This window comes from Paraglaciecola marina (assembly GCF_004360155.1).
Classification (GTDB): domain Bacteria; phylum Pseudomonadota; class Gammaproteobacteria; order Enterobacterales; family Alteromonadaceae; genus Paraglaciecola; species Paraglaciecola marina.
Window position 1 is genome coordinate 403,701 of record NZ_ML178720.1, and the last position, 48,654, is coordinate 452,354.

Consider the following 48,654-nt stretch of genomic DNA (forward strand, 5'->3'; position numbering starts at 1 on the left):
AGGCACCTGCAATGACTGTACTGACGATGAGATAAAATCAGCAATCGAACATATGATTGATGGTATTTAAAATCGCCATAACTGAACAATCTATTGTTTAAAATAAGGCCACCTTGGGGTGGCCTTTTTGATCCGAATAGTTTATTTTTACGGGATAACTAAAAAAAATAAATCAACAAAGCTAAGCTTACTAATAAAACTCAATGAACTCTGAAAATGTTGCCAATGAATTGTCGCTAGAAGAACTGCGTGAGTTAGTTCCTCAATTGCAACAAATCACCAAAAAATACAAACGCTCTGAAAGAATTCAGAAGTCCTTGTTTGATATTTCAGAGTTGGCAAGTTCGATTAATGAATTATCTAGTTTATATCCTGCCATACACGAAATCATCAGCGATTTCATGCCCGCTAAAAGCTTCTTCGTGGCTTTTTATGAAGAAGAAAACGAGCTAATTGACTTTGTTTACTTTGTTGACGAGTTTGACGAACAAGTCATTCAAAAAGTATCTGCGGAAGAGCTAAAGCACAGTCTTACTGGCCACCTTCTACGTACTGGTGAACACCTTTTTTTAACTAGAGAAAATCGACAAACCCTATTAAATAACTCTTCTATTAAGAGCATGGGGGCTGACTCTGTAGATTGGGTCGGAGTTCCTCTAAAGCGTGGTTCCCAAGTAATTGGCGCCATAGTGGTACAAAGTTATGACGAAACCGAACGTTATTCCCAAGAAGACTTAGAGTTATTGTTATTTGTATCACAACATATAGTGAATTGCTTAGATCGCGTTAAAAGCAGAGAGTTGACCGAAAAAACGATTCGCCAACGAACCAAGCAAATGCGGCAAATCAATGAAGAATTACAAGAAGAAATAAGCGAGCGACAAAAAGTTGAGGCGTTGCAGCAAGCTCTGTTTGAAATTTCAGAGTTATCAGCTTCAATTGAAGGCAATATGGATGATTTTTATCGCACTATCCATGACATTTTATCGAGATTGATTGGTGCTCCAAATTGTTATATCGCATTAGTAGATAATGATAATAAAATACTACATTTTCCTTATTATAAAGACGAAGTGTATCCACAAATAAAATCAAGGCCCTTAGGATTAGGTGTTACTGAGTATATTATTCGTAATGGCAGTGCAGAATTAATAGACCCAACTAAAGTAAAACAATTAGCCGCCAATAATGAACTCGCAGTTGATACTGCTAATAGTATTAGTAAAAAAATGACTTCATTGATTGGTGTTCCATTAGTAGTAGATGGCATCATTTTAGGTGTTATAGCCGTACAAAGTTATGGCAACGAAAAACGATATAACCTACGGGATTTAGAATTTTTACGGTATGTGTCTCATCATATAGCCGTTGCTTTAGAGCGAAAGAAGTACTCCGATAATATCCAAGCCTATAACCAACGTTTAGCCAATGAAGTAAAACAACGCACCGAAGAACTCCATACCACAAATGCCTTTTTACAAAAACAAATAGAAGAACGTAAGCAGGCACAACTGCAACTTGAGCATGACGCCCACCATGATTCCTTAACCGGATTAGCAAACCGAACATTATTTAACACTCGATTAGATTTAGCCCTAGCTAGTAAAAAGCGTTATGCATCACATAACTATGCAGTGATATTTATCGATTTAGATAGATTTAAGCAAATCAATGATTCTCTTGGGCATTATGCTGGTGACGAGTTCCTAAAAGAAGTCGCTCGTCGTATAGACTCTTGTATTCGTGGGCATGATTTATTAGCACGTTTAGGTGGGGATGAGTTTGTAGTCTTGTTTGATAACTTTGAAACGGCTACAGATATTGAAGAAATTGCATCAAGAATTATTAAGTCAATAGCCCAACCATTTAATATTGAGAACAAAGATGTTTACTCTGGTGCCAGTATTGGTATTGCTTCAATCGAAAGTGGTTATCAAAAGGCTGACGAAGTATTAAGGGATGCTGATGCCGCAATGTATCAAGCAAAATCACTGGGACGTGGCCGCTATATTATTTTTGATAAGACCATGCGTGAAAAGTTACTTGAAGAGCTTGAAATAGAAAGCGCTTTTAGAAAAGTACTCAATGCAGATGCTTTTGAAAATTATTCACAGCCAGTATTTGATCTACAAAACAAACAAGCTATCTATTCCGAATGCTATATTCGTTGGGAACACCCCACCTTAGGTAGAATTAAACGAGAGCAATACTTCCAACTTGCAGAGCAAAGTGGGTTAACAGTAGAGATGGATAAATTCATGTTAAACAAAGCATGCAATATTCTTCGCTACTGGGGGCAAAGCAATCTAAATAATGCTCATCAAAGAAAAGTAGCAATCAACCTTTCTATACACCACTTAACTCAAACCTGCCTAGCTAAATCTTTGGTGGAATATATTAAAAGCTGTGGTATTGAACCAAACAAATTAGTATTTGAATTTGATGAAAATGCGCTCAATCGTAGCTCTTTGTTGTTTTTACCTGCTATTAAAGTATTAAAACGTGCCGGCATCACCTTAGTGTTAGATAATTTTGGTAGCGGGCTGGCTTCCTTAAGCTACTTATACACCTATCCATTTGACTACGTTAAGGTTGATCATCTTTTTGTAAAAAGTTTAACTCGATCTGAACGCAATTTAAAACTGTTAGAATCATTGAGAGCTATTTCAGGACATTTAAACTTTAAACTCATTGCAGAAGGTATAGATACAGAAGAACAATACCAAGCATTAGTTAATGCAAAATGTGAGTTTGGGCAAGGTAAATACTTAGAAGCCTCAAGTAAAATTGATTTTGCTCAGAATTTAGACAAAGCAATTTAAGCTTCAGAAGTAATACCTCTAACTTAGGGGTTCCGTTATTTATTCCCCATTAAGTTACGTAAATTAGCAATACCCACTTGAGACTTTTTCTGTCGTTCTTCAGCAGATACCTTAACCTTTTTCTCTTGCCACACTAAATCATCTTGGGGTAACTCATAAAGAAAGCGGCTTGGTTCAGGGTTGATCACTTCACCATATTGCCTACGCTCTTTAACCAAAGTCATAAAGAGTTCTTTTTGAGCCCTAGTAATACCAACATAAGCTAAGCGCCTTTCTTCATCGATATTGTCTTCATCTATGCTACTTTGATGGGGTAATAAACCTTCTTCCATTCCCACCATGAAGACATTAGGGAACTCTAAGCCTTTAGACGCATGAAACGTCATCAGTTGTACCTGATCAGCTTCATCTTCATCTTCGCCTCTTTCCATCATATCTCTTAAAATAAAGCGATTAACCACCTCTTGTAGTGTCATAGGCGGTTCAAGCTCATTGCCCTCTAGCATGTCACTCATCCAGCCAAATAAAGTACTGATATTAGCCATAGCCATTTCAGCTGCTTTGGGGCTAGTACTTGACTCATAGAGCCACTCTTCATAACCCATGGTTTTTATCATTTCACGAATGGTTGCAATACCATCACCACGTACCACGCTATCTGATAGCTCTACAATCCAGCGACTAAACTGCTCTACAGCAACTAAGGCTTTTCCTGACAATACATCTTGCAGGTAGGGAGAAAATGCCGCCTCAAATATAGGGGTTTTATTTTGATTTGCGAGATTACCTAATTTTTCTAAACTAACTCTGCCAATTCCCCTAGTCGGCGTATTGATCACTCTAAGCAAGGCGTTATCATCATCTTGGTTCACCAATAAACGTAAGTAAGCCATGATGTCTTTTATTTCAGTACGCCCAAAGAAAGACATACCGCCACTTATCTTGTAAGGGATCCGATTGTTGGTTAGTACTTTTTCAAAGACTCTAGATTGGAAGTTGCCACGATACAAAATCGCATAATCTTTGTAGTCTGTTCGTTTCATAAATTTATGAGCCATTAACTCAGCTACAACACGCTCAGCTTCATGGTCTTCATTTTTAGCTGTGATCACCTGTAATGGTTCACCATAACCTAATTCAGAAAACAGTTTTTTCTCAAAAACGTGGGGATTATTTTGAATTAGGATATTGGCACAATGCAGAATTCGCTCTGATGAACGATAGTTTTGCTCTAGTTTTATAACCCGCAATTTAGGAAAGTCTGTCTGTAACAAAACTAAGTTTTGTGGTCGGGCACCTCGCCAAGAATAAATAGACTGGTCATCGTCACCTACTACGGTAAATCTAGCTCGCTCACCCACTAATAATCGCACTAGCTCATATTGGCTAGTATTGGTATCTTGATATTCATCCACCAGCAAATAGCGAATTCTGGTTTGCCACTTAATTCTAACTGATTCATTGGTTTTTAGTAACAGTGTGGGAAGTAAAATTAAATCATCAAAATCGAGGGCATTATAAGCACGTAAATGATTATGGTAACGTTGATAAAACTCAGCGTATTCCAATTCCCCAGGTGACAAGGTTTGACTCGTTAAATGCTCCGGCAGAATAAGATCGTTTTTCCAATTAGAGATACAGCTCTGTAATAATGACAACTGCTCTTTGTCACCATCTAATTCAACTTCCGTTAAATCCTTTAACAAGGACAAACTGTCTTTATCATCAAACAAAGAAAAGCCCGGCTTTATACCCAAGGATTTCACTTCAGATTTAATAATAGTGAGTCCTAGTGTGTGAAAAGTAGACACCTTTAAACCTCGGGCTTCCTTCTTACCAAGAGTCTGCCCTACCCGCTCTTTCATCTCTCGAGCGGCTTTATTGGTAAAGGTAACGGCTGCAATATATCTAGCCGGCATTTCACACTCTCGAACTAAATAAGCTATTTTATTAGTAATGACTCGAGTCTTACCGCTGCCTGCTCCCGCAAGCACTAAGCAAGGCCCAGAAATAAAATTAACGGCTTCATTCTGACCGTGGTTAAGTTTCATGCTAAATTAAATGCCTAAAGGAGATAAAGAATCAAAAAGATGATGATTATATTAAATAACGGGATTAACGCTTATTATATTGTTTTTTAGACTCCCGCCCCAATTAAATTTTATTAATGGATACTTTTTTATTAGTACACACCCAACTTAAAAACCGTTACGAGAGCCGCTATGTTAAACCCTAAAAAGTTAGAAGAACTTGCTAAACAAATTACTGAAGCCGTACCGCCAGGGGTTAAATCTATGGCTGAAGGTGCAGAATCTAAAGTAAAACAAGTATTACAAACCCAGCTTAGCCGTCTTGATTTTGTCAGCAGAGAAGAGTTTGACATTCAAAGTCAGGTATTAATACGTACTCGCGAAAAGCTTGAAGCCCTTGAAGCTCGTATCGCAGAGTTAGAAAAAACTGACTAAAGTTTTTATTGTGTTTTAGAGGAGTTAGCTTACTCCTCTATACTTACAGCCAATAATTGCAAACTATACCAATAGTGATAACCATTCCTACATAGTTATTATGTAAAAACCCCTTAAAACACAAGTCTCTATCTCTATTTTTGATAAGCCATTGTTGATAACCAAACAGGCCTAATGAGATGCCACAAGCCACAAAAAATGGCCAGCTAAAAGCTAAGCTTAGTCCAACTAACAATAACAACAATAGGCTGAACAATTGTAATAACCCTATGATTACTTTGTCATAGTTACCAAAGAATATAGCCGTCGATTTTATTCCTACTTTGATATCGTCTTCCTTGTCAGCCATGGCATACTGGGTATCATAGGCTACTGTCCAACATAAATTTGCTAAGTATAAAGCCCATACAATCCAACTTAATGACTGCTCTGATGCCACAAAAGCCATAGGTATAGACCATCCAAATGCCGCACCCAATACTAGCTGTGGAAAATAAGTGTAACGCTTCATGAAGGGATACAAGGTCGTTAATATCAAAGCACCAAATGACATAAACACTGTTTGCCAACTCAGCGTCAAGACCAAAGCCAAAGCCACCAACAATAACAAAATAAACAAACCTAAAGCCTGTTTGGCAGTCACCTCTCCAGTAACCAAAGGCCGAGTAGAGGTTCGTGCCACTGCACCATCGACTTTTCTGTCTGCATAATCGTTAATAACGCAACCAGCAGACCGCATTACAACCACACCTAGCACAAACACAATGAGTAAGTGTAAGTTTGGCACTCCCTCTGCAGCTATCCACAAAGCCCACAAGCAGGGCCATAACAATAAATAAATACCAATCGGCTTATCAGCTCGTATTAGTCGCCAATACCCACTCAATTTAGCCATTAAAAACATTGTTCCTTTATTTACTCTCAAATGAGAGTTTTCTATTATTGAGTGATCATAACAAGGGCAGCACATAGACTGAAGTAAATGCCAATCAAACTAAATCAAATTTAGTGCAAAGTGCGCACGGGTTTGAAGATTAGCTATTATGCTTTTCCTTAAAAGTTGATAGACTTCGCTTAAGATTGTTACCCAAAGAAAATTACCTAATATGAAAACATCACTGTTGATAATTGCCAGTTTATTAATTCTTATGGGTTATCAAAGCTCTACATTTGCACAAGAGCAAGCCCGAAAAACCTATGCCTACTTCAGCTTAGAGCCCGATATTGTCACAAACTTTATAAGCACTAATACGAGCTCAAGGAAGTTAGGGTATGTAAGGGTATCCATTGAGTTAATGTTAAATGACCCTGAATACCTTGAGGCGGCCGAACATCATTCGCCACTATTAAAAGCTGCTGTTATAGAGATATTTGGTCGTCAGAGCGCAGAAAAAGTAACCGCATTAACTGGACGTGAAGATATCCGTCGTACCTGTTTAGAAAAACTACGGGAGCTAATGCTTGAGGAAACCGGTTCTGAAATGATAAATGAAGTCATTTTTACTAAATATATTCATCATCAAGGTTAATTGTCTGATCGCCTCGAGGCTCTAAACACTAATATCCAAGCAAACAAACAACCACAAATGAGCCCTGCTGTATGGGCTATGTTGGCCATATGGACCGGTAATATATCCAAGTAACCTACCAATAACCAAACCAATAGAAAGCCCACCATAGGCTTGGGTAACGATATACCCCAAGATGGCTTTAACCAACCTAACCACCAAACACAACCAACCAAAGCATAAACTACCCCAGACAAACCACCAAAGCTGGGGCCGTTAACCATTAACTGAGCGACATTTGAAATAAGCGCAGACATGGTAAATAACAAGATTAAATAACTTGAACCAAAAGTATTTTCCAGTTGTTTCCCTAACATCCACCACCACAGTAGGTTAAAGGCAATATGCATAGCTGAAAAATGAATTAATGCAGGCCCTAACAATCGCCACCATTGACCATTTGCAACCAATTCTGAAAGAGGCTCAATTTGTAACCAAGCATAGGGTGCACTGATACCAATCATAGCTAAACAATAAATAACAATACAAACAACTAACACACTCGAGGTGAATGGCGATCGAATAAGGCTCAACAGTATACTATCAGCTGAAAATGACGGATCTTGATCCAAGGTTATCGACTCTCCTGCATGCCAAGCAGCAGTTTGGTACTTTGCATTACCTGGGTCTAATACGAACTCTTCTGCAATAAGTTTCGCCTTATCTAAATCGGCAGGGTCAGCCAACATAACACCATGGGCATAATCATTATCAAGCTTACAGTACTCCACTCTAATACCTTGCTCTTTCAAATAAAGGCTGAGTAGACGAGCTGGCTGTTCTTTAGAAAAAGCGACGAGTTTAGTGTGGGTATTCAAAAAACTTAACTTTCCTTTGATGTTTCAAATGGTTGTACGTGACGCCATGCTTCAAAGCCACCATCCAAGCTATACACTTCTTCAAAACCTTGATGTATTAGAAATTGCGCAGCTTGCTGACTACTATTGCCATGGTAACAACATACAATAACAGGGGTTTCAAACTCTACACTCGATACAAAACTATTTAAGGTTCCATTGGTTAAATGTATAGAATCTTTTATATGCCCTGCAGCAAAAGAAGCTTCATCACGTATGTCTACACATTCTGCCCCACCATTTGCCAACTTAAGTTGTGCCTCTTGTACAGAAATATGAGCGAATTGCTCCATTTAATTTACTCCAGTAAATAATAACCTGAGGTAGTTTACACTCTACCAATTTAAAATGACCTTCCCTGAATGCCCAGACCCCATAACATCAAACCCTTTTTGAAAATCGTCTATTGAAAATTCATGGGTAATAATAGGTGTTAGGTCCAAACCGCTTTGGATCAAGCTCGCCATTTTGTACCAGGTTTCAAACATTTCCCGGCCATAAATACCTTTAATAACCAAGCCTTTAAAAATCACCTGGTTCCAGTCAATGGCGACATTATCAGGCGGAATACCCAGCATAGCAATTTTGCCTCCATGATTCATGTTTGCCAACATATCACGTAACGCATTAGGTGCACCTGAAATCTCTAAGCCTACATCAAATCCCTCATTCATTCCTAACTCTTTAGTCACATCTACAAGAGACTCAGTAGCCACATTCACCGCTCTAGTTACCCCCATATTCTTAGCTAAATTTAAACGATAAGGGTTAATATCGGTAATCACTACATTACGCGCCCCGACATGCCTAGCAACCGCAGCTGCCATGATACCAATAGGCCCAGCCCCCGTAATTAGCACATCTTCTCCCACTAAATCAAAGGATAAAGCGGTATGTACTGCATTCCCAAAAGGGTCAAATATAGCAGCTAAATCACTACAGATATTATCTGGAATTTTAAAAGCATTAAAAGCTGGAATAACCAAATATTCGGCAAAAGCTCCCTGTCTATTGACTCCTACACCAGTAGTGTTGCGGCATAAATGACGGCGACCCGCCCTACAGTTACGACAATGCCCACAAGTAATATGGCCTTCACCAGAGACTCTATCGCCAACATCAAATCCTCTGACTTCTTGGCCCATATCAACGACTTCGCCCACATATTCATGACCCACTATCATAGTTAATGGAACAGTCTTTTGTGACCAAGCATCCCAATTATAGATATGCATATCTGTGCCACAAATAGCAGTTTTGTGGATTTTAATTAATAGGTCATTATGGCCGCATACTGGCATCTCAGACTCGATTAGCCATATACCTAGTTTCGGATGTAATTTCGCTAAAGCCTTCACTCAATCACTCCTAACTCTTTACCCACTTCAATAAAGGCATCTACAGCAATATCTACTTGCTCTATGGTATGGGCAGCGGACATTTGGGTACGGATTCTTGCTTGGCCTTTTGGAACAACAGGAAAAGAAAAGCCCACAACATAAATGCCTTTTTGCAACATTTTATCGGCCATATCACTTGCAAGCTTTGCATCACCCAACATAACTGGAATAATGGCATGATCTTGTCCAGATAATACAAATCCAGCTGACGACATACGCGCTCTAAAATGTTCACTATTCAATCGTAATTGTTTACGCAACTCAGCCCCTTGAGCCATCATTTCAAATACTTTGATTGAGGCTGAAACTATGGGTGGAGCAACAGAATTAGAAAATAAATAAGGCCGTGAACGTTGACGCAACCATTCAACAACTTCTTTTTTACCTGAAGTGTAACCACCAGAAGCACCGCCAAGAGCCTTACCTAAAGTACCAGTTAAAATATCCACTCGCCCCATCACATCGCAATACTCGTGACTACCTCTACCTTGCTCTCCAACAAAGCCGGTTGCATGACAATCATCTACCATTACTAATGCCTGATATTTATCTGCAAGATCACAGATAGTCGCTAAATCAGCAATCACACCATCCATTGAAAACACACCGTCGGTGGCAATAATTTTAGTACGTACTCCATCTTTGTCTGCTTGAATGAGTTGCGTCTCTAGTGCTTCCATATCATTGTTAGCATAGCGATAACGTTTTGCCTTAGACAAACGTACCCCATCAATAATGCTGGCGTGGTTAAGAGAATCAGAAATAATTCCATCATTTGCATCTAAGATTGTCTCAAACAAACCTCCATTTGCATCAAAACAAGACGGATAGAGTATGGTGTCTTGCGTTCCTAAAAAGGTAGATATTTGAGTTTCGAGTTTTTTATGAATATCTTGGGTGCCGCAAATAAAACGTACCGATGCCATCCCAAAACCATAATCATCTAAGCCCTGCTTTGCTGCTTCAATTAACTCAGGGTTGTTAGCCAACCCCAGATAGTTGTTAGCGCAAAAGTTAAGTACTTGTTGATTATTTGCTACTTTGATATCAGCCTGCTGGCTAGAGATAATAACTCTTTCACTCTTATACAAGCCTTGTTCTTTTACTTCAGATAATTGCGTAGCTAAACGCTGATAAAATTCATGTTTCATGGAACATCCTCGAAGGAAAAAAATAAAGTGCTGATGATATATATTCAGTGTTTAAAATGGAATTTAAGGTCAAAACTGATACTCAATGTAGAGCAAAGATTTTTATACACTTTGAAAAAATTCTGATCTCAAGTAGAAAGCACTCTGCGCTAAACATTGTAAATGTCGTAAAGCGACGCTAGATTATGGATGCTTAATAATTTTGTCTAAGTCCTCCCAAACATCGGACTCTAATTTATCAGGCAACAATGAATATAAGTCTGCCTCAGATATAGGCCTAGATATAAAATATCCTTGTCCAATTTCACATTTAAGCTGCGACAATAATTTAAATTGTGCAGAAGTCTCAATACCCTCGGCCACCACTTTCATACCAAGGTTTTGTACCATAGCAATAGTAGAAGACACTATCTGCATATCTGCGCTGTTATCATTCATACCTGACACAAAGCTTCGGTCAATTTTTATTATATCCACAGGCATCTGTTTCAAATACGCCAAAGAGGAATACCCTGTTCCAAAATCATCAATAGAAAAGATAAACCCCATTTCTTTGAGCTGTCTCATAATCTCTAAAGTATGGTCGATATCTGCCACAACGGTTCGCTCAGTAAGCTCTAGCTCTATTTGAGAAGGACTACGCCTGAATACTCTTACCTGTTCACGCAAAAACGGCAACAAGTCAGGATCTAAAAATTGACTGGCAGACAAATTAACAGCAATTTTCAAATCTTGGTAACCTAGCTCATCAAACTCTTTAAGAATTTCAAAAGCCTTTTTCAGTCCCCAGTAACCAATTTTCAACATATTCTCAGAGCTTTCAATTAAAGGGATAAACTCATCAGGAGGGATAAAGCCTCTCTCGGGGTGGATCCATCGTAACAAAGCTTCAAAGCCAATTAATTTGCCGCTATCAATATTCACTTGGGGCTGTAATGCAAAACTAAACTGCCCTTGTTCTAAGGCATTGCGCACTTCATTTTCTAACTCGACCTTACGTATAACTGCCGTCAACATATTATTGGTAAAAGTATCGTACTGACCGCCCCCACTATCTTTTGATGCGTACATAGCAATATCTGACTGCCTGACTAAATCATCGACTAGAATATCGGCATTATTAGTGCTGGTAATCCCTATACTGCAAGAGCTATAAAACAGTAACTGGTCCACAGCAATAGGCTCCCTAAAGCTCTCAATTATCTTAGAGGCCAAAATAGGGGCACCTTCCATCATGGCTTTTTCTAAAAATACCACCACAAACTCATCACCGCCAAATCGAAATAACATGTCAGAGTCACGTAAGCTTCCTCGAATTCGCCGCGCAGCCTGAGCCAAAAAGCTATCACCTATTTGATGGCCGTGGGTATCATTGATTTTTCTAAATTTATCAAAATCTAACAGCATCACTATAACCTTGTTAGAGTCACGTTTTAATGAGGCCAATTGTTTTTTAAGCTGATGGTTTAACATGTTGCGGTTAGGTAAGCCCGTCAACCTGTCGTACATGGCTATATTTTCAAGCTCTCTAGTGTTCAGCTCTATTTTTCTATCCATAGACTCTAATTCATCAGCCAATAAACATGCAGAGTCTTGTAATAGTTCGATTTCATCAATAAAAAGGTGGGACTTAGCAAATTTAGAGGTACGAAACTGACGATACTTTTTACTTGCCAATAAAGGAAGTTGCGCAGCTAACAACAATAGGCGTTTTCGAAATTGCATACTCAATAAAACTAACGTTATTGAGCATAACACCACCACTGAGATAGAAATGAGAAACACCTTTTTTTGATAACGCTGATGTGCCAGTGACTGCTCACTAATATCATGTACAAATAGCAAATAAGTTTGCTTACCAAGTTCTGGATCAACAGCGGTTAAACTTAACAAATAAACACCTTGTTCATTTTCAAAACGATATCCACTATCCAATAACTCACTTATGCTCAAGTTGGCAGGGAGCTGCGCAAGAATATTCTGCATATACTCTTGATTACTAAAACTAATAGGCATTTTAACCTTTAGGTTTGCCAGCTTTTCAGTTTTATCAAAAGTGGAATCCGTGCTTAAAATTGCCAGTTTCGCAAAAGTTGAACGATTAAGGGCAGCTAAGGTTTCTATCAATGAACTGCCAATGGATAAAACGAGCATATCCCCGTCTTGAGTTAAGATCGGCATTGTTATCAACTGTTGGCATTCCTCTAGACAACGAATATAAGAAAAAGAAGACTGAGTTTTTAAGGCTTTTGATGCATCTTCAAAGATGTACTCAGGAGTCGTTTTTGATGTACTGAAGTAAAGATTACCCTCCCCCTCCAGTATCCATAAATTGTTGATATGCCACTCAAATTGCAAATACTCGAATTCATCTTCCAAAAAGGAAGCAATACCGCCTGGATTTTGAGAGTACTCAGCCTGAAAGTGTAAAAAAGATGCAAACCAAGATTCAACTTGGGTCCTGAGCATATCTCTTATTAGTTGGAATTGTTGCTGATCTTTATCATGTAATTTTTTCTGTTGAAATGCATAATTTTGATTGCTTTCTCCGACCCACAAATAAGTCAAAGAAATACTGGCAATCAACAAAAAAGCCATAAATAAGCCCATGATTTTAAATGGTAAACTTAAATATCTACGCATTTTTTAAAACCAATACATCAATTGCACTGCCCATATATTCCAGTACTTATTACGGTTTAAAGCAATATTAGGAGTAAAGATAGGTGCTAGCCTTGCCGCCCCTTTAACTCTATGAATTTCAGCCTGTATCTGAATGTTTTCTGAAAACTCCCATGTCAGCCCTAAAGTCCCTTGATCCATATAACCGAAATAACTAGGAACAACCCCCTGACTCAGGGTACTAATTAAACTCCCATTTCTATCGTCTCTATCGCGGTCGTATAAATCTAGTCTCGCCATCCAAGTTAAGTTTTGTGGCAAAAAGTATCGCCATTGAAGGTAGCCCCCTTCAGCAAAAGTGTCACTATAATAACCCGCAAATAACACGTCTTCTGCGATAGTTCTTTCACGCATTACCTCTAGAGCAACCTCATGCTTAGAACCTTGGTACATCACATTAAACATAAAACGCTGAGATGTTTCTTTACCATTTACAAAGGCATCATTTTCACCTTGAACATATCTAAAATCAGCATCAATAACAGAAAGGCCATATTGAAAACCACTTAAATTTGGACGCCAATACACGCTAAACTGCTTATCGCTATCATGCTTCAATTTACCTTTGGCCGATGCCCCGAGTAAATTAGTCCTTTGTTCTGAGCTAATAGGTGAGGTACCCAAGCTGAAATTAATATCCCACTCCCCAAGACTATTATTACCCTGAGTCACTAAAGCTAAACCATCCACACCAAGGGCTACATCTCGAAACACATCAAAATATAGAGATTGGGGTAAAATAATAGATGGCCTTGTGTGAGGCACATCTCGAGTGGCTGAATATAACCAATGATAATTTTTGTTCCGACCTAATTGAGCTTTAACACTCCATTGGTCACTATCATATAGTTGCGACTCTAAAAACAAATAGTCAATTCTGGCACCCTGCTGATAACGATTACCGCCATCCAAATAAACAGCTTGCCCGGCGACCCTAAAAATGGAATTGAAACGATAAGAAGAGTTAAGACCTACTTCAGTTAATTTAAAGGAAATATCTCCATCATCCTCAACAAAATTAGACCCATCAGCTTGAATAACACCTTGTGCTATAAACCCATTTACTTTCACTTCTCGGGCATGGGACAAGGCTGAAACGAAACAAGCTACAAGCAATATCGATAACCCTAATATTAACCGCTCCATGCCCATTTACCCCTCACCAACACGAATAATTTTTACATTGAAATTATCAATTTGAATATTATTCAAAAGGTAACCAATTGCCCCTGGAGTGTTACTGATTCTATCAAGCATTTCTTGTTCATTTTTAACCTTAATAGGTTCTTCCCCCAAACCTGAATAAACTAATTTGTTCCAAATACGATCTAGCTGATAGGGGAATAGTCCTAACACCTGAGTGCTAAAAACTTTATGGGTTGGATGGTGCTCTTCCATCACATAAACGGTAATAGTGGAGTCATTGGCCCAAGACACTTGGCGCATTGAAAAGACCCTTCTGGCTTGAACTTTAGTCATGTCATCAGTTGGGACTGAGGTATTCACAACAATCTGCACGAAAGAGTCCTGACTATGCGCTATAGGCATAATTAATAGGAGCAAAAGTAATAACTGACTTAGCATGCAAATTCTAAGCAAACAAAACGCCTCTTAAAGGTATATTTTTTATACTAAGCGACCTAAGCCAAAAGTCTATAGTTTTTGAAAAATAAAGACTGTTCAACCAGTTAGGAGGTCATTAGTTATTACTGAAAAAGCATTGTCACTTTATACTACAAAAAAAGCTGTTAAAATTAGAGCTGCGTCTCTCACTAATTAATTGCACAAAAATGTCCCCAAAAAACCACCTCAACTTAAAACAAAAACTGGCTTTGTTTTGCTACTCCTTGTTGTGGCTGATAATCACTCCATTCACTTTGTGCCATTTTATTCTGCAATATTTGAGTAAAAAATCTGGATATTCAATCTCAAGGCTTTCTCGATATGGCTTGTTATTCACGCAAAAAATCAGCAGACAAGGGATATTGATACACTGTTCATCTGTCGGAGAAGTGGTAGCAGTTCAAACCCTAGTTGAGCGTCTCATACAGACCAACCCAGATCAGGGCGTTACTATTTCAACATCCACCACAACAGGTGCAGAAAGAGTAAAATTACTTTTTGAAGATAGGGTAAAGCATGTCTATTTCCCCTATGATTTTCCAGTATTTGTTACTACATTTATTCGACGTATCAAGCCAAAAAAAATCCTCATCAATGAAATGGAGTTATGGCCAAATTTCAGTAGGGCTTGCAGCAAAGCCGAGATCCCCGTATACATTATCAATGGCAGGATGAGTGATAAATCCCAAAAAACGTATAAAAAATTTCCAAACTTATTTTCCCCTATGCTCGACAGTTTCAAGGCTATTTGCGCCCAAGGGCAAAGAGATTATGACAACTATCTTGAGTTAGGGGTAAACCCCAATAAGCTTTTTTTAACCAACAACATTAAGTTTGATTTAAGCTTTAGTGATACCGATATTAAAACCACTGAAGTCATTAAAAATACCTTTGCTATTAGCAATAGAAATATCTTAGTCGGAGCCAGTACCCATGCTCCTGAAGAGCAGTTACTAATCGATGCTTATTTACCATTAATACGACAATATCCAAACCTTTTATTGATTATTGTACCTAGGCACCCACAGCGGTTTGAAAAGGTATACCAATTATTAAAAAGCCAAAATATTCAGGTTAATTTAATGAGTGAATTAAAGCCCTGCGAAGACTCAACTCAGGTACTTCTATGTAATCAAATGGGTAAACTGAGAGCCATTTACGCTCTAGCGGACATTGCATTTGTTGGAGGGAGCTTAGCTGACAGAGGCGGTCATAATGCACTTGAACCCGCAGCGGTAGGCGTTCCAATTATTATGGGGCCATCTAGATATAATAACCCTGCCATTTGTGCTGCTTTAGAAACAGCTAAGGCACTAAGAAATGTTGAAAATGCTGCAGATATAAAATCAGCTTTTCAAGATTGGTTAAACAACCCAACACAAAGAAAAACAGCAGGCGCAGCCGGTAAACAAGTACTTGAACAAAATGGTGGTGCCATTGAGAAAACCCTTAAAGTCATCCACTCCCAATAAATAAGGTTTTTCACTGAATTGAACGAAAAAAATCCACCAGCCGTTTAGCTTCATCTTCAACACGGTATGCTTGTTCAACTCTTTGCCTACCGTTTTTACCCATTTCCAGCAGCTTTTCATAATCAGAAAGCAATAAATCCATTTTTTCGGTCACAGCGGCCTGATCATTAACTGGTACTATGTAGCCGTCTACGCCTGGACGAACAATTTCTTCCCATGCCCCAGCCTCTGTGGCTAGTACAGCAGCTTCACAGCTCATGGCTTCTAAAACAGTTAGGCCAAAGCCTTCATTTTCGCTTAAGGCTGCCACTAAAGATAAGGCGCTAAAAATTGTGGGGATATGCTCAAATGGTAGCTCACCGGTAAAAGTAAGCCGCTCCGCCAAGCCAGCATCAGCTACTTTTTGTTTTAGCTCATCTACAAAAGCTGCATTGCTTGAAGAAATAGCGCCAACCACCACAGCATTCACATCAGGGTATTTATCAAGTAATTCAATACAAGCTTGTACAAATAGGTGCACGCCTTTTTGTTCTCTGACCCGCCCTAAAATGCCAATACCTATCTTGCCGCCATACCCTAACGCCTCCCAAGCTTTTGCTTTATCTTCAGCAGCTTGATAATCATCAATCTGCACACCGTGGGGGCTTATCATAGTAGGTGGAACAGACAAAAAACTAGCGGAACGCTTACTCATAGCAAGTACGGCATCCATTTTTTGGCTTAACCATACTGTAGAGCCTGACCGTTTACGCTGTGCCGCTGAACTAAACACCAATTTTAGCTTTGCCCTAAAAATGTACTTTAAGATAATACCTTGGATCATTTCGTCCACTCGCCTGGCATGAAACACTCGAAACTTGCCACTTTTGAGAGGTTTACGACACAACTTAATTGTATCCCAAAAAGAAATAGCCAAACTTGGGTCTGGTAAAAAGTGCTCTCCCATGATCCGTAAGTTAATTAACTCTTTTTGATAGGACATCACCTGCAGCATAGTAGAAGTCACACCGGAAAAATTAGAATTTGAATTACCTACTATCAATTCAACTTCATTTGTTTTGGATTTATCAGTTACTGAGTTTTTCATAATTTACGGCGGAATTACCCTAGGTCGATACAAACGAATATGCTTGAACATTAACTATCTCAAAATGCGCGTTTCAGCGTGAGTTTTGAGGTGGCTTGGGTATAGGTATACAATACACCCAATATTTATTTTCTGATTGTAACATGCCTGATATCAAGCTAAACACCAACAACAAGCAAACAATACTTTTTGACCCTGCCCATTTTGACAATCCTAATAAAGACATATTTACTAAAAAACATTGGCAATCTAAAGGCGCTTTAATTGGCAAAGCGACTGGCCGTGGCACCACTTACTTTTTTAAGCATGACAACAAAGAGTATGTTTTACGCCGTTACCGCAGGGGTGGTTTAATTGGCAAAGTTTTATCTGACCAATACTTTTACAACGGCTTAAAAAACACCAGAGCTTGGCTAGAGTTTAATTTACTAAAACACATGCACAACCAAAAACTTCATTGTCCAGCACCTGTAGGGGCACGAGTCGTTAAGCATGGCATTTATTACTGTGCCGATATTATTTTAGAGAAAATTCCAGAGGCGCTAGATTTACATCATATTTTAATGCAGCAAGCCCTTCCCATTGAAACATGGCAAGCAATAGGTAAAACCATTGCTGACTTTCATAATCATCAGGTTTATCACCACGACTTAAATATACGAAACATTATGTTAGATAAGACACCAAAGGCTTGGCTAATTGATTTTGACAAATGCGCCTTGAAAACAGGGGGCGATTGGAAAGCCGCTAATATAGAAAGACTTAAACGCTCTTTTGACAAAGAAAAATCCTTAGCCAATATTAACTGGCAGCAATCAGACTGGGAGGCCTTATTGCAGGCTTACACCCAAACTTTACAATAAATCCACAAAATCAATTTACTCAAATTGATACTTCAATAAATCAATATCTTGTTGATAATGTTTGGCTACAGCATCAATTGAACGTGTATTGTAATATTCGCGATAATCTTTTTTGCGGTCAGTTGCCTTACGTTTATGGGGAATAGAAACGTCCTTCAAACCTAATTCTTTTTTAATCACTTCAAAATCGTCATGCAAGGTTTCGTATCTACCCATAAAATCCACAACAATATTGCCTTTTAAGTCAATTAAATGGTCGGTTTGTAATTTTGTAGCAATATCAAAATGGAAAATATAAGGGCGCGCGGGATCAAATTTATACTCTATAAATTCATTAAAATCTTTTATATCCGCCAATAACTCTGGCCTCTCCCGTTGAATGTGGTGGTAAGAAGATACTTGCAAATCCCAAGGATTACGTACAAATGCAAATTTATAGAGCTTATTAAAAAATTCATCGGGAAGCATTTCTTTTGCAGCAATGACCCCTGCATGACGGGGAAACTTACTTGCTGTTACATGCCCGGTTAAGTTGCTAATTTTATGACCGGGAAACATTAAGTAATACTTAGGGCAACGCCAACGCATCTTATTCAATACTGAACGAATACTAGTACCACCAGTTTTGGCAATATGTACATATAAAAAATTGTATTTATGATTCAGTAGCACTTTATATTTCCCAAACAAAATTTAAAAATAAATCTAATCGATTGTATTTATGATGCTAAACAGTCGATATTTAGGACTATAAATATGTGAATCAGTTCCTAATACATAGAATCTATCAAAAATACGCTCGAGATAGTAAATTTTATAGCACTACTGCTTGTTTCCTCCTTGAAAAACACTGTCCACTTGTAAAAATTTATCTATAACCACAAAATCAGCTTGAGCTCCCATGCTCAAATGCCCCACGTTTTCTAAGCCAAGAAACTTAGCTGGGGTATTCGACGCACTATACAAGGCATCGGTTAACGCCACCCCCACCACTTGATGCACTCGTCTAACTGCGCCCATCATATCTAAGCAAGACCCAGCTAAAGTGCCATTTGGTGTAGTGAGCTTATCGCCATCACGGGTAATCACGGTGTCTAGCCAGGGTAACTCAGTTAAATCACTCCCCACATGGGCCATTGCATCTGTGACTAACATAATACCTTTAGCTGATTTAGCTTTAAACGCCAAACGACAATTGGCACTATGCACATGCAGCAAATCAACAATCAAACCTGCGGTGATGCGCTCATCACTCAGTATCGCACCAATTAGGCCGGGGGCTCTAGCTTGTAAACCTGACATAGCATTATACAAATGAGTTGCCCCTGTTGCCCCAGCCTCAATTGCTGCCAAAACAGTATTAAAATCAGCATTAGAATGACCTAAAGACACTATCACCCCGCGACTGACTAGATCTTTTATAACATCAGCCCCAACATTCTCCGGCGCTATGGTCAGTAATACTTTACCTAAATCTAAACGAGTAATAAGGTTCAGTTCTGCATCAGAAATAACACGCACTTGCTCAGACGGGTGAATTCCTCTTTTAGTAATACTTAGGTGTGGTCCTTCAAAATGAACCCCAGCTATGCCTTGCAAGTTCTCGGTGACGGCCTCAGCTATAGCATCAGCAGCTTGTTGCATAACAGGTAAACTATCGGTAATTAAAGTTGGCGTCATAGTTGTAGTGCCATATTGGCGATGGGCCAATAACATGTTTTTCAGAGAAGCTAAACTGGGAACCTGATTAAACAATACTCCACCACCACCATTAACCTGAGTATCCACAAAGCCCGGCGCAACCAAGCCATCTAAGTGCACATCACAACTAACTGGATTAGCAGAAACCGAAGTCACCACACCATTTTCTACTTGAAAATGATAGTCACTGTGTAGGTCAGTTCCATCAAAAAATTGTTTTGCAGAAAACCACGTCATACCCAAAATCCCACTATTAACTTCTAAACAACTATAAGGTCTGCGTTACTTTATTAAGACCAACAGGCTCGTCTGGATTTAACCCCATTTGCTGTGCAATGCCTTCGATATCAAGGTAAAAGCGCAACATAATTGCCAAGGGTACCAAGCGTTTATGTACTTTATTATCAGGCTGGTCCTGCTTATTGACTTTTAGAGTCAATACTTGGCCACCTCTTTGGATAACCTCGTCCACCTGCTTTTTGTGGTGTTCAAAGGTTTCATCTTCGATCTCAAGATTCACCAGCGTCAGTTTGTTTGCCACTAACGTAATTGGTCCATGTAAAAATTCAGCACTGCTAAAGGCCTCTGCATGAATCCCACACACTTCTTTTAGCTTAAGGGCTAATTCACGGCCAATGGCGTAACCAAACCCTCTGCCTAATACCACACAATGTTTCACCTGCTTTAAGTCATTAAACCCTAACTTTGGTGATTGACTTACTACCTCTTCTAACTGAACAGGCAAACTCTTTAAACCTAAAGTTAACTCTTTTGAGTCTGCCCATTGGGCGACTAAAGACGCAATTGCGCTTAGGGTACATAAAAAACTTTTGGTGGCTGCCACAGCTTTTTCTGGTCCCGCTTGTAGAGGTAATACTTGGTCAACTAACTTAGCTAAAGGCGACGATTCATCATTAACTAAGGCCAAACACAAAGCCCCTGCCTGTTTAGCTTGTTTAACTTGATGCAGAATATCTGGGCTTTTACCCGACTGAGAAATACAAATAACTAAGGCATACTCCAATTGCAGTGTTTTGCCAAACAAAGTACTTACAGAAGGCGCTGCCGCACATACTGGAATGCCTAATTCCGTTTCAATTAAGTACTTTGCATATACTCCAGCATGGTCAGATGACCCCCTGCCAATCAAGTACACCATTTTTGGTGCAAACATTTTTACTCTTGCAACTATATCTTTAACCGTATTTTGGTTCTCATACAACTGACGCCTGATTTGCTCAGGAGCTTGCAAAGCTTCTTTCGCCATGAGTGATTGTGACACTATTATTTCCTCTCAATAAAACTTGAATTTACGACTGTTTATTCTTCTTTGATAAACACACTAGGGTCGATACTGTAGTGCCAATCACCAACTGCCAGGTAAAAGCCAAGTCAAACTGCCAAGGGCTGGGCAAGTACAAAGATTGAACGTAAGGCTGCATTAACACAGGGATGGAAAACCCAACGACTAGAGCAGCAAGAATAGACGACGGGGTACCACGCTTAGAAAACAAAGCAGTAAAATAAATACCTAGTAGCCCGCTGTAAGAAAACACCATGACACTCAGGGCGAATGCCAAAAGAGGGGTATCTGTATATTGTTGCCAGTAGTAACAAAGTAAGGCAACGCTGCCCAACGCAATCGCCACTAACCCCATACACCAACGACCCACTGTTACCAATTTGGCTTCGCTTATGGCCGCCCCCTTTTTGAGCCAGCCCCGATAAATATCTTGTACAGCCACTGACGACATTGAGTTCAAACCAGAATTTAAAGTAGACAAAGCAGCGGCCACAATGCCTATGGTCACCACAGCTTTAATGCCGTTGGGTAGAGTCGTTAATACGTAATACATAAAAATGGTGACGGTTTGACCTTCAAATTCTGGTACTGGTACGCCAGTACCGGCTTGCATCATTATGTCTGGTCGTTGGTAATAAATGAAAAGCAGTAATCCAATACAAATGAATACCAACACGATAGGAACACCCATGACAATAGATGAGACTAATGCCTTAGTGGCACTTTTTGCATTTTTACAGGTTAACATCCTTTGTGTGACATCTTGATCGAGGCCAAAAGCAGCAATATTTAGTAATACAAACCCCGTTAGAATTGACCAGATATTAAATACACCCGCACTACTAAAATCTAACGAAAAATCAATAAAAGTCAGCTTAGATGCCTGCTCTGCTCCAGGAGCACGCAAAACCTCTACCATTTCACTAGGAGTAAGAGGAATAGAATGAACAAGATGCCCCAGTACCAGCAATGCAGCGCTTACGTAAATAAGGCATTGCACCACATCTGAGTAAATAACCGTGCGAATACCACCATAAACCGTATAGGCAAAGCCCACACAGGTAATGATTCCAATAGCTATAATCACTGATATTGGCTCGACATCGCCAAATAGAATCATAGAGACCGCGATGGCCGCCATGAATAATCGGGAGCCACTGGCAAATAAGCGCCCAAACAGATAAACCGCACCCGCTTGATATTTAGCGTTATCTCCAAAGCGACTGCCAAGTAGCTCATATACAGTGAATGCTTTTAAAGCATAAAATCTGGGCAACAAAAATTTAGCCACAAATACCGCTGCTATTAAGCCTGCGATATTGGTGGCTAAGTAGGTAAGATCTCCCCGATAGCCTTGATCGGGCCCCCCCAAAAAGGTGGCGGCAGATTGGGAGGTGGCCAGCACCGAAATACTCACAGTCCAAACGGGCATGCTGTTTCCACCTAAAAAGTAATCATTGGTGGTGTTAGCGCGACGATTAAAAAAATACCCTGTTGTCAGCAAAACTAAAATATATGCTGCAAAAACCGCCACATCTAAGGCGGTGTATTGATCAATCATACTGGCATTCCATTGCTTGATATCAGCTCTGTTAATTCTTCTAATAAAGTAGCGTCATCAATTTTAGATAGACTAGCTGAAGCTTTTGTAGCAGCAATCTGAGTACGCATAAGTGCATTGCCAGTTAAAGTTTGTAAGGCAGGCTCTAGAGCCTGTAAATCCTCAATCTTGCCACTACACTGCAACACCAAATCACAACCCGCATCTAAAGCTTGCACCGCCTTTTTCGCAGTAGTGCCGCTCAGCGCATGCATGTCGATATCATCTGTCATAATCAAGCCAGCAAAACCGATATGCTCTCTTAGCACTTCATTTATGACCTTTCGGCTTAACGTTCCAGGGTGCTGATTATCAATAGCTGCATAAAGAATATGAGCCGTCATTAGCATTGATTGATTTTTAAAATGCTCAAATGGTAAAAAGTCCCACTTGGCAAGGGTATCTAAGTCAGCATTAACTACAGGTAACGCTTTATGGCTATCTGTTGTGCCCCTGCCATGCCCAGGGCCATGTTTAATCACAGGCTCAACTCCACTAAGCTGTAAACCAGTGATAGTGGCTTGCCCTAAAGCAATAACACTTTGTGGTGTGTCACCTAACGCTCTGTCAGTGACTACAGTAGAAGCATCTGCTTGGGGAATATCTAACATGGGGGCGCAATTTACATTAATCCCTACACGCTTTAAGTCAGCTCCAATTAACTGGTAATTTATCTCACACGCTCTAATTGCTGCTTTTGGAGATTCTTGATAAAGCTTTGCAAACTCAGTGGGGCTAGGAGGAATGCGCCAATACGGCTTAGGCAAACGAGAGACTCTGCCACCTTCTTGATCGATCAATACCAACGCGTATTGGTTATCAGTAACGGACTTAAACTCATCAACTAATGCAAATACTTGGCTTGGTGAGGTTATATTACGAGCAAACAAAATGAGCCCAGCAGGCCGCATTTGTTTAAACAAAACCTTTTCTACTGCGGTTAATGCAGTAGTCGCACAACCCACTATTGCGTTTGTAGGCGGCTGACTGAAAGTAACTAGCTTATCCATATCACTCCCTATGGCTTAAGGTTTTCTATTTTAGCTTTACAACTAACTCAATCTGGAAAGCTCACTTTCCCCATGCTAACTTGCGGCATGTTTACTTTTTCTGTAGCAGGCTCACTTGCATTTGCACATAGGGTTTCATTGGCTAACAAGGCAAATAAAACGGCTTCTTTGGCATCTGGATTTAATGATAATTCAGTAGTACTTAATAATTTTGTATGTGCTAGCTTATTACTCAACCTAACTTGTATGCGTCTCATTAATAAAGGGTTATGCAACCCACCCCCACTAACATACACACTTAAATCAGGCAGAGACTGTCCAAGTGTGACCACACTGTCAGCTATACACTTAGCGGTAAAATCACAGAGGGTAGCCATAACATCCTCGTTAGAGATGTCTGTTGCCTCAGCTTGTTGTTGCGCTGTACGCAAATAATCAAGGTTAAAGACTTCTGGACCTGTGGTTTTTGGAAATGACTGTTTAAAAAATGGTGAACTCGCTAATTCCATTAATAATGCTTGATGAATACTACCGGCACTAGCAACTTTAGCCCCGTCGTCATAATGTAAATTGCCTGGCAAGGTTTGTATAAAGGCATCCATAATGATGTTGCCTGGACCTATATCGGAACTAAATACTTGAGAAATATCACCTTTGCTTGGCAAGTGAGTTAAATTTGCAATGCCACCAATGTTAAGCATGATGCGATTTTCAGCTGTACTATGGAACAACAAATAATCACCATACATCACTAAAGGTGCACCCTGCCCCCCAGCGGCAACATGCTTTTGCCTGAAATCACTTAAGGTAATAATATCTGTCAGCACAGCAATATGATCACCGTCACCTATTTGCAAGGTGGCATTAGGAAAGTCATCATACTGATGCTGTTCTTTTGGGCTGTGATAAATAGTCTGTCCATGACTAGCGATAACATCAATATCTGAATTTTTGTATCCAAAGCCTTTTAAGGCTTGATTCACCAAGTTTGCATGATAACGAGCGATCCATGCATTTAATAAACATACATGCTCTATACTCCCCTCGCTCTTGGCAAATATAGTTTTTATTTTGTTGCGGTACTCTTCACAATAATCAATGGTTATAAAGTCAACTAAATTACAGACAGTATTGGTTCCAGAGTCAGATATCTCACAAAGTGCAATGTCTAATCCATCCAATGACGTTCCGCTCATCAAGCCAAGTATCAGACGCGACTTCTTACTTGATATTTTATATAATTTTTCAATATGTGGGTGCATGCCCTAACCTAAAATTTAAAATGGATCCTTAGAAAAAGTGAACAGATAAGTATCTATCACTCATGTAACTACGCTCAACTAGCGAAGCAGCACTACTTAACAAGTTAGAAAACATAGTTGCCAAACAGCTAGCTACTTTTTGAGAAGATGACTGCTATCATGTCACTTTATCGGATCACACACTGTGATTCTGTTACAAAAAGTATCACCCAAAGGCATGGGAACATGCCCAATATAACACCCAAGTTTATTTGTGTAGTAGATACTAGCCGCACCCAAAAATCAATTATTATTACCTGTATACAAAAAATAAAGAATAATATATTCTCAAGTCAGTAATCTATAAATTAATAACACTTATAGTATTTTCGAGAATAAAACGTTTAATCTGTTTGGTAGTAATTATGAGATATTCTTATTATCTTGAGTGTTAACCATTGGTAAGAGCAATCATTTATAGCCATTGTGAATCAAACTTAAATTAGGCTAACTTTGATGAATCAAATAAAGTATATGCAAATCGAAACATTTACCTACTTCAAAAAAAGTGAGAAAAATTATGGATAATAATCCGCTTTTAGATGAGCTCTACACTATCTTGTCAGAAACCAGAAACAACGAAACAATAGACATTGACCTACTAACAACTCGAGATATTTTACAAAAAATAAATGAAGAAGATAAGAAGGTCGCTCTAGCTATAAATCCAGCTTTATGTGCCATCGCCCTGGCAGTAGATATCATAGTTAACGCCTTTAACAATCAAGGCCGATTGATTTATATAGGTGCAGGAACTAGCGGCCGCTTGGGTATTTTAGATGCCGTTGAATGTGTTCCTACTTTTAGTGTCGCCAAAGATATGGTGATCGGCATCATAGCTGGAGGCGAAAAAGCCATAAAGCATGCCGTTGAAGGAGCTGAAGACAACCAAGAAGCAGCAATAGCAGACTTAAAAGCCATCAATTTTAACTCAAAAGATGTACTAGTGGGTATTGCTGCTAGTGGCCGAACTCCCTATGTTATTTCTGCCATACAATACGCTAATTCATTAGATGCCAAAACAGTGGCGGTAAGCTGTAATCCAAACTCGCCTATCGGTAGAAAAGCTAATGTGGATATATGCGCCCCTGTAGGACCAGAAATACTAACCGGCTCAACTCGCATGAAATCAGGTACGGCTCAAAAATTAATCCTTAATATGCTTAGCACTGCTAGCATGATAAAAATAGGCAAAACCTATCAAAACCTAATGGTAGATGTGAATGCCAGCAATAATAAATTATATGCTCGAGCATTACTGATTGTGATGCAAGCCACAGATTGCGATGAAGAAACGGCTACTGCAGCACTACAACAAGCAGGCAACGAAGCCAAAGTCGCTATTATGATGATATTAACCAATACAAGTGCCGATCAAGCCCTTGCTTTGCTTCAACAAAACAAAGGTTTCTTAAGAAAAGCTATAGAGACTAGCCTTGCCTAATGTAAGAGTTGTATGCCTGGCACTAGCAATACTAGTTTTCAGCTTAAGTGCCTGTGCTAGCCAAACTAAAGTATCCCAGGCAGATATACAGACTGGAGCCACTCAAAGTGACCGATATTTGCCATTATTAAAGGGCAAACGGGTCGCCCTTGTTGTAAACCAAACCTCTCAAGTACAGGGTTCACACTTAGTGGACTTTTTACTATCTAAACATATAAATGTGGTACGGATATTTGCACCTGAGCATGGGTTTAGAGGCGATCATGATGCTGGTGCACACGTTAGTAACGCCATAGATAGCAAAACAGGTATTCAAATCACCTCCATCTACGGTAAAAATAAAAAGCCCTCTAAAGACATCATGGACCAAATTGATATAGTGGTATTTGACATACAAGATGTTGGGGTCCGCTTCTACACTTATATCAGCTCAATGCATTACATGATGGAAGTGGCCGCAGAATCAAACACCCAATTTTTGGTGTTGGACAGGCCTAATCCTAACGGGAAATTTACCGACGGCCCAATACTTGATATGGACTATCAATCTTTTGTGGGCATGCACCCAATTCCCCTTTTGCATGGCATGACAGTGGCTGAACTGGCTTTAATGATTAAAGGTGAAAACTGGATTATAAACGCTAGCAAATTAGAACTGTTTACCATTAGCAACGCTAACTATAAACGCAGTATGCCCTATGAATTACCAGTGGCTCCTAGCCCTAACCTACCCAATAGCCAAGCTGTAAAACTCTACCCTTCCTTATGCTTTTTTGAAGCAACACCAGTCAGTATCGGTAGAGGAACAGACTTTCCATTTCAGGTTGTAGGCCACAACGAAGTTCCTTTAGGAAAGTTCAGCTTTACCCCAAACTCAAGGCCTGGCGCCGCGCTACACCCTAAATTACAAGATAGAACCTTATTAGGTATAAACCTGCAACAAAGTACACAACAAGGATTGGACTTAGAAATATTTATAAAAACCTATCAGGCATTCTCAAAAGCAGGAGTGACATTTTTTAAGCACCCTGAATTCATGGATAAGTTAGCAGGTACTCACAAACTTCGAAAAGCCATTGAAGAGGGACAAAGCTTGCAGCAAATACAAGAAAGTTGGCAACTAGGATTACAATCCTTTAAACAACAACGTAAACCCTACCTCTTGTACCCAGAGTAACAAGCCAAAGCCTAAAGCTTCAAGATGAACGCCTAAAGTCACTCACCACAGCATTGGTCTTTTCTAATATCTGACGACCCTGACGAGAAGATTGCGTAATAGCGATAAATAAAATATCAATGATAAATTCTTGAGCTGTTCTGGCTAAAATAGATGACAGTCGAGCTGATTCTTCATCTGCAACTGAATATAACTTTACCTCAGCTAAATCAGAAATGGGGGTCGTTCCAAAACGAGTCAGCGATATAACTTTAGTATTATTATGCTTTGCTTCAGATACCACATTAATAATTTCTTTGGTGTTACCAGACTCACTAATAGCAAATACTAGGTCGTTTACACCTAAAGTAGCCGCAAAAGCCAATTGGGCATGTGCATCGGCCTCTTCAATCGCCAGTATCCCTAGCTTCTGTAGCTTATATGAGAAGTCCTTACCGACTAAAGCTGAGCCACCTAAACCACAAATTAAAATACGCTTTGAAGATTTAAGTAACTCTACAGCAGCCACCAATGATTTTTCATCATTCAGGTTTCGGGTTTCATTCAATACCGATACCTTGCTGCTAAGTAGCTTGTCAGACATTTGTGCAAAACCATCATTAACCGTGATTTTGCCATGTAATTTATTATTAGCAGTAGAGGTATTCAACGCATCAATCACACCCATTTTAAAGGCGGGGTAACCCTTGTAGCCTAATTTCTGAGAAAATTTAACCACACTTGACTGGCTCACACCCACCACATTCGCCAGTTCTTGTGATGATAATTCTCGTATAGCGTTGGACGAATCTAATGCAAACTTAGCCAGCTTTAATTCACTGCTCGACAAAGAATCTTTAACGGCTTTAATTTTGGTAAATGTAGACATTTTTTCTCAGTAATATTTTATTTGTCAATTAAGAATAATAATACCTAACAAACCTAAAATTATTAATCGGTTTCTACTAATAATTTAAATAAATACAGATAGTTATTAATGAAAAACCATAAATTATTCCAATTGAATATTTTATTCCCTCTTTTATCATCTCACGCCTCTAATTATTTACAGCTTTGCAGCGAAACAGGTAAACTCCCCTGAGCTTGAATATTGCCAATAATAACATCAGCTAATGCATTAAAGCTTGGACCTTGATACTCAGTAATAAAACGACCAAAGTCATCAAAGTATTGAGTTTGATTAAGGCGGTAGTCAAAGCTCGCTAATATGGCATCAGAGAAAGGCGAAAATAAATAACTCTTATACGGGGTACGGAAACTAACGAATACAGTCTTCTTAGCTAAGTCTCTGGCAGTTTTTAATAACCTCAACTGTTGAGTATTTTGCTGCTGTTTAGAACTGCGCTTACTTTTATGTTTCAGATCATCCATACCACCCAGCTCAGCTAAACTTTGGTCTGGTGTAATATCAGCAGTGATGAGCATATCAGCCCACTCCAAAGACGTTAGCTTTATGTCAGCGTCATGGCTTGCCAAGCTATTACATTTTATGTGTAAACTTGGCTTTCGGGTTTTTAAAGCCAGTGTTAACCCCATACATTTAGCGGTATCAGGCATAACTAAGAATATCTTATTTATGTTACTTTCTAGAGGCAACACGCCATTGTTTTTAACTGCCACAACAGCTTTATCGGCCAATTTCTGTTCAATTTTTTTATGTTGCTTAGACCCCAAGGTTAGTCTCGCCTTGTTTATAGCCTGTTCAATAGGCAGGTGAGTGTTTAGCTTTAACTGGTAGCCTTCTTTTAAGCTAACTATACGCTGCACCGAGGCTTCTATTTCAGTCAGGCTTAACTGCCCTCGCTGCACCTCATTTGCGACATTATTAATGAGTTTTTTTAGCTTTTTAATATCTGAAGGGTGGCGAATTATCGTAGGCATCAGGGCTATATCAGCCCCTGCAGAGAATGTTTGTATCACGGCTTCGGTCTCATCGAAATAATAAGTCACACCAGACATATTAAGGGCGTCAGTTATAATCACGCCATCATAACCCATCTTATTTCTTAGTAGCCCCGTCAAAATTTTTCGAGACATAGTCGCAGGTAGAATAACTGCGCTACCATCTTTCGCTATAAACTCAGTATTATCTAATTCTGGATATTGAATATGGGCCGTCATTATCATTGCTGGAGAGCTGTTATCAATGGCATGTTGAAAAGGTAATAAATCCGTTGCCTCTATTTGCAGTAAGTTATGATCAACCCTTGGTAAGCCGGTATGGCTATCAACATTAGTGTCTCCATGCCCAGGGAAATGCTTTAACGTAGCCATCATTCCTTGGTTTTGCATAGCGGTCATTTGAGCAACCCCTAATCTAGCCACAAGTTCAGCATTTTCACCGAACGAACGTACATTAATTACAGGGTTTAGTGGGTTTACATTTACATCAACAATGGGAGCAAAGTTCAGGTTAAAGCCAAGCGACATTAATTCCTTTGCCAATACTTCACCGGTTTGTGTGGCGAACCTATCACCGTATTTAGCGTATGTCGCACCTATGGCCATATTACCCGCTAATGGAGTACCCAAATTTTTGGGTAAACGCACCACACGCCCACCTTCTTGATCGACGGCAATAAATAATGGCGGATGACCTGCAGCCTTTGCAGCTTCTTGCAGCGCATAATTCAAATGTAAAATTTGCGGAATGTCTTCTAAGTTTTCTGAAAACAACAACACACCGCCGATCCCCGTATCAGCAATCAAGTCGACTAATGGCTGAGTCAATTCAGTCATCGGCTTTCTGCATTTAATTTCAAGTTTAGAATCTGCGCAAAAATAACGTAGATCTATCATTAACTTTTGCGCGACAAGTAATTCTACTTCTTTACTAGCCCAGGGCGGTGAAAGAGTGTGCACACATGCTGATACACTTATCCCAGTAAATATAATTAACAATTTGCGCGAAATGAAAGAAATACTTTTTAGCATGCGTTTTCCTGCATTCACTTTTACGAACTTAATAAAAGAAGCCAATGTATTAGCCTTTAACGATTTTAATAATTCATTTTAAAAACAAATTAAAATGTAATCTTACATTCAACAATATAAAAAAGCCCCACAACGTTGTTACATTGCAGGGCTAAATTAAGTAGTACTAAGTTTTAGAAACTAAATGCCGCTGTTAGTTGCACTCGACGTGGATTTTCATGACTACGGTATACACCTAATTCCGAATCGCTGTAACGCGGTTGTGGGTTGTATCCAGTTTGTTTATCAAACAAATTGAATACGTCTATGCGAAGTTGAAAACCGTACCTACTTGCAAAATCAAAATTCTGTGTGTAGTTCAAATCTAACTGCCAATGGCTCGGCGTTTCGCGGCTACCTCGAGGCTCCAAATAAAAGGTGCTAGCCCATTGATGGGCCCAATTGTGGCCTGACTGCCAGTAAGCCAAGTAACCAAGCGATGCATTCCAAGAGAAATCGTAGGCACCGTAACTTTTAAATTGCCAAGTACGATTTGCTCGCAAATTACCATTGGTGTAACTCCCCCATAATTGTCCATACCAACTATCAGCAATATTCGAAGACCCAATAAATGATCCTTGGTCATTGTTGAAACGAGTGGTGCCGTCTTGGTCAAAATTACCATAATAATGACTCCAGACTATTGAAGAAGTAGAAAAGAAGTTTTCAGACTTGTAGTCGACTTCCATGCTTGCTTCTAGATACTTTGTATAAGCACCATCAAGCTGAGCAATTACGTATGTACCTTCATCAACTAGGTTATTAACCGGTATATAAAGCTCTTTCGGCTCTGGCGAGTCAAATCTACATTCGGCCGCATCAGCAACTAAATCAGGATACAAATCCGCAAAACTAGCTACACGGTCTTGATAACTGGCGCAATCATACACAATTCGAGAATTATTATTGGTATCCTCCCAGAAGTTCCATGTGCGACGATAGCGAAGGTGGTTACGTATCGTCCAATTATCTTTCCAAGCTGTTTGGTGACCTATAATAAACTCTTGTACTGTTCTTGGATTTAGGCCAGCAGCAAAGAGCTTACCTGTAGAAGACACATTGGTTTCAGAGTCAAGAAAACTACCGTTTTCATCAAAGTAAACCCTTGTAGTACTACCGCCTGTATTACGATCCCAAGAAGCTGCACGAGCAAGTGAGCTTACCCCTGGGTTATACCGTGCAAAGCTTACAAATGCTGAAGCGTCAGGGCTGTAATCCCAAGTTGCTGTTAAGCGCGGTTGAAAGGTTTCACTAAAGCCAATTTTTTTCATCACATAAGTGTTACCACGCGCTTCTTCCCAGCCCGAGCTTGTGTCAGCTTTACGTAATCCTTGACCAACAATTTCATCCTGGCTAAGCAAAAAACCTAGATCAAACGTAAAATCTTCCCAATATATAGTGTCGTTCACTGCAATGTTTATTGATTTAGATGCTGAAACAAGTGGGCCTGTTAATCCGCCTGCATCAAATCCACGGGTTTGCACCGTTGCTCTGTAAGCAGTACCTACAGGAATAGGGTCACCAGTGGGGGCCACAATACCGCCATCATCAATGTCCAAACCACCCCAATACTCAATTGATCCCCACCCATTAGAAACACGAAACAGCTCTTCTGAGCCTTCTTCTTGTTGAATACCAAAATGAAGTTCATGTGACGTATTACCAATGTCCATAACGTGGTCCAAAGACATTTCGATAGTTTCACCCAAATAAGCGTTATCGTTTATGGTTGCCGCTGCACCTACACTACCAAGTGCTTCACCGTTGATACCATATTGGGTGATTAACGGAGTTGCGCCAGCATTGTAAGCATCTATTAGTGCTTGCTCGCTAGCGTCAGCACCGGTTCTGATTTCAAGGTCAGGTACGGTAAAGTAACCTTGTGATGCTAAATCGGTAAGGTCTAATGAGTCACCTGATTGGCCTCTAAAACCTAAATCTGTAATTGGGAACGAGCCTGACGACTGTTTAGTGTCTGCGTAAGACATATTAAACGTAGTTGAATCATTTATGATCCAAGAGCCATCAATTACTAATACTTCAAATTCATTCACACCGTCAGTAGCCGTAGACGCCGCATTATTTTCGTATATTTCTTGGTTAGTTTCAGTCACTTCAGAACTACGGTAACTTGCATTAATCAACACATCATCAATTGGCGTCCAAGTAAATTTACCGAAGTACTCCTCTCGCTCATTGGTAATGTCAGGTAGAGCCCCGCGAGCGTTTGTGCCACTTCCCTTAGAGTCATCACGGGTGTAATACGAGCCGTAAAAATAGAGCTGCTCTTCAATAATAGGGCCTCCAACACCTACTGTGATATAGGCTATGTCGTCCTCTGTACTTAAACCATCTTCGTCGTCAGCTTGCCATGAGCCTTTTTGTAGGCGGTACGTTAGATCGCCTTTCCACTCATCGGTTCCTGATTTACTTTCCGTATTCAAAGTTACGCCAGCATTTCGATTAAAGCCGACAGCTCGCGCACCACCACGCTCAACAGATACGTGTGCAATGTCATGGGTTGACGGAGATGACGCTAGAATACCAAACAAAGGAACAGACAGGTTCGCGCCATCCATTTTGTAGCCGTTATCCTGACCACTTGCACCAGCACTTGGACCACGTACACTGTCAGAAGTTACTTGAACGCCAGGCATTAAACGAAGTAATGAGCTGTATTCAACAGCCGTAGGTAGCACATCTAAAGCGTCGGAATTAAGAGAATTACCTAATGATGCATTGGTTGAAGTCGTTAACGCTTGACCATAAACAGCAATTTTTTCTAAATCAGAATCTCCTATTTGAATATTCAGCGATGTTTTACCATCAAGATTGACAGCGACAGTAACACTTTTAGTTTCACCACTAGGTGCAGTAAACTTCACATCATAACTGCCGGGTGGGAGTAATTGCAGGCGATAATTTCCATTCTCTTTAGATACCGAAGAACGGGGTTTAGGCAAAACATCGCCTTTGGCTTCAATTGCAACATTCTCAAGTGGCGTACCGTCAGGTCCAGAGACCTTGCCGACAATTTCCCCCACTTGCTGTGCAGATACATTCATTGCAAATAAAAACATTGCAAAAAATACTATGATAGATGAGCTCCAGTTACGCTTTTGCTCACCGAGTGGTGATTTGCGAACAGTCTTATGTAACCACCCTTTTAGAAAGTTTTTGTGTTGTGTTGACATGTGTTTCACCTGTTTTTTAAATTATTTATTTAAGTGACCTTGCTACAGAAATCCCGACACCAACTCTTATGTTGTGGCTGTTACTTAAGGAAAACTGGTTGTTATTTAACAAACATTAACCAAGCAGGTCAAGAATAATTTTTTCCAATTATTACAATATATATAAATAATTTATCTTTGTGCAGACTTAAAATACAATTTATAGAAAAATTTCGTGGGAAACTTTTTAACTCAGGGTTAACTACTAATTAAATAGCCAATGAAGATAAGTATTAGCAAAAGGTTAATGATCTAATTAAAGATTTATATATAAAATCGTTTATTATTAGTCCCAAAATATGTGTAGAATAATTATTCCAATATTTACAGCGACACAATAATTTTTTATTCTTAAGGCGAGGTTTGTTATGCAGTTCGGTGTTCATCATCATTCGTATAGTGAAAAAAAATCACCACTATCGCATAGCAAGTGGCTAATAGTGCCTTTAACACTGCTTATTGTGAGCTGTACATCTTTACCCCTTTCCCACATGCAATCAAAAAATTACAGCCAAAGAATCAAATTTTTGGTGATGCATTACACAGCCATAGATTACCAAGAATCTGTCACGGCTTTAGTTGAAGAAGGTGGCTTGAGCGCTCATTACCTTATTCCAGAAAGTAACGACCCTAGCTATCAAGATAAAGAATTAAGAGTCATTCAATTAGTCGATGAATCAGGCCGGGCATGGCATGCAGGGCGAAGTTACTGGCAAGGTAGAAAAGACTTAAATGACCAATCTTTAGGCATTGAAATAGTGAATGTGCCCGAATGTATGCGTGACACGTCTGTTTCCAATACACAAAAACGAGAAAACGATACTAGCCGCCTTTGTGTTTTCCCCGATTACGATTCTAAGCAAATTGATTTATTAATCACTTTGTCAAAAGATATTTTAGCTCGAAACCCAGATATATCGCCTACTGCTGTGGTGGGCCATTCTGATATCTCCCCTACTCGTAAAAACGACCCAGGCCCTCGATTCCCTTGGTATCAACTCTATCAAAACGGTATAGGTGCTTGGTACGACAATGATACCCTCAAAAAATATTGGGAAATGTTTAATGCCTCTCCGGCCAGCATAGGCTTAATACAACACGCCTTAAATGTGTATGGATATGGCATAGTCGAAACTGGCTTTACCGATGGTGCAACTTTAGATACCTTATCTGCTTTTCAAATGCACTTTTTACCTTGGTCAGTAAACGGCAAGCTCGATAGCAAAACCTCAGCCGCGTTATTTGCGTTAATAGATAAGTATTTTCCAAAACATATTGAAGCCTTACTTGAGCGCTACGAACAAGAAAAACAACCCAAACAGCCCCCAAAAAGTTTAGGCTATTACCAAGTAAATGAGGTATTCCCCAACACTGAACGTAGCACTCGCGAGTGGGTAAACGATCGCACAATATTTAAAAGTTACCTCAATAAAGGCCAGATCATCATTGATAATATTGATGCAACAAGTGCTGATATTTACGTTAACGGTGAAAAACTCAATATAGAAACCCACTTAAAACCCTATCAAAGCTACCATTACTCTTTGGCCAAACGCACTAAGAATGGTGAGAATACCCTGAGGATTGAAAATGTGTTGCCAGAAGGTAGCAGTATTAAAGTGATGATCCCCTACCCTGAATTAAACCTCGAAAAAACAGTCAATAGCGATAAGTTTGCCAAAGTAGATGAGCTTATCAATAACGATATAGAAGCAGGGTTTCCCGGAGCTGTATTGCTTGTATTGAAAGATGGTAAAGTCATTAAGAGAAGCGCTTATGGCTATGCCCGCAAATTTGCTGATGGAGGTGAAAAACTCACTCATCCTATCAATATGCAAACTACCCAACTTTTTGACTTAGCCTCAAATACCAAAATGTTTGCTACTAACTTTGCACTAATGAAGTTAGTGTCTGAAGGTAAAATTGATGTCACCCGCCCAATCAATGACTACTTACCTGAATATCAAGGACAAGGGCGTGAAAGCCGGTTAGTACGGGATTTATTGACACATTCAGCAGGCTACTCTCCGCAAGTTCGCTTTTTCACTAAAGATAATGAATTAGGGCCCCAGTTTTTCTCTCAAAATAAACAACAAACTGAGCACTTACTATTATCTCGCGTGCCCTTTGAAACGGGTCGAAAAGCTAAAACTGTATATAGCGATACAGATTACATGCTGTTAAGTACCTTGATTGAACGTGTTACTCAAGAGCCTTTAGATTTATATGTAGAGCAACAGATTTATCACCCTCTAGGCCTAGACAACACCCTATTTAACCCCCTACAAAAAGGCTTTACTAAAAACCAGTTTGCCGCCACAGAAATAATGGGGAATACCCGCGGTGGCACAGTAGACTTCGATAATGTTCGTACTTATGTATTACAGGGTGAAGTTCATGATGAAAAAGCGTTTCATTCCTTTGGTGGTGTTACTGGGCACGCAGGCCTGTTTTCAACAGTTGATGACCTAGCCGTCTTAACACAAACCCTTTTGAACGGAGGCGGTTACGGGAAAACCAAAGTATTTGCACAAGGCGTACTCGACCAATTTATAAAACCAGAAGAAGGTGAAGCTAGCTATGGCTTAGGTTGGCGCAGAGCAGCTCATGGTAAACGAAAATGGCATTTTGGTCCCTATGCGAGCGCCTCTGCTTACGGCCATACTGGCTGGACAGGTACAGTCACTGTGATAGATCCTGAATATGACCTAGCCGTAATTTTACTTACTAATGCGCGCCATAGTGAAATAGTAGAACGAGAAGAAGACAAAGGCCCAGAGTTTAACGGAAAACTGTTTGAAACGGGTAAATACGGCAGTATTGTAAGCTTGGTTTATGAAGCCGTGTTAGATAATGAGTAAGGTCAAACCTATGCCAAAGTTAACACTGAAGTATTTACTACCTTGTCTTTTATTAAGTGGAATGAGCTTGATTACATATGCCGAACCAGTGCCGTTAGACCATAAAAAAATACAACAAATCATGGCACAGCTGCAGATACCGGGCGCTGCCTTAGGAATAGTTCAAAGCGGTAAAGTAATTGCCGCACAAGGGTTTGGTGTTAAAGCTATCGGCAAAGATGCCCCCATCGACGCCAATAGTATTTTCAAGATAGCCTCTAATACCAAAGCCTTTACCACTGCGGCCCTTGCTATATTAGTGGACGAAGGAAAAATCAGCTGGAATGGTAAAGTACAAGATTATTTACCTGACTTTACGCTCCACGACCCTTGGGTAACCAAAGAATTTAACCTAATTGACTTATTAACCCACCGCAGTGGTTTAGGACTAGGAACTGGCGATTTAATGTTGTGGCCAGAGCCTTCTAGTTTTACCCGAGCAGAGGTTTTACATAATTTACGATACTTAAAACCCACAGGTGAATTTAGAGCTGACTATGCCTACGACAACCTACTTTACATAGTTGCCAGTGAAATTATTCCCGCAGTTACAGGTATGAGTTGGGAAGCCTTTGTCGAGAAACGGATCATGCAACCACTTGCCATGGAACACTGTTTTGCTGGTAACGTTAGTTCACAAAAATTAAGCCATGTAGCAACACCACATGGCATAGTTGATGGCAAGCTACAAACTATTATCCGCCCGATAGACCCAGAAAAACCTAGCGTATCGGCCCCCGCGGGCGGTATACAGTGCAGCCTAAATGACATGCTAACTTGGGTTCAAGTACAACTTAACCAAGGTAAAACAGCTACAGGCAAGTCGTTGTTTTCAGAAGCTCAGCATAAAATGATGTGGACACCACACACCATTATGCCGGTATCGTGGCGCAGTAAACATTTTGATAATACTCACCTAAGTGCCTATGGGTTAGGGTGGCGAATCAATGACATGAATGGCTATTTACAAGTCCATCACACCGGCAGCTTAGCTGGTATGTATTCTTTTGTGAGCTTGTTTCCAGAGTTGGATTTAGGCTTTGTTGTATTAACTAATCAGCAATCAAGTGCCGCTCGTAGCGCCTTAATGTACACGATTATGAAACCATACTTGGGTGATAAACAAACTGATTGGCTATCCAAGTTTAGCCCTTCGAATAAGGCTGCAGCAAAACAACACGCGAATAAGCCAGAAAAAAGTGATGTAACAATAGACCTGAATCACGCTGATGCCAAAGCTTATATTGGAACTTATGAAGATCCTTGGCTAGGGCGCTTTGTTATTGAACTAAGTGATAATAGCGAAAACGCATTCTTAAAAATTAAAGCCTTACGAATAGAAAAATTTGTCGGTAAGTTGTATCAAATAAAAAATTCAAATCGGGTGCTGATACGCTGGGACGATCGAAGCTTAGAAGCAGACGCCATTATTGATTTTAACCGTAACAAGCTAGGCAGTATTATCGGTATGACCCTTGCGCCAGCGTCAAAAGACGTGGATTTTAGTTATGATTTTCAGGATTTAAATTTTACTAAACTCTAATGACTACAGTACGAATAAATCACATGATAGCCTTAACCAAAAATATAATATTGGGATCACACTCCGATGAATAACAAACACCCCCTTTATGTAGGAATTGATGGTGGGGGGACTAAGTGTAGCGCTCACCTATTCAATGCCAAGCGGGAGGTTTTAGGCAAGGGAGTGAGTGGCTCAGCTAATGCGGCCAGAAACTTATCACAAACCTTAGATTCTATTTTAAAGTCGGTTCATATGGCACTTTTAGATGCCAAGCTGAGTATTGAGGTAATTCCTAAGCTAAATGTGGCAGCGGGTTTAGCCGGTGCAACCGTACCTAGTGTGAGAGATAAATTACTTACTTGGCAGCACCCTTTTGCTAAATTTAAAGTAGACAGTGACTTAGCCACCTGCAGTTACGGTGCACACGGCGGCGAAGATGGCGCATTGTTAATAATAGGGACAGGTTCATCCGCCGCGCGGTTACAATCTGGAGTGCTAACCCAATTTGGAGGGCATGGTTTTCTGTTAGGCGACAAAGGTAGCGGAGCTTGGTTAGGGCACTCAGCCGTATCTGCAACACTTGATGCGCTAGATGGCATAACTAAGCTTAGTGACTTACACAATACAGTTTTAAGCAAGCTGGAAGTCAATTCAGCGGCCGATCTTGCACAAAAAATGATGGGAGCTACGCCCAGCCAATTTGCGGCTTTAGCACCAGAGGTTATTAAGTTGGAATCAACGGATGAGCAAGCCGCCAAGCTCATTCAAGAAGCAAGTATTTACCTTGAAAAACTCTGTCAAAGCACCCTAGAGAGGACAAAACTGCCATTAGTACTTATGGGAGGTTTAGCGCCATTTTTTAAAACTAAATTTAGCCCCGCTTTACAAAATGTTGTCGTTAGCCCTAAGGCTGGCCCAGAAAAAGGCGCATTATTTTTACTAGAGCGTACTGATTAAGATAACGCAAAACTTAAACGAGTCATAATTATGTTAAACAACAGCAAACAAAAAAATAAAAAGCCTATATCACTAGAGAAAGGCTTAGGCCTGATTATTCTTTTGTTTACGTTAAGCGCATTTAGCAGCTTAGCCGTAAGTAGCAATGTACCAGATATCACAAGCAAGCAATTAAACGCTGAATATTGGCAAAAAAAATTAGAAAGTAACGAGGTTATGGCGATGAAAAGCGAAGAAATAAGCGCATTCAATCAAGAGTTGTTTGCAAGCAACCCACACATTGTTGACCCTTTAACTAGCCCAAGTAAGTTAAGTAAAGCCGAACTAATCGAAAAAATAGAAAGCATAAGCCGCATCCCCAGCAGTCCACGTTTTTATGCCAATGGATCTCAGCTTTCTAAACATAACTTCGAAAGCTACACTGCAAATCTAAATATTGAAGGTGTTGCAGCAAAAAACACGGTTAAATTTGGTTTAGTCAGCAAACGCTCTGCATTACGCACCTTTCCAACATTAGATAAAGTGTTTAACAAAGCTATGGATTTAGATTTAGACCGCTTTCAAGAAACAGCGGTATTCCCTGGGGAAGCCGTAGCTATTTTACATAGCAGTAAAGATGGCAATTGGCTGTTAGTACAGAACTACAACTACTTAGCTTGGGTACAACAAAATGACATAGCCATTGGTGATAAAGAGCAAATTGAAGACTACCTAGCCAGAAAAGATTTTCTCATGATCACTGGTTCAAAAGTACTAACCAGCTATGTACCTAACGAAGTTGCCGTATCTGAGTTACAACTAGACATGGGAGTTAAATTACCGCTTCTTAGTGCCGCAGAGCAACAAGATGAATTATATGGTCAAAGTACATCGGGCAGCTATCAGGTAAAGCTTCCCACCCGTAATCAAGATGGCAGTCTTAGTATTCAAACTGCATTAATTGGCCGTACCCAAGACGTAAATCAGGGATACCTAGACTACACACCGCAAAAAGTTATCGAACAAGGGTTTAAATTTTTGGGAGAGCGCTACGGCTGGGGCCACGACTATAATGGTAGAGACTGCACCGGTTTCGTAGGCGAAATATACAAGACCTTTGGAATATTGATGCCTCGTAACTCTGGACAACAAGGTAAAGGCACATATGGCACAAACTTTCGTTTTGATAAAAATGCCACAACAGTTACAAAATTAAATGTAATCAACAAAATGCAAATAGGTGACCTTATTTATATTCCCGGCCACGTTATGATGTATTTAGGTGAAGAAGAAGGCAAACCGACTGTTATACATGACGTAAAAGGCTTAGCTTATTGGACGCCAGAAGGTGAGTTCTATCAAGGCTCGTTAAATGCGGTTTCGGTTACCCCCTTAATTAAGTTACATTTAAACGAAACTACATCTTATGTAGATCGAATCTACAACATTAAACGCCTTACTCTCAACAGTGTTGAAGGACTTTAAATACCTATGAAGATCACAGCTATACGCTTTGCAAAATTAGAAGTACCTCTGATAACTCCTTTTAAAACTGCTATGCGTACTGTGCAGAACATTACAGATTTAGTGATTATTATTGAAACAGATAAAGGGATATTAGGTTACGGCTCAGCACCCGCAACACCTGTTATTACAGGTGATACTCACGGCTCTATAAGTTATGCCATAAGTACGGTAATTGGGCCGCAGATTATCGGTATGGATATTGAAGATTTGAATGGTATTTGCCATAAAATTCAACATGCCCTTGTAGCCAACAGCAGCGCCAAAGCTGGGTTAGAAATCGCTATTTATGATCTATGGGCAAAACGTTTTGATGCACCACTGTACAAAATGTTAGGAGGCGGTAAGCCGCATTTAAAGACAGATGTAACCATTAGTGTTGACCATATCGATAAGATGTTAGCCGACGTTAATCTTGCCATAAAACAAGGCTTTGACATTCTAAAGATAAAAATTGGTACGGATATCGAAAATGATATTTCACGAATACACGAAATTTATCAAGATGTAGCCAAACGGGCCATTATTAGATTAGACGTTAACCAAGGTTGGACCGCTAAACAAACGGTTTACGCCATTCAGAAACTAGAAAACATGGGCGTCGAACTTGAGCTAATAGAGCAGCCAGTTAAGAGTAATGATATCGCTGGTCTTGCCTATATTAGTGAACGGGTCACCACGCCCATAATGGCAGACGAAAGCGCGTTCTCACCGCAACAAGTTTTAGAGTTAATCCGTAGTGGTGCGGCTGACATTATTAATATTAAGCTAATGAAATGTTCAGGGCTAAGCCAAGCCATTAAAATTGCCGATATAGCTGAGCTACATGATATCCCCTGCATGATCGGTTGTATGCTAGAGGGTAGTATTAGTGTGGCTGCGGCAGCTCACTTAGCATCAGCAAAAGCATCGAGTATTTCACTGATAGACTTAGACGGCCCAGTATTGGGACAATACGACCCCGTTGTGGGTGGCGTGGACTTTAGTTTATCAAAGGTAGAATTGGGTCAAGGCTCTGGCCTTGGTATCGAAAGCATAAAAGACTTACAGGAGCTAACTTGGCCATTTTAACATCACGCAACTTTTTAACGGGCACACTTATGGCATTAACAGCGTTATTGAATGCTTGTGCATCAAATTCAGAGCGAGCACAACCATTACTACAAAGCTTAGAGACTAAGCAGCTAGTGGTGGTAGTGTCAGACGATTGGGATGCCACCACTGCAAGCCTGCAAAAGTTTGAATGGCAAGACGGAAAGTGGCAAGCAGTAGACTCTGCCTACCCAGTCAATTTAGGCCGTAAAGGGTTAGCTTGGGGGTTAGGGTTACACCCAGCTCAACAAGGCTATTACAAAGTAGAAGGTGACGGTAAAGCCACAGCAGGTATTTTTGATTTGAGCAGCACTTTTGGTTATTTACCGGAAGCTCAAACCCAAATGCCTTATCAAGCTATGTCAGGTAATCATTACTGTATGGACGTAAATAGCTCCCCTCTTTATAACCAAATAGTTGATGTGGCCAAAGTGGGTAAAGCGGCTGTCGATGGCTCTACAGAGCCCATGCGCCGAGACATTCACAAAGAAGGGCAAACTATCTATAAAAAAGGAATTGTACTCGACCACAACCCCAACAACATTAGCACTAAAGGGAGCTGTATCTTTTTACATCTATGGTTTGGGCCAGATGTGCCTACAGCTGGCTGTACATCAATGGAAGAGCCACAAATGGATAAGTTATTGGCATGGCTAGACCCACAGAAAAATCCTCGTTATTTGGCCTTACCAAAAGCAGAGTATGAGAAAAAACAACAAAATTGGGGCCTGCCAGCTCTCTAACGAGCCAAATCTAAGCGTCGCTCTTTTTCCAATTGAGCGACCTTTAGGTTCATAAAAAATCGACTAATTGATAGTCACTCCAACTCAATAGAGCTCAATCAGTATCACTGATACAACGTTTTACTAATCAAAGGAGTATCCAAAGTTCTGAATATCTTTTGCATACAGCTTGTTGACATGCTCAAGTAACTCATCATCAAAATATTCACGGTAGTCCTTTTTAACCCGCTTTTTATCACCACTGAATAAATGTCTTAGCTTTCTCAATGCTGCTCTTCTTGGGCTATATGAGGAGTTTTTATGGGGTAAACTTGCCCCTGGTAAACCTAACTTTTCACAGACTACAGCAAAATCCTCTGCTAAGTTTTCAAAACGACCAATGAAGTCCACATTCTGATTACCTTGAGCATCAAATAAAAAGTCAGACTGAGGGATAATATGGCGATAAGCATCACTAAAAGAGTCTTCTTCCGGAAGGCAATTTAGAACAAATTCTTTTAGTGACATGCGACTATCTATTTTTTTATGAAGATATTCAGACACTAGACGCTGCCAAGGGTTACGTACAAAGCCAAAAGTAAAATAATCTTGATAAGTCTGTAAATCCATATGTCCGCAGGTTACATACTCATCACTACACATATGAGCTAGCCTTTGTGGGCCTTTTGAAGGGTCAGAATTTTTAGTCAGTAGTAACTCTTCACAATATTTATCTTGAAGATCATGTTTCTCTTTAAAAAACTGCTCAATGCTTTGTCCTGCGGTTTTGGGTACATGCACAAATACACATTTAAATTTGTGGGAAATCATACTAATTATTGACCTTAATATTTCTGTTGGAGGACAGTTTACACATCACCAGAGCTTTGAATTGTACATCAAATCCTTGTCGCCATAACACGTAAAAACAATGCAATATGCTACTTATGCAAAATGCTAACTATAAGCCACAAAAATAAAGTTTAGGTAGCAATGATGCTTTCATTTGAGTTAGCCTTACATCAAATAAAGTTAAAATACTCACTATGCATAGCAAAGCAATTTATCCAGGTACCTTTGACCCTGTTACAAATGGTCACGCAGACTTAATTGTTAGGGCATCAAAAATGTTCACCGACGTAATCGTAGGTGTTGCCTTTAACCCAAATAAAAAGCCTTTATTCTCATTAGACGAACGTGTGGATTTAATTAAGCACGTTACCGCTGATCTAGACAACGTGACAGTTATAGGGTTCAAAGGCTTATTAGCTGATTTTGCTGAAAACCAAGGAGCAACTGTGTTGATCCGTGGCTTACGAGCAGTTTCTGATTTTGAATACGAGTTTCAGCTCGCCAATATGAATCGACGACTCAATCCAAATTTAGAAAGTGTATTTATGACACCTGCAGAAGAAAACTCATTTATTTCCTCTACTTTAGTAAAAGAAGTAGCTTTGCACCGAGGTCGGGTTAACGAGTTTTGTCACCCTGCGGTGATTGACGCTTTACAGCATAAGTTGCATGGAACTAATCAATAAGTAACTTCTGTTGCTAACGCTGACAAGTGCCACAATAAAACGTATTTCGCTGACCAATATTCACAGATTTGATTGGCGTTTTACAAACATCACAACCTTCTCCAGCACGGCCGTATACCAATAATTGCTGAGCAAAATATCCTGGGCTTCCGTCAGCTTGGGCAAAATCTTTTAATGTGGTACCACCTTGTTCAATAGCACTAGCTAATACTTTTTTAATGATTTCAGCAAGTTGTAAATAACGTTTTTTGGTGACTTTAGCAGCAGATTTTCTAGGATCAATTCCAGCAATAAAAAGTGACTCATTGGCGTAGATATTCCCAACGCCAACCACAACTTTATTATCCATAATAAACTTTTTCACTGCTACAGATTTACCCCGCGACATTTCAAACAGCCTGTCGCCATTAAAATTATCAGTTAAAGGCTCTGGCCCTAAAGATGTCAATAAACTTAACTCTGCCTCATTGGTGCCCTGCCATAGACACGAACCAAATCGCCTTGTGTCATTAAAACGTAAGCATTTACCATTTTTCATTACTATATCTAAGTGATCATGCTTTTTAATTTCAGTGTCACTATCCACCACACAAAGCTTACCTGACATACCGAGATGTAAAACAATACTGCCGGCGCTAGTATTCAATAGCAAATATTTTGCCCGCCTATGAATCGAAGTTATCACAAGACCTTCTGCCTGATGTACTTCATTAGGAATAGGCCAACGTAATTGACGCTGACGTACTACTATGCTTTCTATAGTTTGATTTACAAGATGAGGGCTTATCCCCAAACGGCTGACTTCAACTTCTGGTAATTCAGGCATGCTTTACTCTGTAGGGATTAAGGTTTGATAATTAACATTTACTAATTGGTAGGTTTGCTGGCCTATTTTGACTAGGGTTTTATCCGCTAACGTTAAGAATAGATATTCTGTAGGTTCTGCTTGCCCAATAAACCACACTGTGACTTTATATTGAGAGTCTTTCCTTTGAAGATTTTCCTCAAATGGACTCACCTCTGCTGACTGCCACAAATCTATTAGCCCCTTTAGATCTTTTGAAACACTTAGGTCTGACTCAACTCGCCACCCTTGACCGACACGTTCAACTTTTGCATTGGAAAACTCTATAGTGCTGATCAATAAGCCCTGCGGCACTAAGGTAGATAATGCCGGAGCATGGCTGTCATCATTTAAAAAGTTACTACTCAAATTAAAGAGCATGATTAAAGCTAACATACTGACGATAATGACATTATTCCAAGCGCGCTGAGACAACTTAACCATAAATAGAGACGTAAAAAGAAAACAGGAGAGAATTATGCCACAACAGACTCGGCTAACTTAGTAGTAAACGCAAAAAACCCGACATAAGCCGGGTTTTTCTGGAGACAAAACCAAAGGATTTATTTGATTTTAGCTTCCTTGAACAAAACGTGCTGACGAACTTTAGGATCAAACTTTTTGATCTCCATTTTGCCAGGCATATTACGTTTGTTTTTATCAGTAGTGTAGTAGTAACCAGTACCAGCAGTAGACACTAACTTAATTTTATCACGCATAATCTGATTCCTTAAACTTTAACACCGTCAGCACGCATATCGGCCAACACGGTATCAATACCTTTTTTATCAATAATACGCATACCTTTAGCAGATAAACGTAGTTTCACGAAACGGTTTTCACTTTCAACCCAAAAACGGTGAGAATGAAGGTTTGGCAAAAAACGACGACGAGTCGAATTTTTAGCGTGAGAACGGTTGTTTCCTACCGCTGGACGCTTGCCAGTAACTTGACATACTTTGGCCATGGCCTTTGTCTCCAAACAATCTAAAAAATTTAGGTTTAACCAGTCATTTATATATATGACGATTAACGCTATTAACAAGAGGGCGCATTTTATACAGTAAAGCTAACGGGAGTTCAAGAATAATGTGCAGAAAAAGCGCTAATTCGACCTTTCAGGCCTACAATCAATCAAATTAAGCCTCTTTGGGCAAAAGACACAGCCTCTCCATCACCTATTACAAAGTGATCTAGTACTTTAATATCCATCAAATTAAAGGCCTTAACTATGGTTCCAGTTATGTGTTTATCTGCTTGGCTAGGCTCTGCGATGCCTGATGGGTGGTTATGGGCTAAAATTACAGCCGCTGCATTATCTTTCAGCGCTTGTTGTACTAATACTCTTGGATAAACACTTGCGCTATCGATAGTGCCATAAAACATAGGTCTAAATTTAATTAGTCTATATTGGCTGTCTAGCATTAACACAGCAAACACCTCATGGGGTTGGTCTCTGAGCTTACTGATCAAATATTTTTGAGTGTGCTCGACTGAATTGCATACATCTAATTTTTCAAGTTTTTCAGCCATATAACGCTGGCTCATTTCTAGGCATGCTTGCAACTGAACATACTTAGCCTGCCCTAACCCCTTAGCTTCACAAAACTCTTGTTCAGACGCGCTAAATAATTTCCTTAAACTACCAAACTCATTTAATAAATTACGGGCCAAATCTACAGCGCTATAACCGCTTATGCCTGTCCGTAAAAAAATAGCAAGTAACTCGGAGTCATTTAAAGAGCCAGCTCCTGCTGCTAAAAGTTTTTCTCTAGGTCTTTCTTGTTCTGGCCAATCTGTAATTTTCATGCGTCCATGCTCATAAATTTGTAACTAAATAGACAGCTATTTAATTGATAGGTTAAAACCTTAAAATAAGCCTAGCAAATGAAGACTATTCCAGCCAATAATGTCAATATTAGTCAAAAAAGAGCAATACAAACACACAATGCATTTTGAAAACACACACATTTTATTAGGCGTGACAGGTGGTATCGCCGCATACAAAACACCAGACTTAGTACGTAAACTGACTGCCAAAGGAGCCACAGTTCGAGTGGTACTTACAGACTCTGCTAAAGAATTTGTTAGCCCATTAGCACTGCAAGCGGTATCTGGACATCCTGTTTCAAATGACTTATTAGACAAAGATGCTGAAGCTGCCATGGGTCATATAGAGCTAGCAAAATGGGCTGATAAGCTCTTAATCGCACCCGCCACAGCGAATTTTATAGCTAAGCTTACCCATGGCCTTGCTGATGACCTATTGTCAACGCTATGCCTTGCTACAGACGCTCCAATATATATTGCGCCAGCAATGAACCAACAAATGTGGCATGCAAAAGCGACTCAAGCAAACTTAACAACATTATCTCAGCGGGATGTTACCTTTTTCGGCCCAGCTCAAGGAGAGCAAGCTTGTGGGGATGTTGGACCTGGCCGAATGTTAGAGCCGCAAGATTTAGCTGATTTATTATTGCCACAAAAAAGCCCCTTGTTGTTAAAAGGGCAAAAGGTAACAATTACCGCAGGCCCTACCCGAGAAGAAATTGATCCTGTTCGTTACATTAGCAATCACAGCTCTGGAAAGATGGGATATGCCCTAGCAAGAGCTGCGAAGGAATTAGGCGCAGACGTCACCTTAGTTAGTGGCCCTGTAACCTTGCCTCCTCCAGCAGATATAAATACAGTAAAAGTCAACAGTGCAAAACAAATGTTAGATGCCGTTATGAGCACCATAAAAGACTGTAATATATTTATTGCTTGTGCCGCGGTTGCTGACTACAGAGTGCAACAAAAAGTTGACCAAAAGATTAAAAAGTCAGATGATGAGTTAACGCTTACTTTCGTTAAAAACCCCGACATTTTGAAAGAGGTAGCACATTTAAGTTCACCTCCTTTCACTGTGGGTTTTGCAGCAGAAACTCAAAATCTGAAAGAATATGCGTTGGGGAAATTACAACGTAAGAAGTTGAATATGATTGCTGCTAATGATGTATCAGATAGCAAAATCGGGTTTAACAGTGAGCAAAATGCACTGACAGTTTTTTGGCCAAAAGGTGAATTAAAATTAGAAGTTGCCGATAAACAATTATTAGCTAAAAAGCTTATGCTGTTAGTTGAACAAAGATACACTGAACAAAAATAGACCACGCCACAGTCTTTTAGGAACCAAAATGCCAGCTACAAAACGCCCAAACCGCCGAGCACAAATACTCCAAGCTCTTGCCAGCATGCTTCAGACCAACCCAGGCCAACGTATTACGACGGCAAAATTGGCTGCACATGTAGGCGTATCAGAAGCTGCTTTATATAGGCATTTTCCAAGTAAAGCGAGAATGTTTGAAGGCCTGATTGAGTTTATAGAAGAAACTCTTTTTTCCCGCATTAATAAGATAATTAATGAAGAAAAAGACACAGCCACTCGTTGCCAACTAATATTGCATCTTATTTTAGGATTTGCTGAAAAAAACCCTGGGATAACACGGATTTTAAACGGTGATGCTTTAATGGGTGAGCAAGACAGGTTACGTGAACGCATTGCTCAGCTTTATGAACGTTTAGAAACCCAACTAAAACAAGTACTTAGAGAGCGTAAGCTAAGAGAAGGTAAAACATTACCAGCAGAAGAAAGCATTATTGCTAACATGTTGATTTGCTTTGCAGATGGTAAAATTAACCAATTTATTCGTAGTGAATTTACAAGACGCCCTACTGAAGGTTTTACTGAGCAATGGCTGTTTATTAACAAGCAATTTTTTGGTTAACCCTGCTTATAAATTAAGTAATAAAGGGTAACAATGTCCCGTCCTAGAATAAGTTGACGGTTTTTAAGCCAGCA

Annotated in this window: 42 protein-coding genes (1 of these 42 cut by a window edge); 17 read left to right on the top strand and 25 right to left on the bottom strand. The window is 39.8% G+C overall.

The genetic code is table 11. The features are described from left to right. Nucleotides 1-70 carry the 3' end of a c-type cytochrome gene (locus EOK74_RS01805; RefSeq protein WP_133468185.1) on the top strand. The gene continues 326 nt to the left of window position 1, outside the view, so the window shows 70 of its 396 coding nt (coding positions 327-396); the start codon falls outside the window, past its left edge; its stop codon occupies nucleotides 68-70. A 133-nt stretch (nucleotides 71-203) separates the two neighbouring features. After that, nucleotides 204-2,822, top strand: a complete 2,619-nt coding sequence (locus EOK74_RS01810; protein ID WP_133468186.1) for a bifunctional diguanylate cyclase/phosphodiesterase — start codon at nucleotides 204-206, stop codon at nucleotides 2,820-2,822. 35 nt (nucleotides 2,823-2,857) lie between these two features. On the opposite strand, the gene rep is transcribed toward EOK74_RS01810, so the two are convergent. After that, a complete protein-coding gene (gene rep, locus EOK74_RS01815) occupies nucleotides 2,858-4,873 on the bottom strand; it encodes a DNA helicase Rep (protein ID WP_133468187.1) in 2,016 nt (671 codons plus the stop codon). 171 nt (nucleotides 4,874-5,044) lie between these two features. Here rep and ubiK point away from each other — a divergent pair, with 171 nt between their 5' ends. Next, complete coding sequence (gene ubiK, locus EOK74_RS01820) at nucleotides 5,045-5,287, top strand: ubiquinone biosynthesis accessory factor UbiK (protein WP_133468188.1); 243 nt, start codon at nucleotides 5,045-5,047, stop codon at nucleotides 5,285-5,287. 43 nt (nucleotides 5,288-5,330) lie between these two features. Here ubiK and ubiA read toward each other — a convergent pair whose 3' ends face one another. Continuing rightward, the gene (ubiA, locus tag EOK74_RS01825) at nucleotides 5,331-6,182 is read right to left on the bottom strand and encodes a 4-hydroxybenzoate octaprenyltransferase (protein ID WP_239023964.1); all 852 of its coding nucleotides are present in this window, start codon (nucleotides 6,180-6,182) and stop codon (nucleotides 5,331-5,333) included. Between the two features lie 211 nt (nucleotides 6,183-6,393). Between ubiA and EOK74_RS01830 the strand changes: the two genes are divergently transcribed. Beyond that, nucleotides 6,394-6,816 carry a flagellar basal body-associated protein FliL gene (locus EOK74_RS01830; protein WP_133468190.1) on the top strand — a complete coding sequence of 141 codons (423 nt, stop codon included), beginning with the start codon at nucleotides 6,394-6,396 and terminating at the stop codon, nucleotides 6,814-6,816. Here EOK74_RS01830 and glpG read toward each other — a convergent pair. The 7 genes from glpG to EOK74_RS01865 form a co-directional block, all read right to left on the bottom strand. After that, a complete protein-coding gene (gene glpG / locus EOK74_RS01835) occupies nucleotides 6,813-7,673 on the bottom strand; it encodes a rhomboid family intramembrane serine protease GlpG (RefSeq protein WP_133468191.1) in 861 nt (286 codons plus the stop codon). The two genes, EOK74_RS01830 and glpG, sit on opposite strands and share 4 nt — an antisense overlap. 5 nt (nucleotides 7,674-7,678) lie before the next feature. Beyond that, entirely contained in the window at nucleotides 7,679-8,005 is a 327-nt protein-coding gene (gene glpE, locus EOK74_RS01840) for a thiosulfate sulfurtransferase GlpE (RefSeq protein ID WP_133468192.1), read from the bottom strand. A 42-nt stretch (nucleotides 8,006-8,047) separates the two neighbouring features. Beyond that, on the bottom strand, nucleotides 8,048-9,070 hold the full coding sequence (gene tdh / locus EOK74_RS01845; RefSeq protein WP_133468193.1) for an L-threonine 3-dehydrogenase: 1,023 nt from the start codon (nucleotides 9,068-9,070) through the stop codon (nucleotides 8,048-8,050). Beyond that, on the bottom strand, nucleotides 9,067-10,263 hold the full coding sequence (locus EOK74_RS01850; protein ID WP_133468194.1) for a glycine C-acetyltransferase: 1,197 nt from the start codon (nucleotides 10,261-10,263) through the stop codon (nucleotides 9,067-9,069). Before EOK74_RS01850 ends, tdh begins: the two co-directional genes overlap by 4 nt. A 183-nt stretch (nucleotides 10,264-10,446) precedes the next feature. Next, nucleotides 10,447-12,906, bottom strand: coding sequence for a putative bifunctional diguanylate cyclase/phosphodiesterase (locus tag EOK74_RS01855; RefSeq protein WP_239023965.1), 2,460 nt, complete (start codon nucleotides 12,904-12,906; stop codon nucleotides 10,447-10,449). A 3-nt stretch (nucleotides 12,907-12,909) separates the two neighbouring features. Next, nucleotides 12,910-14,091 (bottom strand): TonB-dependent receptor, encoded by a 1,182-nt coding sequence (locus EOK74_RS01860; protein ID WP_133468195.1) that lies wholly within the window; start codon nucleotides 14,089-14,091, stop codon nucleotides 12,910-12,912. 6 nt (nucleotides 14,092-14,097) lie between these two features. Further along, nucleotides 14,098-14,463, bottom strand: coding sequence for a type 2 periplasmic-binding domain-containing protein (locus EOK74_RS01865; protein WP_239023966.1), 366 nt, complete (start codon nucleotides 14,461-14,463; stop codon nucleotides 14,098-14,100). 383 nt (nucleotides 14,464-14,846) lie between these two features. Between EOK74_RS01865 and EOK74_RS01870 the strand changes: the two genes are divergently transcribed. After that, the gene (locus EOK74_RS01870; RefSeq protein WP_239023967.1) at nucleotides 14,847-16,040 is read left to right on the top strand and encodes a 3-deoxy-D-manno-octulosonic acid transferase; all 1,194 of its coding nucleotides are present in this window, start codon (nucleotides 14,847-14,849) and stop codon (nucleotides 16,038-16,040) included. A gap of 10 nt (nucleotides 16,041-16,050) precedes the next feature. Here EOK74_RS01870 and EOK74_RS01875 read toward each other — a convergent pair whose 3' ends face one another. Beyond that, nucleotides 16,051-17,127 (bottom strand): glycosyltransferase family 4 protein, encoded by a 1,077-nt coding sequence (locus EOK74_RS01875; protein ID WP_133468197.1) that lies wholly within the window; start codon nucleotides 17,125-17,127, stop codon nucleotides 16,051-16,053. Between the two features lie 95 nt (nucleotides 17,128-17,222). Here EOK74_RS01875 and EOK74_RS01880 point away from each other — a divergent pair, with 95 nt between their 5' ends. Continuing rightward, nucleotides 17,223-17,990: a 3-deoxy-D-manno-octulosonic acid kinase gene (locus EOK74_RS01880; RefSeq protein WP_239023968.1), complete on the top strand. Its 768-nt coding sequence runs from the start codon at nucleotides 17,223-17,225 to the stop codon at nucleotides 17,988-17,990. A 15-nt stretch (nucleotides 17,991-18,005) separates the two neighbouring features. Here EOK74_RS01880 and EOK74_RS01885 read toward each other — a convergent pair whose 3' ends face one another. The 6 genes from EOK74_RS01885 to EOK74_RS01910 all read right to left on the bottom strand — a co-directional run bounded on the left by EOK74_RS01885 (nucleotide 18,006) and on the right by EOK74_RS01910 (nucleotide 24,866). Further along, entirely contained in the window at nucleotides 18,006-18,662 is a 657-nt protein-coding gene (locus EOK74_RS01885; RefSeq protein ID WP_133468199.1) for a sulfotransferase family 2 domain-containing protein, read from the bottom strand. A 150-nt stretch (nucleotides 18,663-18,812) separates the two neighbouring features. Next, nucleotides 18,813-19,928 (bottom strand): N-acetylglucosamine-6-phosphate deacetylase, encoded by a 1,116-nt coding sequence (gene nagA, locus EOK74_RS01890; RefSeq protein ID WP_133468200.1) that lies wholly within the window; start codon nucleotides 19,926-19,928, stop codon nucleotides 18,813-18,815. 31 nt (nucleotides 19,929-19,959) lie between these two features. Continuing rightward, the gene (nagB-II, locus tag EOK74_RS01895; RefSeq protein WP_133468201.1) at nucleotides 19,960-20,973 is read right to left on the bottom strand and encodes a glucosamine-6-phosphate deaminase NagB-II; all 1,014 of its coding nucleotides are present in this window, start codon (nucleotides 20,971-20,973) and stop codon (nucleotides 19,960-19,962) included. A 28-nt stretch (nucleotides 20,974-21,001) separates the two neighbouring features. Then, a complete protein-coding gene (locus EOK74_RS01900) occupies nucleotides 21,002-22,555 on the bottom strand; it encodes a sodium:solute symporter (RefSeq protein WP_133468202.1) in 1,554 nt (517 codons plus the stop codon). Next, complete coding sequence (nagZ, locus tag EOK74_RS01905; RefSeq protein WP_133468203.1) at nucleotides 22,552-23,604, bottom strand: beta-N-acetylhexosaminidase; 1,053 nt, start codon at nucleotides 23,602-23,604, stop codon at nucleotides 22,552-22,554. Before nagZ ends, EOK74_RS01900 begins: the two co-directional genes overlap by 4 nt. A gap of 47 nt (nucleotides 23,605-23,651) precedes the next feature. Next, nucleotides 23,652-24,866, bottom strand: coding sequence for an anhydro-N-acetylmuramic acid kinase (locus EOK74_RS01910; RefSeq protein WP_133468204.1), 1,215 nt, complete (start codon nucleotides 24,864-24,866; stop codon nucleotides 23,652-23,654). Between the two features lie 559 nt (nucleotides 24,867-25,425). On the opposite strand from EOK74_RS01910, the gene murQ reads away from it, so the two are divergent. Both murQ and EOK74_RS01920 read left to right on the top strand, forming a co-directional pair. Then, entirely contained in the window at nucleotides 25,426-26,349 is a 924-nt protein-coding gene (gene murQ / locus EOK74_RS01915) for an N-acetylmuramic acid 6-phosphate etherase (RefSeq protein ID WP_133468205.1), read from the top strand. Further along, entirely contained in the window at nucleotides 26,342-27,526 is a 1,185-nt protein-coding gene (locus EOK74_RS01920) for an exo-beta-N-acetylmuramidase NamZ family protein (RefSeq protein ID WP_133468206.1), read from the top strand. The genes murQ and EOK74_RS01920 overlap by 8 nt, the downstream gene beginning before the upstream one ends. A 19-nt stretch (nucleotides 27,527-27,545) precedes the next feature. On the opposite strand, the gene EOK74_RS01925 is transcribed toward EOK74_RS01920, so the two are convergent. From EOK74_RS01925 to EOK74_RS01935, 3 genes are all read right to left on the bottom strand, one after another. Further along, nucleotides 27,546-28,394 (bottom strand): MurR/RpiR family transcriptional regulator, encoded by an 849-nt coding sequence (locus EOK74_RS01925; RefSeq protein WP_133468207.1) that lies wholly within the window; start codon nucleotides 28,392-28,394, stop codon nucleotides 27,546-27,548. Nucleotides 28,395-28,567: 173 nt separating this feature from the next. Beyond that, nucleotides 28,568-30,265 carry a glycoside hydrolase family 3 protein gene (locus EOK74_RS01930; protein WP_239023969.1) on the bottom strand — a complete coding sequence of 566 codons (1,698 nt, stop codon included), beginning with the start codon at nucleotides 30,263-30,265 and terminating at the stop codon, nucleotides 28,568-28,570. 368 nt (nucleotides 30,266-30,633) lie between these two features. After that, nucleotides 30,634-33,693 carry a TonB-dependent receptor gene (locus EOK74_RS01935; protein ID WP_133468209.1) on the bottom strand — a complete coding sequence of 1,020 codons (3,060 nt, stop codon included), beginning with the start codon at nucleotides 33,691-33,693 and terminating at the stop codon, nucleotides 30,634-30,636. 407 nt (nucleotides 33,694-34,100) lie between these two features. Here EOK74_RS01935 and pbp4b point away from each other — a divergent pair, with 407 nt between their 5' ends. From pbp4b to EOK74_RS01965, 6 genes are all read left to right on the top strand, one after another. Beyond that, the gene (pbp4b, locus tag EOK74_RS01940; protein WP_133468210.1) at nucleotides 34,101-36,593 is read left to right on the top strand and encodes a penicillin binding protein PBP4B; all 2,493 of its coding nucleotides are present in this window, start codon (nucleotides 34,101-34,103) and stop codon (nucleotides 36,591-36,593) included. A gap of 10 nt (nucleotides 36,594-36,603) precedes the next feature. Further along, on the top strand, nucleotides 36,604-38,175 hold the full coding sequence (locus EOK74_RS01945) for a serine hydrolase (protein ID WP_133468211.1): 1,572 nt from the start codon (nucleotides 36,604-36,606) through the stop codon (nucleotides 38,173-38,175). A 66-nt stretch (nucleotides 38,176-38,241) separates the two neighbouring features. Continuing rightward, the gene (locus EOK74_RS01950; RefSeq protein WP_133468212.1) at nucleotides 38,242-39,114 is read left to right on the top strand and encodes a glucosamine kinase nucleotide-binding domain-containing protein; all 873 of its coding nucleotides are present in this window, start codon (nucleotides 38,242-38,244) and stop codon (nucleotides 39,112-39,114) included. A 30-nt stretch (nucleotides 39,115-39,144) separates the two neighbouring features. Beyond that, nucleotides 39,145-40,578, top strand: coding sequence for a C40 family peptidase (locus EOK74_RS01955; protein ID WP_133468213.1), 1,434 nt, complete (start codon nucleotides 39,145-39,147; stop codon nucleotides 40,576-40,578). 6 nt (nucleotides 40,579-40,584) lie between these two features. Continuing rightward, nucleotides 40,585-41,688, top strand: a complete 1,104-nt coding sequence (locus EOK74_RS01960; RefSeq protein ID WP_133468214.1) for a dipeptide epimerase — start codon at nucleotides 40,585-40,587, stop codon at nucleotides 41,686-41,688. Beyond that, nucleotides 41,676-42,452 carry a L,D-transpeptidase family protein gene (locus EOK74_RS01965; protein ID WP_133468215.1) on the top strand — a complete coding sequence of 259 codons (777 nt, stop codon included), beginning with the start codon at nucleotides 41,676-41,678 and terminating at the stop codon, nucleotides 42,450-42,452. Before EOK74_RS01960 ends, EOK74_RS01965 begins: the two co-directional genes overlap by 13 nt. A gap of 123 nt (nucleotides 42,453-42,575) precedes the next feature. Here the strand turns inward: EOK74_RS01965 and EOK74_RS01970 are convergent, their stop codons facing one another. Next, entirely contained in the window at nucleotides 42,576-43,262 is a 687-nt protein-coding gene (locus tag EOK74_RS01970) for a sulfotransferase family protein (RefSeq protein WP_133468216.1), read from the bottom strand. Nucleotides 43,263-43,477: 215 nt separating this feature from the next. On the opposite strand from EOK74_RS01970, the gene coaD reads away from it, so the two are divergent. Then, complete coding sequence (gene coaD / locus EOK74_RS01975; RefSeq protein ID WP_133468217.1) at nucleotides 43,478-43,969, top strand: pantetheine-phosphate adenylyltransferase; 492 nt, start codon at nucleotides 43,478-43,480, stop codon at nucleotides 43,967-43,969. A 13-nt stretch (nucleotides 43,970-43,982) separates the two neighbouring features. Here coaD and mutM read toward each other — a convergent pair whose 3' ends face one another. The 5 genes from mutM to radC form a co-directional block, all read right to left on the bottom strand. Then, nucleotides 43,983-44,795 (bottom strand): bifunctional DNA-formamidopyrimidine glycosylase/DNA-(apurinic or apyrimidinic site) lyase, encoded by an 813-nt coding sequence (gene mutM, locus EOK74_RS01980; protein WP_133468218.1) that lies wholly within the window; start codon nucleotides 44,793-44,795, stop codon nucleotides 43,983-43,985. Between the two features lie 3 nt (nucleotides 44,796-44,798). Continuing rightward, complete coding sequence (locus EOK74_RS01985; RefSeq protein WP_133468219.1) at nucleotides 44,799-45,257, bottom strand: hypothetical protein; 459 nt, start codon at nucleotides 45,255-45,257, stop codon at nucleotides 44,799-44,801. A 119-nt stretch (nucleotides 45,258-45,376) separates the two neighbouring features. Continuing rightward, the gene (rpmG, locus tag EOK74_RS01990) at nucleotides 45,377-45,532 is read right to left on the bottom strand and encodes a 50S ribosomal protein L33 (protein ID WP_133468220.1); all 156 of its coding nucleotides are present in this window, start codon (nucleotides 45,530-45,532) and stop codon (nucleotides 45,377-45,379) included. Between the two features lie 11 nt (nucleotides 45,533-45,543). Next, nucleotides 45,544-45,780 (bottom strand): 50S ribosomal protein L28, encoded by a 237-nt coding sequence (rpmB, locus tag EOK74_RS01995; RefSeq protein ID WP_133468221.1) that lies wholly within the window; start codon nucleotides 45,778-45,780, stop codon nucleotides 45,544-45,546. Nucleotides 45,781-45,947: 167 nt separating this feature from the next. Continuing rightward, entirely contained in the window at nucleotides 45,948-46,622 is a 675-nt protein-coding gene (gene radC / locus EOK74_RS02000) for a RadC family protein (RefSeq protein ID WP_133468222.1), read from the bottom strand. 139 nt (nucleotides 46,623-46,761) lie between these two features. Between radC and coaBC the strand changes: the two genes are divergently transcribed. Further along, nucleotides 46,762-47,961, top strand: coding sequence for a bifunctional phosphopantothenoylcysteine decarboxylase/phosphopantothenate--cysteine ligase CoaBC (coaBC, locus tag EOK74_RS02005; protein WP_133468244.1), 1,200 nt, complete (start codon nucleotides 46,762-46,764; stop codon nucleotides 47,959-47,961). A gap of 28 nt (nucleotides 47,962-47,989) precedes the next feature. Continuing rightward, entirely contained in the window at nucleotides 47,990-48,580 is a 591-nt protein-coding gene (gene slmA / locus EOK74_RS02010) for a nucleoid occlusion factor SlmA (protein WP_133468223.1), read from the top strand. The last annotated feature ends 74 nt before the right edge of the window (nucleotides 48,581-48,654 follow it).

Excerpts from the sequence above, each read along its gene's own strand:
- EOK74_RS01910 (WP_133468204.1), bottom strand. The coding sequence starts at position 24,866 with ATGCACCCACATATTGAAAAATTATATAAAATATCAAGTAAGAAGTCG.
- rpmB (WP_133468221.1), bottom strand. The coding sequence starts at position 45,780 with ATGGCCAAAGTATGTCAAGTTACTGGCAAGCGTCCAGCGGTAGGAAAC.
- EOK74_RS01960 (WP_133468214.1), top strand. The coding sequence starts at position 40,585 with ATGAAGATCACAGCTATACGCTTTGCAAAATTAGAAGTACCTCTGATA.
- EOK74_RS01855 (WP_239023965.1), bottom strand. The coding sequence starts at position 12,906 with ATGCGTAGATATTTAAGTTTACCATTTAAAATCATGGGCTTATTTATG.
- EOK74_RS01985 (WP_133468219.1), bottom strand. The coding sequence starts at position 45,257 with ATGGTTAAGTTGTCTCAGCGCGCTTGGAATAATGTCATTATCGTCAGT.
- nagA (WP_133468200.1), bottom strand. The coding sequence starts at position 19,928 with ATGACGTGGTTTTCTGCAAAACAATTTTTTGATGGAACTGACCTACAC.
- rep (WP_133468187.1), bottom strand. The coding sequence starts at position 4,873 with ATGAAACTTAACCACGGTCAGAATGAAGCCGTTAATTTTATTTCTGGG.
- EOK74_RS01970 (WP_133468216.1), bottom strand. The coding sequence starts at position 43,262 with ATGATTTCCCACAAATTTAAATGTGTATTTGTGCATGTACCCAAAACC.
- EOK74_RS01875 (WP_133468197.1), bottom strand. The coding sequence starts at position 17,127 with ATGAAAAACTCAGTAACTGATAAATCCAAAACAAATGAAGTTGAATTG.
- ubiA (WP_239023964.1), bottom strand. The coding sequence starts at position 6,182 with ATGGCTAAATTGAGTGGGTATTGGCGACTAATACGAGCTGATAAGCCG.
- EOK74_RS01830 (WP_133468190.1), top strand. The coding sequence starts at position 6,394 with ATGAAAACATCACTGTTGATAATTGCCAGTTTATTAATTCTTATGGGT.
- coaD (WP_133468217.1), top strand. The coding sequence starts at position 43,478 with ATGCATAGCAAAGCAATTTATCCAGGTACCTTTGACCCTGTTACAAAT.
- murQ (WP_133468205.1), top strand. The coding sequence starts at position 25,426 with ATGGATAATAATCCGCTTTTAGATGAGCTCTACACTATCTTGTCAGAA.
- EOK74_RS01930 (WP_239023969.1), bottom strand. The coding sequence starts at position 30,265 with ATGACTGAATTGACTCAGCCATTAGTCGACTTGATTGCTGATACGGGG.
- EOK74_RS01935 (WP_133468209.1), bottom strand. The coding sequence starts at position 33,693 with ATGTCAACACAACACAAAAACTTTCTAAAAGGGTGGTTACATAAGACT.
- coaBC (WP_133468244.1), top strand. The coding sequence starts at position 46,762 with ATGCATTTTGAAAACACACACATTTTATTAGGCGTGACAGGTGGTATC.
- EOK74_RS01950 (WP_133468212.1), top strand. The coding sequence starts at position 38,242 with ATGAATAACAAACACCCCCTTTATGTAGGAATTGATGGTGGGGGGACT.
- EOK74_RS01810 (WP_133468186.1), top strand. The coding sequence starts at position 204 with ATGAACTCTGAAAATGTTGCCAATGAATTGTCGCTAGAAGAACTGCGT.
- EOK74_RS01900 (WP_133468202.1), bottom strand. The coding sequence starts at position 22,555 with ATGATTGATCAATACACCGCCTTAGATGTGGCGGTTTTTGCAGCATAT.
- EOK74_RS01925 (WP_133468207.1), bottom strand. The coding sequence starts at position 28,394 with ATGTCTACATTTACCAAAATTAAAGCCGTTAAAGATTCTTTGTCGAGC.
- EOK74_RS01955 (WP_133468213.1), top strand. The coding sequence starts at position 39,145 with ATGTTAAACAACAGCAAACAAAAAAATAAAAAGCCTATATCACTAGAG.
- nagZ (WP_133468203.1), bottom strand. The coding sequence starts at position 23,604 with ATGGATAAGCTAGTTACTTTCAGTCAGCCGCCTACAAACGCAATAGTG.
- pbp4b (WP_133468210.1), top strand. The coding sequence starts at position 34,101 with ATGCAGTTCGGTGTTCATCATCATTCGTATAGTGAAAAAAAATCACCA.
- slmA (WP_133468223.1), top strand. The coding sequence starts at position 47,990 with ATGCCAGCTACAAAACGCCCAAACCGCCGAGCACAAATACTCCAAGCT.
- rpmG (WP_133468220.1), bottom strand. The coding sequence starts at position 45,532 with ATGCGTGATAAAATTAAGTTAGTGTCTACTGCTGGTACTGGTTACTAC.
- mutM (WP_133468218.1), bottom strand. The coding sequence starts at position 44,795 with ATGCCTGAATTACCAGAAGTTGAAGTCAGCCGTTTGGGGATAAGCCCT.
- radC (WP_133468222.1), bottom strand. The coding sequence starts at position 46,622 with ATGAAAATTACAGATTGGCCAGAACAAGAAAGACCTAGAGAAAAACTT.
- EOK74_RS01860 (WP_133468195.1), bottom strand. The coding sequence starts at position 14,091 with ATGGAGCGGTTAATATTAGGGTTATCGATATTGCTTGTAGCTTGTTTC.
- EOK74_RS01945 (WP_133468211.1), top strand. The coding sequence starts at position 36,604 with ATGCCAAAGTTAACACTGAAGTATTTACTACCTTGTCTTTTATTAAGT.
- ubiK (WP_133468188.1), top strand. The coding sequence starts at position 5,045 with ATGTTAAACCCTAAAAAGTTAGAAGAACTTGCTAAACAAATTACTGAA.
- EOK74_RS01850 (WP_133468194.1), bottom strand. The coding sequence starts at position 10,263 with ATGAAACATGAATTTTATCAGCGTTTAGCTACGCAATTATCTGAAGTA.
- glpE (WP_133468192.1), bottom strand. The coding sequence starts at position 8,005 with ATGGAGCAATTCGCTCATATTTCTGTACAAGAGGCACAACTTAAGTTG.